At 46.7% G+C, this 47,502-nt stretch carries 45 protein-coding genes and 1 pseudogene; 37 read left to right on the top strand and 9 right to left on the bottom strand.

All coding sequences use genetic code 11. The annotated features are described in order from the left end of the window. Positions 1–261 precede the first annotated feature (261 nt). The gene (locus SOI44_RS05685; protein WP_331348257.1) at positions 262–705 is read right to left on the bottom strand and encodes an SH3 domain-containing protein; all 444 of its coding nucleotides are present in this window, start codon (positions 703–705) and stop codon (positions 262–264) included. A gap of 19 nt (positions 706–724) precedes the next feature. Then, positions 725–1,669, bottom strand: coding sequence for a diacylglycerol/lipid kinase family protein (locus tag SOI44_RS05680; protein ID WP_331348256.1), 945 nt, complete (start codon positions 1,667–1,669; stop codon positions 725–727). A gap of 363 nt (positions 1,670–2,032) precedes the next feature. Here SOI44_RS05680 and SOI44_RS05675 point away from each other — a divergent pair, with 363 nt between their 5' ends. The 6 genes from SOI44_RS05675 (at position 2,033) to SOI44_RS05650 (ending at position 9,601) form a co-directional block, all read left to right on the top strand. Further along, the gene (locus SOI44_RS05675; protein WP_331348255.1) at positions 2,033–3,976 is read left to right on the top strand and encodes an LCP family protein; all 1,944 of its coding nucleotides are present in this window, start codon (positions 2,033–2,035) and stop codon (positions 3,974–3,976) included. A 22-nt stretch (positions 3,977–3,998) separates the two neighbouring features. Continuing rightward, positions 3,999–5,651, top strand: coding sequence for an LCP family glycopolymer transferase (locus SOI44_RS05670; protein WP_331348254.1), 1,653 nt, complete (start codon positions 3,999–4,001; stop codon positions 5,649–5,651). Positions 5,652–5,719: 68 nt separating this feature from the next. Beyond that, positions 5,720–6,508, top strand: a complete 789-nt coding sequence (srtB, locus tag SOI44_RS05665; RefSeq protein WP_331348253.1) for a class B sortase — start codon at positions 5,720–5,722, stop codon at positions 6,506–6,508. Positions 6,509–6,560: 52 nt separating this feature from the next. Then, positions 6,561–7,226, top strand: coding sequence for an acyltransferase (locus SOI44_RS05660; protein ID WP_331348252.1), 666 nt, complete (start codon positions 6,561–6,563; stop codon positions 7,224–7,226). Between the two features lie 79 nt (positions 7,227–7,305). Further along, positions 7,306–7,905, top strand: a complete 600-nt coding sequence (locus SOI44_RS05655; RefSeq protein ID WP_331348251.1) for an L-threonylcarbamoyladenylate synthase — start codon at positions 7,306–7,308, stop codon at positions 7,903–7,905. A 91-nt stretch (positions 7,906–7,996) separates the two neighbouring features. Then, positions 7,997–9,601, top strand: a complete 1,605-nt coding sequence (locus tag SOI44_RS05650) for an LTA synthase family protein (RefSeq protein WP_331348250.1) — start codon at positions 7,997–7,999, stop codon at positions 9,599–9,601. A gap of 29 nt (positions 9,602–9,630) precedes the next feature. Here SOI44_RS05650 and SOI44_RS05645 read toward each other — a convergent pair whose 3' ends face one another. Then, complete coding sequence (locus SOI44_RS05645; protein WP_331348249.1) at positions 9,631–10,746, bottom strand: glycosyltransferase; 1,116 nt, start codon at positions 10,744–10,746, stop codon at positions 9,631–9,633. A 59-nt stretch (positions 10,747–10,805) separates the two neighbouring features. Between SOI44_RS05645 and SOI44_RS05640 the strand changes: the two genes are divergently transcribed. From SOI44_RS05640 to SOI44_RS05560, 17 genes are all read left to right on the top strand, one after another. Continuing rightward, positions 10,806–12,203, top strand: coding sequence for a WG repeat-containing protein (locus tag SOI44_RS05640; RefSeq protein WP_331348248.1), 1,398 nt, complete (start codon positions 10,806–10,808; stop codon positions 12,201–12,203). Further along, entirely contained in the window at positions 12,193–12,954 is a 762-nt protein-coding gene (locus SOI44_RS05635; protein ID WP_331348247.1) for an alpha/beta hydrolase, read from the top strand. Before SOI44_RS05640 ends, SOI44_RS05635 begins: the two co-directional genes overlap by 11 nt. Before the next feature lie 93 nt (positions 12,955–13,047). Next, positions 13,048–13,668, top strand: a complete 621-nt coding sequence (gene upp / locus SOI44_RS05630; protein ID WP_108775234.1) for a uracil phosphoribosyltransferase — start codon at positions 13,048–13,050, stop codon at positions 13,666–13,668. Next, positions 13,668–13,865, top strand: coding sequence for a DUF1146 domain-containing protein (locus tag SOI44_RS05625; protein ID WP_331348246.1), 198 nt, complete (start codon positions 13,668–13,670; stop codon positions 13,863–13,865). Before upp ends, SOI44_RS05625 begins: the two co-directional genes overlap by 1 nt. 49 nt (positions 13,866–13,914) lie before the next feature. Beyond that, on the top strand, positions 13,915–14,475 hold the full coding sequence (locus SOI44_RS05620; protein WP_331348245.1) for a hypothetical protein: 561 nt from the start codon (positions 13,915–13,917) through the stop codon (positions 14,473–14,475). After that, a complete protein-coding gene (gene tilS, locus SOI44_RS05615) occupies positions 14,442–15,674 on the top strand; it encodes a tRNA lysidine(34) synthetase TilS (RefSeq protein WP_331348244.1) in 1,233 nt (410 codons plus the stop codon). Before SOI44_RS05620 ends, tilS begins: the two co-directional genes overlap by 34 nt. 48 nt (positions 15,675–15,722) lie before the next feature. Then, positions 15,723–15,869, top strand: coding sequence for a hypothetical protein (locus SOI44_RS05610; RefSeq protein WP_331348243.1), 147 nt, complete (start codon positions 15,723–15,725; stop codon positions 15,867–15,869). A 121-nt stretch (positions 15,870–15,990) separates the two neighbouring features. After that, positions 15,991–16,548: a hypoxanthine phosphoribosyltransferase gene (hpt, locus tag SOI44_RS05605; RefSeq protein WP_331348242.1), complete on the top strand. Its 558-nt coding sequence runs from the start codon at positions 15,991–15,993 to the stop codon at positions 16,546–16,548. A gap of 2 nt (positions 16,549–16,550) precedes the next feature. Further along, positions 16,551–18,431: an ATP-dependent zinc metalloprotease FtsH gene (gene ftsH, locus SOI44_RS05600; RefSeq protein ID WP_331348241.1), complete on the top strand. Its 1,881-nt coding sequence runs from the start codon at positions 16,551–16,553 to the stop codon at positions 18,429–18,431. A 525-nt stretch (positions 18,432–18,956) separates the two neighbouring features. Further along, positions 18,957–20,492, top strand: a complete 1,536-nt coding sequence (locus SOI44_RS05595; RefSeq protein WP_331348240.1) for a sulfatase-like hydrolase/transferase — start codon at positions 18,957–18,959, stop codon at positions 20,490–20,492. Positions 20,493–20,742: 250 nt separating this feature from the next. After that, positions 20,743–21,117, top strand: coding sequence for a hypothetical protein (locus tag SOI44_RS05590; protein WP_331348239.1), 375 nt, complete (start codon positions 20,743–20,745; stop codon positions 21,115–21,117). Further along, positions 21,117–22,853 carry a glycoside hydrolase family 2 protein gene (locus SOI44_RS05585; RefSeq protein ID WP_331348238.1) on the top strand — a complete coding sequence of 579 codons (1,737 nt, stop codon included), beginning with the start codon at positions 21,117–21,119 and terminating at the stop codon, positions 22,851–22,853. The genes SOI44_RS05590 and SOI44_RS05585 overlap by 1 nt, the downstream gene beginning before the upstream one ends. Then, positions 22,850–23,749 carry an Hsp33 family molecular chaperone HslO gene (hslO, locus tag SOI44_RS05580; RefSeq protein WP_331348237.1) on the top strand — a complete coding sequence of 300 codons (900 nt, stop codon included), beginning with the start codon at positions 22,850–22,852 and terminating at the stop codon, positions 23,747–23,749. The genes SOI44_RS05585 and hslO overlap by 4 nt, the downstream gene beginning before the upstream one ends. Beyond that, positions 23,722–24,705, top strand: a complete 984-nt coding sequence (gene dusB, locus SOI44_RS05575) for a tRNA dihydrouridine synthase DusB (RefSeq protein ID WP_331348236.1) — start codon at positions 23,722–23,724, stop codon at positions 24,703–24,705. Before hslO ends, dusB begins: the two co-directional genes overlap by 28 nt. Next, entirely contained in the window at positions 24,702–26,054 is a 1,353-nt protein-coding gene (locus tag SOI44_RS05570; RefSeq protein WP_331348235.1) for a sodium-dependent transporter, read from the top strand. Before dusB ends, SOI44_RS05570 begins: the two co-directional genes overlap by 4 nt. Positions 26,055–26,443: 389 nt before the next feature. Further along, positions 26,444–26,866 (top strand): hypothetical protein, encoded by a 423-nt coding sequence (locus SOI44_RS05565; protein ID WP_331348234.1) that lies wholly within the window; start codon positions 26,444–26,446, stop codon positions 26,864–26,866. 109 nt (positions 26,867–26,975) lie between these two features. Then, positions 26,976–28,007, top strand: a complete 1,032-nt coding sequence (locus tag SOI44_RS05560) for a hypothetical protein (protein WP_331348233.1) — start codon at positions 26,976–26,978, stop codon at positions 28,005–28,007. Here the strand turns inward: SOI44_RS05560 and SOI44_RS05555 are convergent. The 3 genes from SOI44_RS05555 to SOI44_RS05545 all read right to left on the bottom strand — a co-directional run bounded on the left by SOI44_RS05555 (position 28,004) and on the right by SOI44_RS05545 (position 30,135). Next, entirely contained in the window at positions 28,004–28,915 is a 912-nt protein-coding gene (locus SOI44_RS05555; protein WP_331348232.1) for a nucleotidyl transferase AbiEii/AbiGii toxin family protein, read from the bottom strand. The two genes, SOI44_RS05560 and SOI44_RS05555, sit on opposite strands and share 4 nt — an antisense overlap. Then, positions 28,896–29,531, bottom strand: a complete 636-nt coding sequence (locus tag SOI44_RS05550; protein WP_331348231.1) for a DUF6088 family protein — start codon at positions 29,529–29,531, stop codon at positions 28,896–28,898. Before SOI44_RS05550 ends, SOI44_RS05555 begins: the two co-directional genes overlap by 20 nt. 73 nt (positions 29,532–29,604) lie before the next feature. Beyond that, positions 29,605–30,135 carry a restriction endonuclease gene (locus SOI44_RS05545; protein ID WP_331348230.1) on the bottom strand — a complete coding sequence of 177 codons (531 nt, stop codon included), beginning with the start codon at positions 30,133–30,135 and terminating at the stop codon, positions 29,605–29,607. A gap of 126 nt (positions 30,136–30,261) precedes the next feature. Between SOI44_RS05545 and SOI44_RS05540 the strand changes: the two genes are divergently transcribed. From SOI44_RS05540 to SOI44_RS05515, 6 genes are all read left to right on the top strand, one after another. Continuing rightward, positions 30,262–31,422, top strand: coding sequence for an anaerobic ribonucleoside-triphosphate reductase activating protein (locus tag SOI44_RS05540; protein WP_331348229.1), 1,161 nt, complete (start codon positions 30,262–30,264; stop codon positions 31,420–31,422). Next, positions 31,406–33,826 (top strand): ribonucleoside triphosphate reductase, encoded by a 2,421-nt coding sequence (locus tag SOI44_RS05535; RefSeq protein ID WP_331348228.1) that lies wholly within the window; start codon positions 31,406–31,408, stop codon positions 33,824–33,826. Before SOI44_RS05540 ends, SOI44_RS05535 begins: the two co-directional genes overlap by 17 nt. A 129-nt stretch (positions 33,827–33,955) precedes the next feature. Next, positions 33,956–34,249: an HU family DNA-binding protein gene (locus SOI44_RS05530; protein WP_331348227.1), complete on the top strand. Its 294-nt coding sequence runs from the start codon at positions 33,956–33,958 to the stop codon at positions 34,247–34,249. 88 nt (positions 34,250–34,337) lie between these two features. Further along, a complete protein-coding gene (locus tag SOI44_RS05525; protein WP_331348226.1) occupies positions 34,338–35,105 on the top strand; it encodes an ABC transporter ATP-binding protein in 768 nt (255 codons plus the stop codon). Next, entirely contained in the window at positions 35,102–36,385 is a 1,284-nt protein-coding gene (locus SOI44_RS05520; protein ID WP_331348225.1) for an FtsX-like permease family protein, read from the top strand. Before SOI44_RS05525 ends, SOI44_RS05520 begins: the two co-directional genes overlap by 4 nt. Before the next feature lie 21 nt (positions 36,386–36,406). Further along, entirely contained in the window at positions 36,407–37,897 is a 1,491-nt protein-coding gene (locus SOI44_RS05515) for a glycoside hydrolase family 1 protein (RefSeq protein WP_331348224.1), read from the top strand. A gap of 110 nt (positions 37,898–38,007) precedes the next feature. Here SOI44_RS05515 and ahpC read toward each other — a convergent pair whose 3' ends face one another. The 3 genes from ahpC to SOI44_RS05500 are packed head-to-tail and all read right to left on the bottom strand — an operon-like array spanning position 38,008 to position 39,822. Next, positions 38,008–38,571: an alkyl hydroperoxide reductase subunit C gene (gene ahpC / locus SOI44_RS05510; protein ID WP_331348223.1), complete on the bottom strand. Its 564-nt coding sequence runs from the start codon at positions 38,569–38,571 to the stop codon at positions 38,008–38,010. Positions 38,572–38,598: 27 nt separating this feature from the next. After that, a complete protein-coding gene (locus tag SOI44_RS05505) occupies positions 38,599–39,024 on the bottom strand; it encodes a Dps family protein (RefSeq protein ID WP_331348222.1) in 426 nt (141 codons plus the stop codon). Positions 39,025–39,039: 15 nt separating this feature from the next. Further along, complete coding sequence (locus tag SOI44_RS05500; RefSeq protein WP_331348221.1) at positions 39,040–39,822, bottom strand: class Ib ribonucleoside-diphosphate reductase assembly flavoprotein NrdI; 783 nt, start codon at positions 39,820–39,822, stop codon at positions 39,040–39,042. A 109-nt stretch (positions 39,823–39,931) separates the two neighbouring features. On the opposite strand from SOI44_RS05500, the gene SOI44_RS05495 reads away from it, so the two are divergent. The 8 genes and pseudogenes from SOI44_RS05495 to SOI44_RS05460 all read left to right on the top strand — a co-directional run. Next, a complete protein-coding gene (locus tag SOI44_RS05495) occupies positions 39,932–40,798 on the top strand; it encodes an AraC family transcriptional regulator (protein ID WP_331348220.1) in 867 nt (288 codons plus the stop codon). 146 nt (positions 40,799–40,944) lie between these two features. Then, complete coding sequence (locus SOI44_RS05490) at positions 40,945–42,153, top strand: ABC transporter substrate-binding protein (protein ID WP_331348219.1); 1,209 nt, start codon at positions 40,945–40,947, stop codon at positions 42,151–42,153. A 100-nt stretch (positions 42,154–42,253) separates the two neighbouring features. Then, positions 42,254–43,129: pseudogene (locus tag SOI44_RS05485) on the top strand (branched-chain amino acid ABC transporter permease). Between the two features lie 10 nt (positions 43,130–43,139). After that, complete coding sequence (locus SOI44_RS05480) at positions 43,140–44,204, top strand: branched-chain amino acid ABC transporter permease (RefSeq protein WP_331348218.1); 1,065 nt, start codon at positions 43,140–43,142, stop codon at positions 44,202–44,204. Continuing rightward, positions 44,197–44,970, top strand: a complete 774-nt coding sequence (locus SOI44_RS05475; RefSeq protein WP_331348217.1) for an ABC transporter ATP-binding protein — start codon at positions 44,197–44,199, stop codon at positions 44,968–44,970. The genes SOI44_RS05480 and SOI44_RS05475 overlap by 8 nt, the downstream gene beginning before the upstream one ends. A gap of 10 nt (positions 44,971–44,980) precedes the next feature. Further along, positions 44,981–45,685: an ABC transporter ATP-binding protein gene (locus SOI44_RS05470; RefSeq protein WP_331348216.1), complete on the top strand. Its 705-nt coding sequence runs from the start codon at positions 44,981–44,983 to the stop codon at positions 45,683–45,685. 5 nt (positions 45,686–45,690) lie between these two features. Continuing rightward, complete coding sequence (locus SOI44_RS05465; protein WP_331348215.1) at positions 45,691–46,356, top strand: CBS and ACT domain-containing protein; 666 nt, start codon at positions 45,691–45,693, stop codon at positions 46,354–46,356. A 290-nt stretch (positions 46,357–46,646) separates the two neighbouring features. Next, a partial coding sequence (locus SOI44_RS05460; RefSeq protein WP_331348214.1) for a PTS transporter subunit EIIC occupies positions 46,647–47,502 on the top strand: 856 nt, incomplete at its 3' end.

Here is a 47,502-nt window from a genome sequence, read left to right as displayed (position 1 = left end):
TCAAGCAGAAGAAAGAAGCAGAGACCAAGGCAGTAGCACAAGCATTCCAGGAGAGTGGAAAGACAGCCGAAGAAGTGATTGCCTGGATAAAAAACACGAAATAGAAAGACAGCCGTTGGGTAAGCAAGCTCAACGGCTGTAAGCATTCAAGGGATAATATTTCTGGAAGTTAAGATTTAATAACCAGGAGTAATTAGGTTATTGAACTTAATCAAAAACAAGATCAACAAATTGCGTTTGATCTTGCTTCTTGAAGAATTGTTAATTTGATGTGTATGTCAGCCAATTGCCGCCATCTGGTACCCATTCATTTTCTGCAATGCGATACCATGTATAACCTCCGCTGGTTGTTTTCTCATATACTTTGTAGGATGAATATGCCTGTGCGGTTGTAACAAGTTCACCTGTTGTTGAAGGTGTGCTGCGGACATTGATTTCAGAAGAACCAATTGTGATGGTTCCAATGACTGTATTTGCAGATACACTTGGCGTAGGCGTTGGTGTTGGCGTTGCGGTAGGTGCCGTTGTTGATGTGGCAGATGCGGAAGCGGTTGCTTCTGCATTTGCTTTTGTTGTGCCATTCATCAGAACGCGAAAGACCTTGGTACCTGCAAATAGCAGCACGGCAGTCAATACAGCATACATCAGGATCGTTTTGATCACGTTCAGAGCCGCAGATCCTGTTTTCTTGTTTTCTTTCTTCATAGTCACCTCGGGATTGCCATCATTGTACACTCTGACTGCCCTGTTTTGAATCCTTTGCAATCAGAATTGATACAGCTTTATTGAGACATTGAATGTCTGCACTGGTATTTGGTGTTCCTTTTTCACCATCCAGAGTCCATGCAGTTTCGCTGTCAAAGCTGAATTTGATGTGGTCTGTTTTAAATACAGTGACGTAATTATCATCCGTATTCCCAGATGTAAGTTTTGACAGGATGCGGTTGATATCAATTAAGTTGTTGGGCTGCCTGATGAGAATGACTTCAAACTGTCCGTCATCTAATTCTGCGCTTTGAACAAGCGGTGATTGTACGCCGGCAATAGAGTTCGTATTGGCAACGGCACCAAAGATATAGTCACCTTCATCTGCAATGCCATCATGTTCAAACTTAACATGGGTATGGTAGGCAAGCCCTTCCGGGATACTGGCAATTGCATTCAGTGTATATGCGGCATATCCCAGTGTGTTTTTCCATTTCTGCGAGGTGTCATAGCTGACTCTGGTAAAGGCACCAAATGCGGCAATGTAATTAAAGTATTCCTCGTTGATTCTGCCAACATCATAGGCAAATGGAATGCCATTGGCGATGGCATCACATTGTTCCTGCAGTGTCAGACTTCTGCCATTATTAATGCTTCTGGAGAAGTCATTCGTGCTTCCAGTAGGAATATATCCGATTGGAGCATGGATTTTGTTTATTATTACCTGGCTGACAACATGATTTAATGTGCCATCACCGCCGCAGCAGGCAATGACATCATAGTTGTCATTCAGACTGGTCAGTATGTTTTCACAAACCAATCCCTGGTGAGGAATGATAGGGTAAACTGTGACAATACAGTTTTCTTTTGAAAGCAGCCGGATCATTTCAAAAAGGTCATTCACAGCAGAATTGGTGCCGGATGTCCCATTGGCTAGCAATAATACTTTCTTCTTCTCTGGCATAAAAACCTCGTATCCGTCACTATTATAAAGACCTTTTTACATTATCGTTACAACAGTTCCGGTGTTTTGCATGTGATTTTCAAATGCGGCAGAATTGTGGGAAATTGTTTAAGAATCCACCGGCTGTTTTGTGACAGTGCAGGCATGTGCTAAAATACCCAAGAATGTGTTTCGTCCATAGGGAGAGTCTCTCCTTGATTTGAAAGATATTTGGAAGCACATCGAAAAAAATGAAGCAACTATCAGGATGACTCTGCTAATAGATGCCACGGTATGAAAAATGACCACTGCTAAGATGTTCACAGAACATTCAACTATATGTTGTATACTGAATAAAGATTTTGGCTCAAACAGGAGGGACAGATGAAGAAGAACGAAAGCTCTGAGGAGAATACAGAAAAGATTGATGTGTCTGAGATCAGATCTAAGAATCGTAAATCCAAAAAGAAAAAGTATCTGAACCCCATACTGTTCTGGTTTATTGCCTATATTGCGGCAATTGTTTTTGTGTCCATTTTCGACAATATGCCAATGTTCCCTCGCAAATGGACATGGTATGCACTTGCTGTATTGACCATAATACTTGTTGCTTTGTATCTTTTTACAAAGTGGAAAAAGTCATCACGTATTCTGATGCGGGTGATCAACCTTGCCCTGGCATGCGCTCTGGCTATTTTATCCTGCCTGATGCCAATCTATAAGGCAAAGGTATCAAATGTAATTAACGATCAGAATGTAGAAAATTACATTATGATGAATCTTTATGTAATGTCAGATTCTTATAAAGAATCACATTCTGATCTTTTTACAGATACGACAAGTTTTTCTCAAAAAAAGGATGAGTTAAAAGATCTCGAGCAGTATTCTGATTCAACATTCATTACTACATTGTCAATTGATCAGGATAATCAGCGCAATGCTCTGAATGAAGTAAAGAATCTTTTGGATAAACAGGATTTGAATGTAACTGACAAGGATTCTTTGACAGACGCAGTATCTGCCTTGTACAGCAATGAGGCGCAGGTATTGATTCTGAATCAGAATTACGTCAGCATGATTACTGATACTGAAGAATATGCATCCTTTTCAAGTGATACAAGGGTTCTGTATACCATCAAGATCGCCAGTGATGTAAGTGTGGCAACTTCAGATACGGAGCTCACAACGCAGCCATTCTCAATTTTCTTTGCTGGAAATGATCAGGAAGGTGAACTATCTCTAACCGGAAGAACGGATGTGGTTATGATTGTGACAGTCAATCCAACCAGCCATCAGATTCTCATTTCTTCCTTCCCACGTGATTCCTTTGTACCAAACCCAGCATACAATAATCAACCAGATAAACTTACCCATCTTGGTTTGTCTGGTCTGCAGAATACGATGACGGAGCTTTCAAGCTTACTTGGTACGCCGATCAATAATTATGTTCTTGTTAATTTCACAACATTTAGAACGATTATTGATGCTTTAGGCGGTATAGATGTGGATAATCCATTTGCTTTTGACAGCGATCAGTTTGGTCCACATTATGAGTTTGCTGAAGGAACCATTCATCTTGATAGTGTATACGCATTAGCATATGCCAGAGAAAGATATCACTTGCCGAATGGTGATTTTGATCGAAATATGCATCAGCAGTTGATCATGAAAGCTATCATTTCCAAATTGACAAGTTCAGCTGTCATTACAAAATTTGATTCACTGTTAACGGCGTTAAAGGGAACATTCCTGACTAACCTAACGGATTCTTCTATTTATGCTCTCTGCCAGAAGCAGTTGGATGAGAACATTAGTTGGAATATAGTGAATTATCATATTGAAGGTACGACAGGTACATCCGTCTGTGCTTCAGCAGGTTCAACACCATTATCAATCGTTTTACCGTATGCCAACCAGATCTCCTTTGTCAGTAGTGAAATTGACAAAGTTGAAGCAGGTGAAACGATTACCCAGCAGGATCTTCCTGATGGCTCTGGTGTGCTCGTAGAACCAGTAGGCAGTTCAAGTACTGTATCTAACAGTAATGAATATTACGAAGAAAATCAGAATACAAACCAGAATCAGTATCCGGAACAGCAGGTTCCACAGCAGAATACAAATACTAATAGTAGTAGCGGCAATGCTTCCAATGACCAGCCAGCTGCGACACCTGATCAGAATAATGAAGTTGTTCCGACAAACGAGCCTGTTACGCCTTCTGACAATGGTTCTGCGAATAATGGGGATAACAGTGGCAATAATGGAGGCTCGGAATCTGACTCCGGTAATGCTTCAGGGGCAGGAACAGATGGCAGTACGGCAGGCTGATCAGAAGTAAGCAGGAGAGAAAATGTCTAAACGCAAAAAGAAAAAGAGAGTTCTGAGTGCCAGATTCGTATGGCTGTTTGTGCTGATCAGTGCCGCAGTCTTTGCGCTTATTATCTTTGGCCTTGCGTTTTTGCCAGATGATTGGAAGCTGATGGCACTGATTGTGATTGCTGCTATTGTGTTCCTCACTGGCATACTTTCGTATGCTTTTCAAAAAAGCAGGTTCATTAAAACCATTGACGTGATTTTGATTATTGCATTAGTTGCGGCAGATGTATTGGTGCCTCACTACGAATCATTGGTAGACAATCTGTTTGAAAATGTCATTGGCAATAAGACAACAGTCCGCCTGTATGTGATGAATGAGGATTATCGATCTGCACATCCGGAGTATTTCTCTGACAGTTCGGTTTCGACCAGTCTCAGTGATTATGGATCTGCTTCCTTTGCAACGTGTCTGTCTTCAGATAAATCAAATCAGAGCTATGCATTACAACAGGTGGAAAGCCAATTGGGCAATGTTGATACAGTGGATTGTTCCAGTGTGACGCAGGAGGCAGAATATCTGTATACAGCTCAGGCAGATGTGATGGTGCTGTCAGATGCTTATGTGTCTATGATTACAGACCAGGATATCTATGCCAATTTTAAGAATGAAACGACGGTCATTGCTTCTTATACAATTGCATCAAGTACCGCTAGCAGTACGGAAAAAAATGCTTTGACTGAGCACTCGTTCACGATATTTATTGGGGGAAATGATCAGGAAGGTGAGCTATATACAGAAGGCAGAACAGATGTCGACATGATACTAACGGTAAATCCAACGACGCATCAGATTGCGATTGTTTCTATGCCGCGGGATTCCTATATTCCTAATCCTGCTTATGGAACGAATGCCTATGATAAGCTGACGCATCTTGGCTTGAGTGGAATACAGAATACACTGGATGGATTAAATTCTTACATGGGACTTGGCGATACGTTAAGCCACTATGTGATCGTAAATTTCACGACATTCCGTACGATTATTGATGCATTGGATGGTGTAGATGTTGATAACCCATTTGCTTTTGACAGCGATCAGTTCGGGCCGCATTATGAGTTCTCTGAAGGCACAATTCACCTTGATGGTGAATATGCCTTGGCATATGCCAGAGAGAGATATCATTTACCAAATGGTGATTTTGATCGTAACATGCACCAGCAGCTATTAATGAAAGCAATCATTGAAAAACTGACAAGTGCTTCGGTTGTTGTGCATTTGGAGAGTCTTTTGAAATCGCTGGATGGTCAGTTCCTCACTGATCTTTCAGGTGATTCCATCTATGCTTTTGCCAAGATGCAGCTGAGTGAGAATATCAGCTGGAATATTGTAAACTATCATGTGCTTGGTGAGACAGGATCCAGTCCATGTGCATCGGCTGGCGGTGAGTATCTCTCTGTTGTATATCCATATGACAATCAGGTTGAATTTGTGGCACAAGTGATTCAGGATGTGATTAATGGATCTACGGTTGAACAGCAGGATCTTCCGGATGGATCGTATGACAATAGTTCCAGTTCGGGTACTGATTCCTATTCATCCGGATCAGATGGCTACTATGGTTCAGATAGTAATTCTTCCTATGACTTCAATTACAATTATGCGGAAATGGGGAGCGGCGGCTATTAGCCGCATTGGGGGGCAGATCTAACAAGGTCTGTCCTTTTATGTGATAGAATACGGCTCAGAGGTTACCTATGGCAAAGAAGAAAAAGAAATTAACAAAATCCGGGCGGATTTTTCTGGATATCGTACTGGTGGTATCACTTTGTGTGGCCGCGTTCTCAGGATGGAAAATCTATTCTGAGCTGCATCAGTACAAAGCCAATGATCAGAAGTATGAGGATCTGCGCCAGGCTGTAACGGTTGCTACACCGACCCCTTCCGCTTCTGCCTCTGCTGATACATCGTTGGTTACCGATAATATTGACTGGAGTGCTCTGCAAGCAATCAATTCTGATGTGGCAGGCTGGATCCGGCAGCCGGATACGCCAATTGACTATCCGGTGGTATATGGCTCTGATAACAGCTATTACTTGCGCCATACACTGGATGGGGAATACAGTATCTTTGGCACTATCTTTGTAGACTATCAGAATAACCGTGGCTTTGTCGATAAGAATACGGTGATTTTTGGCCATCACTTCTCCCATTATGATGATACGATGCTTACCACTCTGGATTACTACAATGACCAGTCCTACTATGATGCCCATCCATATCTGGAGTTTTTAACACCGGATACAGATTATCTGCTGTATCCGATTGCCGGTGTTGTCAAGCAGGGCTCTGATGCCTATGTGCGTACATCGTTTGCGGATGATGATGACTATGCGGCTTATGTGCAGAATTTCATTAATAACAGTACCTTTCAGTCAACCCAGACTTTTTCGCCTTCTGATCAGACGGTACTGATCAGTTCCTGCTCGGATCTGGTACAGGATGGCAGGTATGCACTGCTCTGCAAGCTGGTAAAGGCAGATTGACATCATTCAGGCCCCGGTATATAAACTGATAGTTGTGGGGAGGATAATATCCATGTATACAATTCAGGAAATGTATGATCTGGATCACACAATCGCAAAGGAATATCTGCAGCAGTTTACTTATCCGTGGGAAGCTCTGGCTGGCATCAAGGAATTGATTCTCAAGCTTGGTCCGACTCTGGATAAAAGTGAATATACAGAAATCAGCCCGAATGTCTGGGTTGCTAAAAGTGCAAAGGTTTTTGACAGTGCCTATCTTGGGGCACCGTGCATTATCGGTCCGCGTACAGAAGTGCGCCACTGTGCCTTTATCAGAGGTTCTGCTCTGGTAGGTGCCGACTGTGTGGTTGGCAACAGTGTTGAGCTGAAGAATGTCATTCTGTTTGATCATGTACAGACACCGCATTACAACTATGTTGGTGATTCCATTCTTGGCTATTATGCCCACATGGGTGCCGGCTCGATCACCAGCAATGTGCGCTCTGACAAGAAACTTGTGATTGTCCATGATGGTGATCATCAGATTGAAACCGGCCTGAAGAAGTTTGGTGCTATGGTTGGCAATCATGTGGAAGTCGGCTGTAATGCGGTCCTGAATCCGGGCACTGTCATCGGCCCCAACAGCAATGTTTACCCTACATCATGTGTGCGCGGTGTTGTGCCGGCTAATTCAATCTATAAGAATAATGGAACAGTTGTAACAAAAGAAGACAGATGAAGAAAAAGGCAATGAAAGGCATCATGATTGTGCTTGTGGTATTACTGACAGCAAGCATGATCATGACGATGTTGATGTGATGAGAAGATATTCTGGTGATGAAATTGATGAAATGGCTGCGGTGCTGAAAGCAGATGGCGTTCTGTCGGTGCCGACGGATACGGTGTATGGCGTCTGTGCCCGCATGTTATCTCAAAAGGCACAGGACAATTTGCGCCATGTGAAAAACCGTCCCTTGACCAAGGCTTTTCCCATCATGTGCGCCGATCTTTCTCAGGTAGAAACGATCTGTGAAGTGGATGAAACAAGCCGTAAGATCATGCAGGCATTCATGCCGGGACCTTTGACGGTCATATTGAAAAAGAAGAAGGAAGTACCGTCCTTTGTCAATGGTGGCATGGATACTTTGGCGATTCGTCTTGCCACATCCAAAGAACTGGCAGCTCTGATCAAGGCAGTGGGAGAACCGCTGTATATGACCAGTGCCAACCAGTCCAGCCAGCCGGTATGCACAAATCTGGATGAGATTGAGCAGCAGTGTCCATTGCTTGATGGCATGATGGAGGGCAGTGTTTCCTTTGGACAGGCAAGTACGATTGTGGACTGTACAAAGAAAGATCTGCCGATTCTTCGTCAGGGGCCATTGACGAAAGATCAGATCTTATCTGTATTGAAGTAAGCTGGAAACCGCTTTTTTACTTTGTGTCTGGTTTGTCGTTTTGCATTTCTATGTGAACACAGGTATCATTTCGCATTGTAAAGGGTTTGCAATGCGGAAGAAAAAAGAAAAACAAATACATACTGATACGCATAAGGATACGAAGAAAGTGCCGCACAAGTGGAAGGTGATCCATGTGATCTGCCTTCTTCTTGTTTCCTTTGCGGTCATTGCGGCACTTCTTTCTTCCTGGGTGCTGCGTACATGGCAGAACCTGACCATGGATGAGCTGATGTATCAGCTGTCTGCACCAACGGAAGGCACCGGCGGCGGGATTGTGGAAAGTGCCATTATTCAGGCTGGCATTCCTTCTGCCTTGATCATTATTTTTTTCTGGCAGTTATTCCGTCATACAAGGAAGAAAGGCTTCTATAAAAAGCTTTTGATCATCTGCCTGGTATCTTCGGTGGCAGTGCTTTCCATCACGGATATTTATGTATGGAATATTCTGGCAATTGGTGACTATCTCAACTATCAGACCCATCCATCCACATTCATTGAAGACAATTATGTGGATCCGGATTCAGTTTCGATTACTTTTCCCGAAAAGAAACGCAATCTTGTGTTCATCTATCTGGAATCCATGGAAGTGACATATTCCGATCTGGCCGATGGCGGCGGGTTTGAAGAAGATGTGATACCGGAATTGACCCAGATTGCAGAGAATAATGAAGATTTCTCGGGATCCCAGTCCATTCTGAATGGTGCCTATGCTCTGCCATATACAACCTTTACCATGGGGGCGATGTTTGGCATGACATCCGGTCTTCCTTTGAAGAACAATCTGGAAAACAATGACATGATCACCCAGTCCAAGTTTTTTGCCAATACGACATGTCTTGGCGATATTCTGGAGAATGAGGGCTACCACAATGTGTTCATGCTTGGCTCCAATGCCTCCTTTGGCGGCCGTCGTCTGTACTTTATGGAACATGGGGACTATGACATCATGGATTACAACTATGCTTTGAATACCGGCATGATTCCCAGGGGCTACAAAGTATGGTGGGGTTATGAGGACAGCAAGCTGTTCTCGTTTGCCAAGGATGAACTCAATGCCTTGTCACAATCAGATGAACCGTTCAATCTGACTTTGTTAACGGTGGATACACATTTTGAAAATGGCTATGCCGAACCTGGCATTCCAACTCCCTTTGGTGACAATCAGTATGCCAATGTCATGGCCTATTCTTCCTATCAGGTTTCTGAATTTCTGTCCTGGATGCAGGAACAGCCATGGTATGACAATACAACGGTGATTCTCTGCGGTGATCATCCGACCATGGATTCGGATTTCTGTGATGATGTGGCTTCCACGTATCAGCGGCGTGCGTATGTGTCCTATATCAACAGTGCTGTTTCAACGGATAATACCGAATACCGTACGTACAGTACGCTGGATGCGCTTCCAACGACGCTGGCTGCTCTTGGCGCCACCATTGAGGGAGACAGGCTTGGGTTAGGCACCAACCTGTTCAGTGATACCCCAACCCTGCTGGAGGAATATGGACTCAAGGATGTGACCGAACAGATTGAGATGAAGAGTACCTTCATGGAGAAGCTGGCCGATATTGATTTTTCAAGTGAATCTTTGAAGGAACGGCAGTCATGGTCGCGTAAAGAGGATCATGGTACGACGGTGTACGATACCAATTGATGAAAGAAAGACAGTCCTGGGAATTCTCCTCAGGGCTGTTTTGCGTCTTTGTTGATGAGATCGATGTAGGTGAAATCACTTAGCTGTGAAAGATCGCCATGGTGCTGGCACATTTCTCTGTATCTCTGGGCGCATTCATAGTAGAGGTCATCGCTCATGAGTTTTCTGTATGTTTCGTATAAAGCAGCCATTTCAAGGTCTTCTTCATACAGATAGACGCCGAAGTGTCCTCTTGCGGCTGCCATGGCATTGTAGTTGCGCATGCAGGTGTGATCTGCTATCAGCATCTGCGGGATGCCATTGACCATGGCCTGGTTATAGAAGTAGTTATTGCCATCATGAATGATGGCAGAGCAGCCGTTGATCAGAGTGCTGTCAGGCTCCTTGATATAATGCAGGTTCTTGTAAGTGTGAGCAGGTACATCCTTGATCCAGATATAGACATAGTAGGGTGCACCTGCAAAGGCTTCTTCAATGACTTTTGCAATGGCCTTTGGCCGGCTGTGCAGATCACCAAGGTAAATACAGACACGGTTGGTTCTGGTCCTGCGGTGTTCTTCGATGTTCATGGAGCCAAGACGCGTGATACTGGCATCATTTGGGAAAGGAGAACTCTGCAGAGGTCCGAAGGCAATCCTGCGCACACTGTGGGCATATAATGTTTTCAGATCGAGTTCCTGCTCGGTCTGTAACTCAGTCAATGCCTGGTTGATGCCATGCATGCAGCGGCTGGGAAACCAGGCGTTGCGGTACATGGAAGGATGAACGATGGTCCAGCATGGTATGCCATTGAGCTTGGCAGCGATGTTGGCTGCGGGCCGGTTGATGGCAATAATGAGATCTGGATGAAAGTCAGATATGGCATCCTGAATGTCCTGGGTATCGGAAAGCACGGCATTTTTAGAGAGCAGTCCCTGGGAATACATCCATTCTTCATAGGAGCGGTTGTCTGCCATCCAGTTGAATAACGGATGACGGGGCAGATGGGCCGGGTAGACCCGCACCTGGCGGAAGGTGTTTTCGGGATCGGTACAGATGGCACATTCCATGCCGGCAGACAGAAAAACATCTGCCATGCTGCGGGCAAGGAAGTAGGGGGCATCTGCTTTGGGATGTACAATCAGGGGAACAATCAGTATTTTCATCGTGAAATAATGATACCATTTTTGCAAAGGGGCCGCGCTGTGGATGCGTGGAGTGAACTATGAAGAAGAAAAGAAATGATGATGAGCGTGATACGGAAGAGATTCCGGTAATAGAAGAAAAGCCAAAGAAGAAAAAAGGATATGCGGCGGCCATTGTGGTGCTGGTGATTGTGGTGGGGGCAGCTGGTGTCAGCGGCTATTTGTTCAAGAAGGTCAATACAGCTGCACCAAAACCGACTGCTTCTGCCGTTTCAACGGCAACTGCCTCCACTTCACCTTCTGCCAGTCCGTATTGGGTGGTGGAGCCGGGGATGGCTATGGATGATCTTTTGATTTTGACAACTTCCACGTATTCTGAAACAAGTGATACAAGTGCCTGGGAGAAAACAGGCATGCCGGTGAACTGGGATGATGGCATGAAGGATAGCTACAGTACGCCGTTTGTGGGAGTATCGGAATATGGGGCACTGGCGATCAAGGATCTGGATGGCAGTGATGTATTCAGTGCCAATGTGACGTTTGACAAGGATAAGATCAGCTATGATGCTATGGATCATACGTTTGTCTATACAGATGGCGATACCGTGTATCGGATTTCCCGTGATTTTTCAACTCTGTCTGCCTTTACACCGACATCTTCCAAATCACTGAAGGATCTAGGTTTTGTGATGCAGGATGGAAAGCTTGTGTATGTGGAACATGGCAAGGATGGCAAGACGGCTTCGATTGTCAGTGATAAAAGTTATGATGCCGCTGGCCATCGCTCGATTGTGCCGGTGGTGGATGATTCTTTTGCTATTACGGGATATCAGGTGCTGGATGAAAGTGGGAATGCATTGCCGGAAGGCCCCTCTGGCATGGTGGTGAAGGACAGCTTTGTCAATGGCTATTATGCAGTTGAGGAAAAGAGTCAGGACCCTTCTTCGCTCATGGCTGACAAGGATGGGCTGATGGCCATTGTCAAAGCGGACACAGGTGAAGCAATTACGTCTTATCTCTATCAGGATGTACTGTACTTTGAGGATGGGTATTGTCCGGTGAAGCGGGATGACAAGTGGGGTTTCATTGATGAAACAGGCAAAGAAGTCATTCCGTGTGAGTTTGATAATGTTTCCTATGTGGTCAATAGCCATGCCTATGTATGTCATGATGGTCAGTGGGGGATTTTGAATCTGGATGCCTTGAAAGGCAATGCGTTTGTGACAATGGACGATCTTTTCCCTGCAAAAGTGACAGAGAGTGTCAGCGGCACGGTGACGGTGCTGGCAGATAATCTCAATGTGCGGGAAAAACCTTCTTCTTCCGCAAATGCGGTGGATCTTGTGTATAAGGATGAAAGCTATCCGTTTGATGCCATGATGGAAAATGGCGGCTATACATGGTACAGGATCGGGGAGGACAGATGGATTGCGGATAAAGATGGCCAGTATCTGCAGGTAGAAAAGAATGAAGGATAAGAAAGATAGGAAAGAAAAAGGAAAGCATTCACTGCTGAAGATCATCCTTGCTGTTGTGCTGGTGATTGTGGCAGTGACAGGTATATCATTTGGCATTTATGTCTCAGATTATTACAAGCCGGATGAAACAGCGATGGCGATACTGGAGAATCAGGGTGATGTGTCGATCCTGCAGGATGACAAGGGAAATGATACGGTGCTGCCACAGAAACCAGGTGATACCGGGATCATCTTTTATCCTGGCGGCAAAGTGGATGAGCGTGCCTATCTGCCTTTGTTAAAGAAGTATGCCGAAAACGGGATTACATGCATTCTGGTGAAGATGCCGTTTCATCTGGCCGTGTTTGATATCAATGGGGCTGATGGCATCCAGGCAGAATATCCTTCGATCAAAAAGTGGTATCTGGCCGGGCATTCGTTAGGCGGTGCCATGGCAGCTGTATACATTGCCAAACATGTTTCAGAGTATCAGGGTTTGATTCTGTTAGGTGCCTACAGTACAAAGGATCTTTCTGACACGGATCTGAGGGTGGTGATGATCGATGGGGATCAGGATCAGATCATCCATCAGAAACAGGTTGAGAAAAACAAGGATCATTATCCCCAGGATACCTATACATTCATGATTTCCGGGGGCAATCACTGTCAGTTTGGCAGCTATGGACAGCAGAAAGGTGATGGTACTGCCACGATTTCTGCAGAACAACAGTGGCAGGAAACGGTGGATGATACGCTGTCTGTGATTTCCTGATTGTATGAATTAGGTAAGGGATTGCAAAATTGTGCGTTGAAATGTGCATCATTCTCAAATATCATTGTTCTGGAAAAAACAGGAGGCAAGAATATGCTGGAAGTATTGAATCATCCGCTGATTACACATAAGCTGACCCAGATGCGTAAAAAGGAGACCGGAACAAAGGATTTCCGTGAGAATCTGGATGAGATTGCCGAGCTGATGGCCTATGAGGTATGCCGTGATCTGCCGACAAGGCCGGTGAGCATTGAGACACCGATTGGTCCGACTACGGGTTTTGAGCTGAGCCGTGAGGTTGTGATTGTACCGATTCTGCGTGCTGGCATCGGCCTGCTGGATGGTATCCGCAGACTGGTTCCGACGGCCAAGGTTGGCTTTATTGGCATGTACCGTGATGAGGAGACTCTCAAGCCGCATGAGTACTTTGCCAAGTTCCCGTCCAATCTGGATGAGGCTATTGTGATGGTTGTGGATCCGATGCTGGCTACCGGCGGCAGTGCCGTGGATGCCATCAACGCAATCAAAAAGCGCGGTGCCAAGACCATCAAGCTTGTCAGTCTGGTTGGTGTACCCGAAGGTGTGCAGGCTGTCCAGCATGCCCATCCGGATGTTGACATCTACCTGGCTGCTCTGGATGACCATCTCAATGAGAAGGGCTACATCGTACCGGGTCTTGGTGATGCCGGTGACCGTATTTTCGGCACAAAGTAATGACACAGTTTCTGCTGCGCACTGCAGTTTATCTTGTCTGCTTTGTCATGGCATGGTATGCCATGTCCGGTGTGAACTTTGAGAAGTTTCTGAAACCGGGGCATGTGGGGCAGGCATGGATGCTGTATTTGTTCTGTGTGTGCGCACTGGCATATCTGGCTGGCAGTTTTCTGCTTGCTTTCATCTATTTACATTGAGGAATTGTCCCTTTCGAAGGCCATATAGTGGCAGAAAGGGACTTTTTCTATGAGTGAGAACAGTGAAAACATGCAGAACTATATGTACTACCGCAGCCGTGTCTATGAAGCTCTGATGCCGGATCATGCCAGAATGGCCATGATTTCAGAGCGCAATCATCTGGAGCGCTGCCAGCTGTCATCCAGTGAGAATCTGGGTATCCGCATCCGGCAGGGAGATATCTGTTATACCGACTTTGGCCAGGGGTATCTCTATGAGTGTGCTTTCCAGCATTTCGGCCTGGTGCTTTCCATCTATGGCTCAAAGGCACTGTTAGTGCCGATGACAAGCAATGCCCTGCAGTATCGCAATGCCTATGATCCACTTGATAATCCAAGCGGCAGGAAACACCTGATGCGGATCGGCCTGGTGCCGGGACTCAGAAAGAACTCTGTCTTGTTTTTGAATGATCTCAAGTATGTCAATACAGCCAGAGTCATTGATGTTATGGGCAGAATTGATCCGGGTTCTGATCTTTTCATTGAGATCCAGACAAGGATCCTGCGGCTGATCATGAGTGATGGTAGAATAACGACATGCTTGAAGCGTATCAGGGAAAACGATATGTAGTGGGTGTCTCCGGGGGCAGTGATTCCATGGCCCTGCTGGCCATGTGTGTGCAGGAAAAGCTTGAGGTGCTTGCGGCGTTTGTCAATTACCACCAGAGGAAACAGGCAGATGAAGAACAGGGCTATGTCACATCCTGGTGCAGCAGACATTCTGTGCCTCTTGCCATCCTGGATGATCCATTTGTCTATACCGGCAACTTTGAAGCAGCTGCCCGGGTATGGCGCTATGATTTCTTTGAGAAGCTTATCAAAGAAAGAAACTATGATGGCATTCTGGTGGCCCATCATCAGGACGATCTGCTGGAGACATGGCAAATGCAGAAGGAAAAGGGCATTGTGCCCCAGTATTATGGCTTGCCTGCTGTGTCACACTGGCATGGCATTCCGGTATACAGACCGCTATTGTCATATACCAAGCAGCAGCTGGAAGCGTACTGCCAGAAGAATCAGATCCGGTATTATGTGGATGAAACAAATCTGAGTGGAGAAAACCGGCGCAGTCAGATCCGACTTGAAAGAACATTTTCCAGACAGGAAAGAAAAGAGATTCTCAAAGAGATTGAAGATGCCAATGATCATCTGAAAAAGGTCAGAGAGGATGCCATGTCCTGCTTTGATCAGGACGGCATTGATCTTGATGTTTATCTGCAAAAAAGGGAAGAAGTCCGGCTGAGTGCCTTGCGGCAGTATCTGGATCCGGATAATCAATATGCCTGCAGTCAGAAATATCTGCAGGAAGTGGATGCGCTTTGTCATCATCGTGATATTTCTCTTAATTTTCATGGCAGCCTGATTGGTAAAGAAAACCAGCATATCTATCTGGTACCTGATATGGGTGATTATCAGGATATCTATGATCATGTGAGCTATGGCAGCCATGGCTGCTATGTGATTTCCTCTTCTGGCAGCAGTGTGGAAACTGTGACATTAACGAAAGATGATTTTCCATTAACAATCCGCAATGTGATGCCTGGCGATGTGATCTTGATGCGGTTTGGACATAAAGCAGTGCACCGTTTCTTTGTGGACAGGCATATTCCACGCGCTTTGCGCACTGGCTGGCCGGTGGTAATAAATGCAAAAGGAGATATCATCCTGGTGCCGGGACTTGGCTGTGATCTGCATCATTACAGCACTGCTCCTTCCATGTATGTTCATGCCTGCAGCCTGATGGAACTTGCCAGGAAGAATCATCATTGACAGAAATTGTAGAATCATACAATACTCTGTCTGCAACAGGGGTGGGGTATGAGTGAAAATGATGTTAGAAATCAGAAGAAAGATCGGATGAACAGGAAAGAATGGACTGATCTGACAGAGATTCTGGATCTTTTTACGGATGATTTTATGAATGAAGTGAGTGAGCTTCCTTTGGAAAGACGTGAAAATCTCTGATTTTTCTGACTGCTGTAAAGAAAATCTGCCTGATTGGTCTTAAGGTGTCAGCTAACAGAGGCAAACGATTGCTGAAAGGCTTCCATGCTGTGGTATCATATCTGACATGGAGGCATTTTCTATGTGGGAAAACAATGACATTGGAAAAGTGCTGGTCAGTGAAGAGCAGATTGAAAAACGTGCCGCAGAGCTTGGTAAGCAGATTACCGGGGATTATAAAGCAGTTGGCCGTGCTCCTTTGCTGGTAGCGCTGTTGCGTGGTTCAGTGCCGTTTCTGGCTGAGCTGATCCGCCATATTGACCTTGATATTCAGTATGACTTCATGGACGTCTCATCCTATGAAGGTACAGAATCCATCGGTGATATCAAGATCATTAAGGATCTTGATACTTCCATCAAGGGTGTGGATATTCTGCTGGTAGAGGATATTGTCGATACAGGCAGAACGATTGATACCGTTGTGAAAATGCTGAAACATAAAGGGGCTGCCAGTGTGAAGGTCGCAACTTTGCTGGATAAGCCTTCCCGCCGCATCAATGATATGAAAGCTGACTATGTCGGCTTTGAGGTGGCAGATGAGTTTGTAGTCGGCTTTGGCATGGACTACAACCAGAAGTACCGCTGTCTGCCTTATATCGGGGTGCTGAAGGATGAATGTTATGCTGGTAAGGAGCAGTAAGAATGCAACAGAAAAATGATGCTAACAAGTGGCTGCGGTTTCTGCCGTATGTCATTCTGATTGCCGCAGTGATTTCATTGTTCACAATGAATCCCGGCAGTTCCTCACAGGAGCTGGATTACAATACTCTGCAGGATGTGCTGGTAAACCAGGATGTGACCCAGGCATCTCTGTCCGTGGGCTCCAATGTGACAACCATCAAGGGTGTCTATGAGAGCAATGGCCAGAAGGTAGCCTTCAGCTCCAAAGTACCGAGCACTTCGGATGAGATTGCCAAGGTCATGACAGATCTCAGCGGTGCCAGAATTTCGGTGGTGGATGCGGATGCGTCCAATGCCTTCCTGGATACACTGCTGTCCTTCCTGCCGGTTGTGCTGATGTTTGGTGTGACCATCTGGATGGTCAACCGCATGGCCGGGGCTGGTTCTGCCAACAAGCAGGCCTTTGATTTCTCCAAGTCCCGTGCCCGTCTGGAAGGCAAAGTCAAGGTGCGCTTCTCAGATGTGGCTGGCTGTGATGAAGAAAAAGCAGAGATGGCCGAGATTATCGACTATCTGAAATATCCAAAGAAGTTTGAAAGAATGGGAGCCAGAATTCCGAAGGGCATTCTGCTTTCCGGACATCCTGGTACTGGTAAGACACTGCTTGCCAAGGCTGTGGCAGGTGAAGCCAATGTGCCGTTCTATTCCATTTCTGGTTCTGACTTTGTTGAGATGTTTGTCGGTGTTGGTGCCAGCCGTGTGCGTGATATGTTCAAGAAGGCCAAGGAAACAGCACCGTGCATTATCTTTATTGATGAGATTGATGCCGTAGGCAGACAGCGTGGCGCCGGTTTTGGCGGCGGCCATGATGAGCGTGAACAGACATTGAACCAGCTGCTGGTTGAGATGGATGGCATGGAAGACAATACAGGTGTTGTGGTCATTGCCGCAACAAACCGTCCGGATGTTCTTGATCCGGCCCTGCTGCGTGCCGGCCGTTTTGACCGTCAGATCACGGTTTCTCTGCCGGACCGCAAAGGCAGAACGGCCATTCTCAAGGTTCATGCCAGAAACAAGCACTTTGCCAAAGATATCGATCTGGATGCACTGGCCAAGCGTACACCTGGTTTCTCTGGTGCTGATCTGGAGAATGTGCTGAATGAATCTGCCATTCTGGCTGTGCGTGAAAATCTCAATGAGATTGGTATGAAGCAGATTGATGAAGCCATTGACCGTGTCATGATGGGACCTGCCAAGGTATCCCGTACGTATGATGAAAAGACCAAGAAGCTGGTTGCTTATCATGAGTCCGGCCATGCCATCGTTGGTTTGTATCTGGATGATGCCCAGGTTGTACAGAAAGTCACGATCATTCCGCGTGGTCAGGCAGGCGGCTATAACCTGATGACACCGAAGGAAGAAAAGATGATGAATACCAAGAATGATCTGCTGGCAACGATCACGTCCTATATGGGTGGCAGAGTTGCCGAAGAGCTGTTCTTTGATGATGTCACCACTGGTGCTTCCAATGATATTGAGCGTGCTACCAATATTGCCAAGGATATGGTTACTCTGTATGGTATGAGTGATCTTGGCCCGATCAAGTACAACTCTGGTTCTGAGAATGTCTTCCTGGGCCGTGATTACAACTCTCCGAACAATGTGTCCGGTCAGGTGGCATTTGAGATTGATGAGGAAGTACGTAAGATCGTCAATGAATGCCATGACAAGGCAAAGGAAGTCATCTCTGAACATAAGGATGAGCTGATCCGCATTGCCAATGCTCTGATGGAGTATGAGACACTGACAGCTGAGCAGATCCAGAAGGTTGTCAAGGGTGAGCCGATTGAGGATACCCCTGCAGACAAGCCTGCCGAGAAGCCGGCTGAAACAGCAGCGTAATTGATGTATCTATGAATCCGAAGGATGATCCTGTCCTTCGGATTTTTTGTGTCTTGCTTATTCTGTTGATGCGTCCAGCGGGTTCAATAATACATTGTGAGCTGACTGTCAAAAATTCTTCCTGATAAGTTTGAAACAGGTCATCCTGTTTAAATTAATGCTTGACATCATCATGCTTACATTTTTTAATATTTTTACTTTTTCTTAACATTGCGGAGGGGATGAGATGGAAATAGTGGAAGGAATGATCAGCTTGCTTTTTTCACCATTGATTTCTTTGAAAATCTGGCGGAACAGGCAGGATAAGAAAACATTGGATTTCAATGATCTGCTGAATTATGGGATTTTTGCTCTGTTGAATATGATTATTGCAAAATTTGTGTGCAAAGTGATACCGGTGCTGAATGGAATGCGTCCGTGGGATGGGGCATATGCAGTCATTGCTTTCATTGCAGCAGCCCTGCTTCCTTACGTTATTGAAGCAGTACAAAAGGCATTCCATGGAAATGTGGAGATCACGCGGAAATGAAGAAAGTGATTCGTGGTATACTTTTGACTGTTTTTTTCATCGTTCTGTTTGTTTTACTGACTGTCGATATTGCCGGGAATTATCTTCTGGACTGGTTTAATGAAAGATTCGGTGTTTCGTTCAGGGAAATCTTGTATACGATTCGCTCGCCGATGAAAGGCGCGGACAGTGATTTTCTGTGGGAAGCTGTGCACTACTGTCTGCCAGGCATTTTATTGGTGCTGGCACTGATCGTGATCATCCTTTTCTGGGATAGAGGCGTCATGCGCAAAGTAAAGACAGTTGTTTCCATCAATGTTTTTAATAAAGTGAACCTGCATCTTCATGTTAACCTGCTCAATCGGCTGTTGGCTATTGTACTGGCGGTTTGTATGCTCTGTTCTTTGTGGACGAGGGCAGATGCCAGTTTATCAGTGAAAGATTATGTTTCTTCGTTGAAAGACCAGACTACAATCTATGAAGATTATTATGTGAATCCGGATAACGTAAGTATAATTCCGACAAATGAGGAAAAGAAAAATCTGATTTACATTTATATGGAGAGCATGGAGACAACATATGCCTCCGAAGCGGCTGGCGGTCATCAGCCTGTCAATAATTACATTCCGAATCTAACACAGCTGGCAGATGATAATATCAATTTCTCGAACAGCAATCAACTGGGCGGCTGGCATACAGTAAACGGAACAGGTTGGACAATGGGGGCATTGTTTGGCACAACGTCAGGTATACCGTTTACCTTTCCGGTAGATGGGAACTCGATGAATGATCGTGAGAATTTTGCGTCTGGTTTGACTACGCTGGGCGATATATTAAATGCGCAAGGCTACAATCAGGAATTCTTATGCGGCTCAGATGCAACTTTTGCCGGGCGCGATGAATATTTTCAGCAGCATGGGAATTATGAGATTTTTGATTACTATACCGCGATTGAAAAAGGCTATATTCCAGAAGACTATTATGTCTGGTGGGGTTATGAAGATAAATACCTGTACCAGATTGCAAAAGATGAAGTGACCAGGCTTGCATCAGAAGATGAACCATTCAACCTTACTTTTCTTACGGTTGATACACATCACGTTGATGGATATGTTTGCGATCTCTGTCAGGATGAATATCCAGATCAGTTAGCAAATGTTGTGTCTTGTGCAGATCGGCAGGTCAAGGATTTTGTGGACTGGTGTATGGAACAGCCATTCTTTGAGAATACACAGATTATCATAACGGGTGATCATCCACGCATGGACAATGATCTCGTGGCAGATGTGGATTACTATGATCGTACAATTTATAACTGCTTTATCAGTAATGATGAGCCGACTGATGTAAACATGGAAAACCGGGAATTCAGCCCCCTGGATATGTTTCCAACAATTCTTTCCTTTCTTGGATTTGATATTGAAGGCGATAGATTGGGACTCGGCGTCAATCTCTTTTCTGATCAGAAAACTTTAATGGAAAAGATGGGATATGACCATCTTAATGCAGAGCTGTCGAAATATTCTGCATATTACATAGCACACTTCTCATGATGAAATGAAACTTCTGCCTTGATGAAAGCGTACTGGAAATTTCATTGCCTGGCGGAATGTGTGATCCTGAAATACGGGATAATGGTGATGAGTGGGTAAATATCTATCGGAGAAGCAGCCATACTGACAGTAATACTAACGGAAAGACTAACAGAAAGACTGGCACAAACACTGACAGAAAGAGGAGATCCTTTTGGCAATACGTGCTGGTCCCTCTGTCCTTTTTGTGTGATTTGCTATAATGGGTGGCATGGATAATCAGAGTGTGAAAACAAAAGTATTCAGTGTGCTTCTTGGCATTGGCACAGGCCTGGGCATGGCGGTGGTTGTGCTGTTTGGCATGATCCGTTCGGAGTATGCCTTCTGGACGCTGCCTTTTTTCCTGACAGTTGTGATTGGGATGATGCTGCCGGGGGTGCTGGATACCATCGATAAAAAGGGGATGATCCCCTGGCTGGCGGAGAGTGTGATGTGTGCTGTATCGTTTGTAATCTGTGTTGGTTACAGCTTTGCGGTAACTCGTTCTGTGGCAGCAAGCAATATGCAGGCACAGATTGTGCTGTATGCATTGATTGTGCATAGCTGTGCCCTCCTGCGTATCCTGATACAGAATAGAAAGAAGTGATGGGGATGGGTGTTTTAAGCAAGTGGGGAGAGGCACTGGATCTGAACCATCCGCTGCCAGAGTATCCCCGTCCGCAGTTTCGCCGCAAACAATGGCTGAATCTGAATGGCATGTGGGAATACCAGATTGTGCAGGGAAATGCCGAAACCATTCCCGATGGCTGGAAGTATATCTGTGTGCCGTTTGCCTTGGGCAGTGCCTTGAGCCAGACAGATGAGAATCTTTCTCCGGGTGAGACATTGTGGTACCGGCGCTATTTTGCCTGGAAACCGGATGAAGGCAGAGTGATGCTCAATTTTGAGGCAGTGGATCAGACATGCATCGTCTATGTCAATGGTGTTGAAGCTGGCCGGCACTTTGGCGGCTATGCTCCGTTTTCCCTTGATATCACCCATCTGATCAAATACCAGAATACGTTAATGGTCAGGGTGAAGGATGCCTCTGATCAGGGTGTGTGTGCCTTTGGCAAGCAGCGTCTCAATCCCAAGGGCATCTGGTATACACCAACAGCGGGTATCTGGGGCACTGTCTGGCTGGAACAGCTGCCTGTGCATGCGGTTGAAGATCTCAAGATCACACCGGACTTTGATCATCATCAGGTCTTTCTGGAACTGGCTGGTCCGTTCCATCAGGCCAGGATCATTGTGTCAGCCCGGGATGGCTCCTTTCATCATGAAGGATTGACAGAGGATGGCCATTACATCGTGCCGATGGATGACTTCCATGCCTGGCGGCCGGATGATCCGTTTCTGTATGATGTGGAGATTCTGACCGAGGATGATGATGTGCAGAGCTATTTCGGCATGCGATCTTTTACTTCCTGCCATGATGGCTCCGGCCATATCCGCTTTGCCTTGAATCATCAGCCCTTGTTTTTAAGCGGTCTGCTTGACCAGGGGTATTCCTGTGATGGCATGTATACGTATCCAAGTGAAGAGGCAATGAAGTACGAACTGTCTGCAGTGAAGGCAATGGGCTTCAATATGCTCCGCAAGCATGTCAAGCAGGAAAACAGACGCTGGTATTACCTTTGTGATACGATGGGAATCCTTGTCATGCAGGATATGCCCAATGGCGGCAATACGTTCTCTTTCTGGACCCACCAGGCTCTGCCAATGATTGGCATCCGCACGCTGAATGATGGCAATTACCGCCGCTTTGGCAGAGAGAGTGAAGACAGCCGGCAGATGTATATGCATGAACTGGATGAAATGCTGGATACACTGTATAACTGTGTATCGATCTTTGCATGGGTGCCCTTCAATGAAGGCTGGGGACAGTTTGACAGTTGTCAGGTGAGTGACCATATTGCGGACTATGACACGACCAGACTGATTGACAGTGCTTCGGGCTGGCATGATCAGGGCTGCGGGGATTTCAATAGCCGCCATGTGTATTTCCATGCCTTCCATGTGCCGCGTCTGGACGAGCGGATTCTGCTGTTATCGGAGTTTGGCGGCTATGCGTATCTTGAATATGGCCACAGCAATGCCGACAAGCTGTTTGGCTATAAGAAGTTCCGTGACAAGCGTGATCTTGATCTGGCTATCAATGCTTTGTATGAACATGATATTCTTGCCAATATTGATGATGGTCTTGCTGGCTGCATCTATACGCAGCTGAGTGATGTGGAGACCGAATGCAATGGTCTTTTGACGGCGGACCGCAAGGTGGTCAAGATCGATATGAAGAAAATGAAGAAGATGAATGAAAGAATGCAGAGGAAATTGTTATGATGCAGGATGAAATTGTAATAGCAGAGGCCCTGGATGGGCAGGTACGCATTCATGCGGCCAGAACGACGACCGTGTGTGAGCAGGCACGTGCCACGCACCATTGCATGCCGACCAGTGCTGCTGCATTGGGGCGTGTTTTAACAGTCACAGCGTTGATGGCCAGTGATCTTAAGGATCCCAAGGCAAAGATTACAAGTGTATTCAATGGCCATGGACCTGCGGGCACGGTACTGGCACAGGGGGATGGCGATGGCCATGTGCGCGGCTTTATCGGTGATCCTAATCTGTACCTGGTCAGAAAAGACGGCCATCTGGATGTAGGCAAAGCCATTGGAACCAATGGCACCTTAACCGTGATCAAGGATCTTGGCTTGAAAGAGCCTTTCTCCGGTGTGGTGAATTTACAGACAGGAGAAGTCGGTGATGATTATGCCTATTACTTTGCCTTGAGTGAACAGGTAAGAAGTGTGGTGGCAGTTGGCGTGCTTGTTGCCCCGGATAATACAGTCAAAGCAGGCGGCGGTATGATTTATCAGCTGATGCCGGAGGCCAGTGAGGAAGCGATCGAATATTGTGAGAAGGCCGCAAAGACCATGAAGCCAATGACCGAGATGGCAGACAGTGATCTGAGTGTAGAACAGATGATTTTTGCGGTATTCCCGGATGCGAAGATTCTGGAACATCAGCCGATTGCCTATTACTGCGGCTGCTCCAAGGAACATTACCGGGCTGCACTGGCGACGCTGCCTCTGAAGGATCTCAAGGAACTGGTGGCAGAGAACAAGCCGGCTGAGATTGTGTGCCAGTATTGTGGCAAAAAGTATGAATATGCGCCGGAAGAGCTGCAGAAGATTGTGGATGAGAAGGTATGTGGAACATCGGCAGGGTCGAAATAAGCAATCCGTTTGTGGCAGCTCCGCTGGCTGGCATTTCCAATCCTGTCTATCGACAGTTAAGCCATGACTTTGGCGCAGGTCTTGTTGTATCGGAGATGATCTCTGACAAGGCTCTGCACTATCACAATGCCAAGACATTTGATATGTGCCGCACTTCTGCTCATGAACATCCGGTATCATTACAGTTATTTGGATCGGATCCGGATACCATGGGCGAGGCTGCCAGATATCTCAGTGATCATACGGATTGCGACATCATTGATATCAATATGGGCTGTCCTGTCCACAAGGTGTTGAAATCTCATGCCGGATCCTGGCTGATGCAGGATGAAGATCTGGCGGCGGAAATCGTTAAAGCTGTCAAGAATAATACGGACAGACCCGTGACTGCCAAGATCCGGGCTGGCTATGACAGCAGCCATATCAATTGTGCTTCTTTTGCAAAGCGCCTGGAGGAAGCAGGTCTAGATGCCATTGCGGTGCATGGCCGCACCCGTTCGCAGATGTATCAGGGATCGGTGAATCTTGCATATATCCGCATGGTCAAAGAGGCAGTGTCGATTCCGGTGATTGGCAACGGGGATATCAAGACAGTGGAAGATGCGGACAGAATGCGGAAAGAGACGGGTTGTGATGCTGTCATGATCGGCCGTGGTTTATTGGGACGGCCGTACTTTCTGCAGGAACTGAATGCCCATGAAGAGGGCAGGCCATACAAGGAGCCATCCTATGAAGAGCGTTTGTCTTTGTGCATGCAGTATGCCAGGGATCTGTGTGATCTGGAAGGCATACATGATGGCATGCATATGATGCGGGGCATGGCGCCATGGTTTTTAACCGGCATGCCCTATGCGGCATCGTATAAGGCAAAGATGTCTTCCCTGGAAAATCTGCATGATCTTGAAGTGATATTATCTGACTATCGCAAGAAACTGGAAGAGGGGGAAGAATTGTGAAGAGAGATCAGTTTCAGTCCCGCCTTGGCTTTCTGCTTGTTTCGGCAGGCTGTGCCATTGGCATCGGCAATGTCTGGAAGTTTCCATTTGTAACAGGACAGAATGGCGGCGGTATCTTTGTGCTGTTCTACCTGCTGTTTCTGATTATTATGGGTATTCCGGTTCTGACCATGGAGCTGGCCATCGGCCGGGCTTCCCGGCAGTCTGCTGTCAAAGGCTACAAAACGCTGGAAAAACCGGGCTCAAAGTTTCATATCCATGGCTGGTTCTGTGCGATCGGCTGCTATCTGTTAATGATGTATTACACGACTGTCTCGGGATGGATGCTTGGCTACTTTTTTAAATTCCTGAGCGGCACCTTTACATCCGGCATGAGCAAGGATGCGGTATCCGGTGTCTTCAGTGCCATGCTGGCAAATCCCAAAGAGATGACGCTGTGGATGGCCATCACCGTCATTGCTGGTTTTCTGATTGTTGCCCAGGGCCTGCAGAATGGCCTGGAACGGATTTCCCGGGTGATGATGGTATCTCTGCTTGGTCTGATTGTCATTCTTGCCATTCATTCACTGACACTTCCCGGCGGCATGGCCGGTCTTAAGTTTTATCTTCTGCCATCCATGAAACGGGCTGAGGAAGCAGGCATTGGCAATGTCATCAATGCGGCCATGAACCAGTCGTTCTTCACACTGTCTCTTGGCATCGGTGCCATGGAAATCTTTGGTTCCTATATGAGCAAGGAGCGCACCCTGGCATCTGAGGCAGGCTGGATCTGCGTGCTGGATACGTTTGTGGCCATTGTTTCAGGACTGATCATTTTCCCGGCCTGCTCTGCCTTTGGCGTACAGGCAGATGCCGGTCCTTCTTTGATCTTCATCACACTGCCTAATGTATTTGTAAACATGACTTTTGGCAGACTGTGGGGTGCATTGTTCTTCCTGTTTATGTCCTTTGCGTCATTTTCAACTGTCATTGCCGTCTTTGAAAACCTCAATGCAACACTGACGGATAACTTTGGCATTCCGCGTAAGAAGGCATCTTTAATCAACCTGATTGTTGTTCTGCTGGCATCTATGCCCTGTGTGCTGGGCTTCAATGTCTGGTCAAACTTCACCATTGCCGGCAAAGGTGTGCTGGACATGGAAGATTTCCTTGTCTCCAATCTGTTTCTGCCGCTTGGTTCACTGGTGATGGTACTGTTTTGCTCCTATAAGTTTGGATGGGGCTTTGATAACTACCAGAAGGAAGCCAATACCGGCAAAGGGGTAAAGATTCCTTCTTTCCTGAAGTATTATTTCCGTTTTGGCCTGCCGGTACTTGTACTGGTAATCCTGATCAAGGGACTGATCTGAGATATAGCAGACTATGTATATTTATGATCGTTTGATCATTCTGGGCCAATTGCCTGGTGCCAATCACACCAATGCCATGATTGCACGCTGGCTGCTGGCACATCTTTCCACACTTTCAGGTATGGATGAAATGCATTGCATGAAAGAAGCGAGTGCTTCCAAGGCTTCCATTCACCGGTTTTACAGCTGCGCAGGTTTTCATAGCTTTGCCCAGATGATCTCTGCCTTGCAAAAAGAAAAACAGACATTACATTTTTATACAGCAGGCAAGGAAAAGGGCAGCTGGCCAAAAACCGAGATGCAGAATTTTGGAAAAGATCTTCAGCGGGCCAGCCACGTAGTGCTCTATGGATGTCTGTATGATCTTTCCTGTCTGCAGGAATTGTTTCTTGACTTGTACCAGCATGGCAGTACTGGCAGAATGGCTGAAAGAAGAGAAACGCATTACGTTTCATGGGGCGGTATTTCCGCTGGCTTTGATGCAGTCGGCCATGGAGGATCTAATTATTCTTGGCTATCCTGCAAATGTTGTACAGTATAATCGTGATACTTTTCTGCCTGCTGTCAGCGCTGGCATTCAGGTGGTTATTTCGTATTCCGGACGGTTTCTGGAGGAGAAAAAGGATGCTTATCAGAAAATCTGCGCACAGAATCGTCATGTGGTTCTGATTTCATCTGTGCAGGATGAACATGCGTCTCTCCAGGTTCCAATTCCGGATGTTGATAAGACAAGTCAGGATATGATCCTGCTTGGTCTGATGGACATTCTGATCCATGGTGTTTTTCATTTGCCGGCAGGGCTCAGAAACTGAGGCATTTACTGAAATAACAGAATACAGTTCCAAAACTGATATTGATGCTTTTTTTCGAAAATGTAAGCGGATACAGAATCATATAAAATGACACCAGTGGAGGAAAGTTATGAAGAGAAAATTCATTGGTGCTTTTTTGGCGGCAAGTCTGTGTGTGCCAGGTGTTTCAGTGCTTGGCGTGCATGCGGATCAGGAGGCTGGGACTCCTGTTACAGGTGATTTTGGCAAGGCAGTTTCTGAAATCCGGGTTTCCAAGTATGATACGGATGGCAATCTGGTGGATCAGGGAATTAGTGCGGATCTGCAGTCACACCTTGATACAGCCAATCTGAGCGGTACAAAGGATGATGCAAAGAGGCAGATTCAGGTAGATATGCAGCTGAAGGGTGTCGATCTGACTTCGGATTATATCAATGGTAAGTCAGAAGCTGGTATCAGCTACTATAATATGCTGAACTATTTCACCAAGGTAAAACAGGTGAAGCAGATGCTGGATGCCAATCCTGGTTACACCGCGCTGGATTCCGAGGGCAATACAGTAGACGGTGCATATGTAGATGAGTTGCTTGGCCTTCTGCAACAGATCAATGATTTCGATCCGGATACCAATCTTGTCTATGATTGGGATTCTGCTTATGATACAGCAGCTTTTGCAAGCGATACGTCAAGAGGGGCAACGGATGTGATTGCCACAAGCAAAGAAGGCAATGTCACGCTGCGCTTCCATATTGATTCCCATGGCTGGTGGGGATATGACCTTGGTGATCATGATTCCATTACAGGACTTGTCATGGGGGAGGATGCCCAGACAGCTTATGATCATCAGCACGTGGATACGATGATATATGGCAACTTCTTTAAGATCAAGATGGGTGAAGATACCTCCGGCTCATGGTACATGCTGAATGATACAGATCTGCAGAATCCGATGATCTATCTCAGCAAGGATGGCACAGAAGCTTTCATGATTGATGTGGACTTCTATGGCGCCAATGTACTGAATGACAAGATCAAAGCTATCATTAGTGATAATTGTAAGTCCTTGAAGATTTTTATGACGCATAACCATGGCGACCATGTCAATAACCTGGCTTTGATCGTTCTGAAAATGAATATTGCGATTCTAACGTGTGTGAGCTAAAACATTCCACTGCATGCTATCTTCAGTAATACACTTTTCGCTTTATCATAATCGTCGCGGCAGTCAGATCTGAACAAGGGGATCGTCGTGCGCTGATAATCATCTTTATAGGCATCTTCTTCTGCAATCCGGATTAGCAGCTCTGGAATGTTGACGCTTTGATTTGCCGATGGGCAGTTTGGTGAACCAGATCTGAGCGTACGAACTTCTTTAACCAGCATTGCAAAAGTGTTATCAAAAATCATTAACGGCTCCAGCTTATACAGGTCATAGAGATGCCTTGAATGGTTTTCTTCCTTTTTCTGCAGATAGTAATCACATAACGCAAAGACTTTATCAATGAACGTTCTACTCAGACTCTGAATTTTCATTGTAAATGGTTCAAGACGGTAATGCTTTTGGGCAGCAGAATTATTTGCGGCAAGCATATCACCAATGTAGTTATGAACCAGCATTTCTATCGTTGGAAATGAGATCGCGGTATATGTAACTTCAATAAGTACGTTCGAGACAATTCTGTAAGAAAGATCTTCAAAAACTGAATTGTAAGAAAATTCATAGCGATTAAAATCTCTTCTGCTTCGAGTACTATTGAAATTAGAAATTTTAAGACCAGTTTCGCTGGCTATTCGCGCAAGGGATGTTTTTACAGCTTCTTTCTGCCCGGCTGTAATATGGCTGTCTACTGTAATATCTATGTCTTCAGAAAATCTGTTGATCACCTGATAACATTTGGATAATGAAGTGCCGCCCTTAAAAACTGCAAATGGGATGTATTGTGAGATCATACGAAGAATAATCGAAATATAGTAATCTTTCTCAACTGTCTTTGGATTCAGCTGAATAGCATCAGCGGCTGTGATAACTGCTTCAAAAAATAGATCTCGATTATTGTGGAGATATTCCATATAAGACGCCTGCTATAAACATATTTTTATAAATTCTGTCGGGATAGAGGAAAAGGTATTTTTCTAGATCAGTAAAAGATATTCCTGCAATCTGCATATAATCTTTTATAGCTTTTTGCATATCGCTTCCTTCCAATTCTGAAATTTTGTCAATCTCATTCATCAGGTCCAGAAACTGAAGAACACGGTAATTATCATCATTGATGATTGTTCTTGGCTTTCTAAGCAGAACATAATATCCTCTGATTTTTGTCTCGCGGACGATTCTACTTGCCTTGTTTGTGACGACCTCTGGCTCATTTGGAACCTGGGTAGTCAGATGAATCATATTGGCAAAATCCAGACCTGAAAGATAGCCAATTGTATTTGTACCTTCTATCAGGTATTTCTTTTTAATAACTTCATGAATTGGCGGGACTACTTTGAAGTTTAATATTGATGTTTTGGGAATGTAATATACCCCGTTGTCATAACGGGAAATTTCTTTTTCATCGGTCAGCCTTTTAAGGTGCTGACGAATCATATTTTTGCTCATTCCGCTATATTGAAGATCTGACTCGATGATAGGCTCATTTGGCTTAAACGTTGTTTCTAGATAATTCAGCAAAGCATCCATGCTGTTGGTCACCCCTCTAACAAAATTGAATATATGTTATTCAAATTCATTTTATTGAAAGAGTCTTTCCTAGTCAATCCTTACGATCTTGTTCGGGCAGATGGAAGAGATCCTTTCTGTCTACCAGTTGTACATCATTGACTTCGGCGAGCTTTCTGGCACTGTATGTGAAATACTGGTTGGTGATGACGATGGCTTTGTCGGCGTTGTAGTATGCCTTGGCTGCCATAGCCTGCTGGATGGCATAGACACCGATATTGCGGTCATACCGCTTGGCCTGTACGACGATCTTGTGCAGGCCTTTTCTCATGATCAGGTCGGCACCGTAGTCTTTGGTCTTCTGGGTTGTATGAATGGCGAAATAGCCATGGTGGTGAAACCATGCCCGGCAGTATCTTTCAAATTTCTCACCGCTCATGTGATCGACGTATCCTGGCCGTATTTGCAGATTTCTTGTCAGAAAAAGCAGGATGGCAATGATGAGTGCCACAACTGCTAGTGTCAATGAAATAGGCATGGGTGAGGCAATCGCGGCCATCAGCAGGATGAAAATGCAGGCAATTGCGCAGATTCTGATCAGTGTGAAGGAAAACGTATGCTTCATGGGAATCATTATACCCTGTGTGTGAATTGGGAAAGAAGTGGCAGATGTTTCTCTTCATTTTTGGCTGATTTCGATTAATATGATAGTAATAGTTGGAAATGCAACTAATTGGGTGAGGAGGCGTCAATGGCAGAGAAGGGGAACTTCATGATTGATCTTTCGGTGTTATACCGGAATACGCAGAAATACTTTGACCATGCGCTGGAACCGTATGGCATCGGCTGGGGACAGCTGATGTTTCTGTTTGTGATCTATGAAAATGAAGGGGTGACAATGCAGGAAGTGACCCGGATTTCCGAGGTGGACAAAGGTACGACGACAAAGTCGATGCAGAAACTGCTGGATCAGGGCTATGTGGTAAGCCGTGCGGATGAGAAAGACAAGCGTGTAAAACGTCTTTATACCACTGAGAAGAGCGGCGAGATCATGAATACGCTCTATGAGTTCCGCTCTGCGTATCGTACGTCGGTGTTTGATGGCATTGACGGGGATGGCTTTGAAGCCATGATGGCAAAGACATGTGAAAATAGCCGGAACATTGTGCTGCCTTCGTTCCATGATCTCAGGATCGGCGGTCTGCAGAAGGTGACCCTGCTGGATTATCCTGGCAAGCTGGCCGCAACCGTGTTTACAGCCGGATGCAGCTTCAAGTGTCCATTCTGCCACAACCGGGATCTTGTCTTTGTGCCGGAAGATTATGCCTTTCTCGATCCGGATGAGATCTTTGCTTATCTGCACAAGCGCAAAGGCATTCTGGATGGGGTATGTATTTCCGGCGGTGAGCCGTTGGTTCAGCCGGATCTGCTGCCTTTTATTGAGAAGATCAAGCAGATGGGATTCCTTGTCAAGCTGGATACCAATGGTTATGAACCGGATCGCTTGAAGGATGTGGTGCATTCGGGCCTGGTGGATTATGTAGCCATGGACCTGAAAAACTGCAAAGAGAAGTATGCAGTGACCTGCGGCATGCAGGCATCTGTGTTCCAGCTGGACAGAATTGAGGAAAGTGTTTCCTTCCTGCTGGAAGGACATGTGGACTATGAGTTCCGTACGACGGTTGTCAAGGAACTGCATACCAGAGAGGATCTGTTGGCAGCGGCTTCCTGGATCCGTGGCGCAAAGCATTATTATCTGCAGCAGTTCCATGACAGCGGGACATTGATTCAGGAAGGGTATCACGGCTATGATGCCCAGCAGATGGAAGCGCTGTGTGAAACGGTAAGAACGATCATTCCCCAGACGCAATTGCGCGGGGTGAAAGGAGAAAATGATGTACAGTGTCATTAAGAGAGATGGCAAGACAGCCGATTTTAATCTGGATAAGATCAAGAATGCTGTGAAGAAGGCCTTTGCCGGATGCAATAAGCCTTATACAGATGATGTGATCGATCTGATTGCCCTGCGGGTGACAAGCAATTTTGCCCCGAAAGTGCATGATGATCTGATTGGTGTGGAGGACATTCAGGACAGTGTGGAACATGTATTGTCGGATGCAGGGTATGCGGATGTGGCCAAGGCATACATTCTTTACCGCCGCCAGCATGAAAATCTGCGCAATATCCAGAATACAACCCTGGACTATAAGAAACTGGTAGACAATTATCTGAAGGCTCTGGACTGGCGGGTCAAGGAGAACAGTACGGTCACCTACTCTGTGGGCGGCCTGATTCTGTCCAATTCCGGTGCCATTACGGCCAACTACTGGCTGTCTGAGGTCTATGATGATGAGATTGCCAATGCCCACCGGTCCGGTGATATCCACATTCATGATCTGAGCATGTTAACAGGGTACTGTGCCGGGTGGTCTTTGAAACAATTGATTCAGGAAGGCCTTGGCGGTGTGGAAGGCAAGATTACTTCGGCTCCTGCCAAGCATCTGAGTACTTTGTGCAACCAGATGGTCAACTTTTTAGGGATCATGCAGAATGAATGGGCCGGTGCGCAGGCATTCTCCAGTTTTGATACGTATCTGGCACCGTTTGTAAAGGCAGATCATCTGTCCTATAAAGAAGTAAAGCAGGATATTCAGTCGTTCATCTATGGTGTCAATACGCCATCCCGCTGGGGCACCCAGGCACCGTTTACCAATATCACGCTGGATTGGACAGTGCCGGAGGATCTGGCGGATCAGCCTGCTATTGTCGGCGGCAAGCCGATGGATTTCTGCTATAAGGACTGCAAGAAGGAAATGGATATGGTGAACAAGGCCTTCATCGAGACAATGATTGAGGGCGATGCCAATGGCAGAGGCTTCCAGTATCCGATTCCAACCTATTCCATTACCAAAGATTTTGACTGGAGTGATACCGAGAACAACCGCCTTTTGTTTGAGATGACGGCCAAGTATGGCACACCGTATTTCTCCAACTATATCAACAGTGATATGAAGCCGTCGGATGTGCGTTCCATGTGCTGCCGTCTGCGGCTGGATCTGCGTGAACTGCGCAAAAAGAGCGGCGGCTACTTTGGCTCTGGTGAAAGTACCGGCTCCATAGGCGTTGTCACGGTCAACCTGCCCCGTATTGCCTATCTGGCCAAGGATGAGGATGATTTCTATGCCCGGCTTGACCATATCATGGATATCAGTGCCCGCAGCCTGGATACTAAGCGTACTGTCATTACCAAACTGCTGGATGCCGGCCTGTATCCGTATACCAAACGGTATCTTGGCACTTTCAACAACCACTTCTCGACCATTGGCCTGGTTGGCATGAATGAGGCCGGTCTCAATGCCAGATGGCTGCGCAAGGATCTGACCCATCCGGAGACCCAGCAGTTTGCCAAGGATGTGCTGAATCATATGCGTACCCGTCTGTCCGATTATCAGGAAAAGTATGGTGCTTTGTTCAATCTGGAGGCAACCCCGGCGGAGAGTACGGCCTACCGTCTGGCCCGTCATGACAAGGAGAAGTATCCGGATATCATTACTGCCAATGATGCTGGTACGCCATACTATACCAACAGTTCGCATCTGCCGGTTGGCTGCACGGATGATATCTTTGCGGCATTGGATATTGAGGATGATCTGCAGGTGTTGTATACAAGCGGCACGGTGTTCCATGCCTTCCTTGGTGAAAGGCTGAGTGACTGGCATGCGGCGGCGGTTCTGGTCAAGAAGATTGCCGAGAATTACCGTCTGCCATACTATACGATTTCACCGACTTACAGTGTATGTGCCCAGCATGGCTATATTTCGGGTGAAGTATGGAAGTGCCCGGTCTGTGGTAAACCGACGGAAGTGTATTCCCGGATTACCGGCTATTATCGTCCGGTGAAAAACTGGAATGCCGGCAAGGCACAGGAATTCAAGGACAGAAAGACGTATGCGGTGGATGGCATTACCTCCTGTACTTCCTTTGAAGAAAGCAGAAAGGAAGACAGTGTGGGTGTGGATGCTGGAAAAAAGGAAGAACCCACAGCACCGGCAGTGCTGTCTTCTAAGAAGTATCTGCTGTTTACAACGCCGACATGTCCGAATTGCAGGATCATTGAGAAGTTCCTGGATGAGCAGAATGTGGCTTATGAGATCAAGGATGCCCTGGCAAACAAGGATCTGACGCAGAAGTATGGCATTCTGCAGGCACCGACGATGGTTGTGGAGAGTGAGGATGGACCGAAGCTGTATGTCAATACGGGCAGTATCATGAATTTCATCCGCAGCCAGAAGAATGTTTCTGCGCCTGAAGCGTGAAAAATCTGCATTTTGGTGGGATAGATTGCGATTTCTGTGTAAAGCCGCAGTATGTAAAATTTAGTGATTGCAAGTCAGAAATGACCTGTATAGAATAGTTGAAGACCATAAAAGGAGGAAGTTTTTCATATGGCAAAGGGTATTTTTACCGCAACAAAGAAGGACGTAGCAGATAAGGTTGCTGAAGCTGCGGGTTTGACAAAGAAGCAGGCTGCAGATGCTGTTACCGCAGCATTTGATGCAATTGCTGAGACACTGAAGGATGGCGGTGAGGTTTCCATCTCCGGCTTCGGCAAGTTCGAAGTTGCAGAGAGAGCTGCCCGTCAGGGTGTCAATCCTGCTACGGGTGAGAAGATTGAGATTGCGGCAAGCAAGGCCCCGAAGTTCAAGGCTGCCAAGGCTCTCAAGGATCTCGTAAAGTAAGCGTGATTTGAAGCAGACATGTCCGCATGCCTGCTTTTTTGTATGGGAAAACGGGTGCTATAATAACCCGCAGCAGGAGAATTTCAATATGAGCAAAACAGTTCTGGAAGCAATTCATATGAAGAAGGTTTACAATGCCGGCACATCCCATGCCTTTGAGGCACTGCATGATATCAATGTGCAGGTGCATGAAGGCGACTTTGTGGCCGTCATGGGACCTTCCGGCTCTGGCAAATCTACCTTCATTAACAATATTTCCACCATCGATATTCCTACCGGTGGCAAGGTTCTGATCAATGGCCAGGAAGTGCGCACCATGGGTGCCAATGAAATCGGCAGGTTCCGTTTTTCCAATCTTGGCTTTATCTTTCAGGATTTTAATCTGCTGGATACCCATACATTGTACGAAAACATTGCCATGCCACTGGCGCTGGCCCATGTGAAAAAAGGAGATATTGACAAGCGTGTCAAGGAGCTTGCCAGATCGCTGAACATTCTGGATCTTCTGGATCATTATCCGTATGAATGCTCGGGCGGTCAGAGACAGCGTGCTGCCATCTGTCGTGCTTTGGTCAATCATCCCAATATCATTGCGGCTGATGAGCCCACCGGCAATCTGGACAGTGCCAACAGTGCTGAGCTGATGAAGATCTTTGCCGATCTGAACAAACAGGGTGTCACGATCATCATGGTTACCCATGACCCTTTGATTACATCCTATGCAAAGCGTCTTCTGTATATCCGTGACGGCAGTATTGATACGGTGTTAGAGAGAAATGATATGGATCAGGATACGTTCTTTGCTAAGATTGTGGAAATCAACAGTGCAGAGTCCAGGGAGCTGTTAGCAAAATGATCTTTGCCAGTGCTTTGAAATCATTGAAGCGGGATTTCTACCGCTCCTTCTTCTATTGGCTGACATTTCTTCTGACAACAGCCTTTGTCTTTCTGTTTTTCTGCATTGCCGTTTCACCAGCCGTAGGCATGACCTTCACAAATTCCGAAGGCGGCCTGGCCGTCAATGTGACATTCTTTGCCGTGTTTGTCTGCGTGCTGGATGTGTTTTTTGCCAATGACTTCTTTGTGCGTACCAAGGCAAAGGATCTTGCCGTGCAGCTGATCTGCGGGGCAACCTTTACCCAGCTTGCCTGGTATCTGCTTGTGCAGACCTTCCTGCTGCTGGCCCTGGCCATTCCCGGCGGCATTGTGCTTGCTTTGTTATTAAGACCGCTGCTTGTTTCGCTAATGAGTGCCTGGCTGCATGCCGGTGTCGTCATTCCGATTTCCGGAAGTGCTGTCTGGGCAACCTTGTTAGTGCTTCTGGCTCTGGTGTTCTGGACAACGTATCTGAATCTGTCCTATGCCTACCGCAACAATGCCTACACACTGCTTAACAGCCAGTCGATCAGATCGAGCGGCAGTGTGTTCAATGTTGCCCACAGCAAAAAGGCAATGAAAGTATCCGGCTTTGCTTCTGGTATCATTGCCCTGGCTTTGTGGATTCTGCCTGTGTTTGGTGTTCTCAATGCCCCGGCGGATGCCTTTGTCTTTGCTTTGTTCGGCATGATCGGGTTCTGGATGTGCTGTAGGAAAGTGTTTGATCCTTTGTTAACATCATGGCTGGATAAGAAGGCTATTGAGCAGCCAAAGCAGATTGCCATACTTGGCTTTTTCCGCACCGATCTTTCGGTGATGAATGTCAATGTCATTCTGATTGTGATCTGTTCGGTGGTATTGATTTCTTTGATGAGTACGCCTTCAATTACGGATATGGAGAAAGTACTGATGATGCTTGCCTATCAGATGATGAATGTGCTGCTGTCACTGGCAATTCTGTTCCGGTTTGGTACGGAGGCGTTGAATCGAAAGAAATACTTCCAGACGATGCGTCATCTTGGCTATCTGGAAAAGGATCTGAAAAAGATTGTGGCTGTGGAGACCATCAGTTTCTACTGCTTTGTGGCGTTGAGTGCTTTGCTGTATGTTGGTGTGATTCTGAAGGCGCTGGCAGGCACAGGTGTGCTCACGGGATCTCTGCCGGCGTATCTGATCTGGTCATTGGTGCTGCCATTGGCTCTGTGCATGTTTGCAACGTGGATGTACTATAGAGGCAGTATCCGCACAAAACGTGCGTAATTGCATTCTGGGAGGAATACTATGTCTTTTCGCAAGGATTTTCTGTGGGGCGGCGCGACGGCTGCCAATCAGTTTGAGGGTGCTGTCCATGAAGGCGGCGCTGCTCTTTGCACGGGTGATGTGATGACCAATGGTTCTCATACGGTCAGACGGCAGGTGACTTGGCGTAAACCGGATGGAACAACCGGATCCACGCCGCTTTGCTTTGGTTCTCCTGAGCGTCATCTGCCGGATGGGGCTGTGCCGTGTGAGCTGGATGATCCAAAGTACTATTATCCAAGCCACATTGCCTCTGATTTCTATCATCATTACAAGGAAGATATTGCCCTGATGGCCAAAGAAGGCTTCAGGTGCCTGCGCTTCTCTGTCAAGTGGAGCCGGGTGTTCCCGGATCCTGAGGGTGCACCGAATGAAGAAGGTCTGCGCTTCTATGAGAGTGTGGTGGATGAGTGCAGAAAATATGGCATTGAGCCGTTGATTACGCTGCATCACTATGAGACACCGCTGATCTTTGCCCAGCAGTGCAATGGCTGGAATGATCGAAAACTGGTGGATCTGTTTGTCAAGTATGCCGGTACATTGTTTGATCGGTTTGCTGGCAAAGTGAAGTATTATCTGACTTTCAATGAGATCAATCTGGTGGAGGAAGCACCGTATGTGACAGCCGGATTGATTCATGCGGATCCCCAGAACATTGCCAATGCGGCCTATCATCAGTTCCTTGCCTCTGCAAAGACCGTGATGCTGGCTCATGAAAAGCATCCTGACATCAAGATTGGCATGATGCTGGCCTTTGGACCCTGCTATGGCCTGACGGCTGATCCATATGATCAGCTGTTAGCTGCCGAAAGACAGAACAATACACTGTCCTTCTCGGATGTACAGATGACTGGTGAATATCCTGTCTATAAGCTTCTGGAATACAAGAGAGCTGGCATTGTGCTGCCTGAGCAGCCTGGTGATAAGGAAATCCTGAAGAAGGGTGTCTGTGATTTCCTGTCTTTCTCCTGCTATGGCTCCAATACGTATACAACACATAAGGAGGCCCTGGCTGGTGAAGGCAATGGCGGCTCCGGGGATGGCAAGGTGGCCAATCCTTATCTTAAGACAAATGCCTGGGGATGGGGTACAGACCCGCAGTGTCTGCGCATTGCTTTGAACATCTTTAACAACCGTTATCACTGCCCGCTGTTCTGTGTGGAAAACGGCATTGGCTGGAATGACAAATTTGAAGATGGCACGGTGCATGATGATTACCGCATTGAATATATGCGTGTGAATATCCAGTCCATGAAGGATGCTGTTGATCTGGATGGCATTGATCTGATGGGCTATCTGTACTGGGGCTGTGTGGATATGGTATCCAATGGGGAAGGTGAAATGGCCAAGAGATATGGTCAGATCTATGTGGATGCCGATAACCATGGCAAAGGAAGCTTCAAACGTTCTGTGAAGGATTCTTATTACTGGTATCAGAAAGTGATTGCCAGCAATGGGGAAGATCTGAAGTAAGTTTCATTTTGATCCTGTAAACAAAAAATGAGGCAGATTCCCATATGGGTTTCTGTCTCATTTTGCTGTTGATGACAACAGGAGGAGAGGTGTGAGTGAGTTATTTTTGATCAGATCTTGCCGACCAGGTCGATACCCGGCTTGAGTGTCTTCATGCCAGGCTTCCATCTTGCCGGGCATACCTGATCGCCGTTTTCATGGACGAACTGGCAGGCTTCTACCTTGCGCAGCAGTTCATCGGCGTTTCTGCCGACACTGCCGGAAGATACTTCATAGGCAGCAATCTTTCCTTCCGGAGAGATGATGAAGGTGCCGCGCTCTGCGGTGCCTTCATTTTCGATATACACATCGCAATCACGTGCCAGAGCACCTGTCGGGTCGCCGACCATCGGGTAGGTGACCTTCTTGATGGCTTCGGAGTGGTCATGCCATGCCTTGTGGACAAAGTGTGTGTCACAGGATACGGAATAGATCTCGCAGCCGATCTTCTTGAATTCATCATAGGATGCGGCCAGATCTTCCAGCTCTGTCGGACAGACGAAGGTGAAGTCTGCCGGATAGAAGAACAGTACGCTCCACTTGCCGAGCAGGTCCTTCTTTGTGAGGGTCTTGAAGGTATCATCCTGATACACATTCAGTTTGAAATCGTTGAGTTCCTTGTTAATCAGAGACATGTTGTTTATTTCCTTTCTTATCTTTTGTTATCTTGATGCCTGGGAAATCATCCAGACGTTCTTGGCATAGCTTGTCAGCATGTCATCGAGCTTGATGGAAACCAGTTCACTGTCAGATTCCTTCTTGAGGGACAGCACCTGCTTGATCAGCTCTTCATAGCCCTTTTTGACTTCAGAGAGAACTTCATCATCGCTCATGTATGCGGAAGAGGCTTCCTTGATGGATGAGAGTCTGACAAAGTCGGACAGTGCTGCCACCGGGGCACCTGACAGCATGAGGATGAGCTCAGCTGTTTCATCGAAATCATCACGCATGGCATCATAGAGATCCTCGAGCTGCGGGTGCAGGGTGAAGAACTGCTTTCCCTTGATGTACCAGTGATATGTCTGCAGGTTGGATGCGAAGACTTCCTGCGAAGCGAGCAATGTATTCAGTTTTTCGATTGTATTCATGTGTTTTTCCTCCATTTACGCCTGGGCCTGAGAGATCATCCAGACGTTCTTTTCATATGCTTTGAGCATGTCATCAAGAGAGATGCTGACAAGCTCATTTGTTGTTTCAGATTTGATACTGCTGATCAGTTTGATCAGGGAAAGATAGCCATCCTTCAGTGCCTTGAGTGTATCGTCAGCACTGATCCAGGCAGCCGATGCCTCCCCAATGACGCTGTTTTCAGTGAAACTTGTCATGGTGGACTTTGGTGCACCATTCAAGGTCAGGATGAGTTCGGCACTCTTGTCAAAGTCATCTCTCATGGCATCATAGAGATCCTCAAGCTGCGGGTGCAGAGTGAAGAACTGCTTACCTGTGATGTACCAGTGGTACAGCTGCAGGTTGGCCGTGAAGACTTCCTGGGAAGCCAGCAGTCTGTTCAGCTTTTCGACATCGTCCTTGTCTTCACTTAATGCTGATCTGATTGCTTTGACAACGGCTTCACTGCCGGCCAGATCGAATCTGGCAATCACTGGAATGCCATATTCCTTTTCCAGAATGTCAGCGGCACCAGTGAAGGTTGTCGGATGCTTGACATGGTTGCCGGAGACGGCTGCGAATCTGACCTTGCCCTTGTTAGCATCAAGGAAGGTGCGGACAACTTCCGGCAGGATGCCGGCACCGTCGGTGTATGTCACAAGAACAGCTGCCTCATTGAGCACTTCTTTACCTGTTTCAATCTTGAGTGTGTTGGATGTATTGACTGCATTGACCAGCTTTTCAACATTGCCGGTTCTTGATGTATAAACTAACTTCATATTCGTTTTGTTTTCCTTTCTTTTTGTACTTGTATAATATCCTGTGATACAATCTGAATATAGCAAAATAATCTAAAAAAATAGTAATATTTACAAATCGGAGGATTTTATGGAAAAAGAATACAAGATCGGGTCATTACCGGTTTCGTTTGTGGAGGAAAACATTGCCCCGGGTGAAGTACATAAGGAAAGAGCACATTGGCATGATGGCGTGGAACTGATCCGGGTGCGCAGAGGGCATCTGCACTGCCACGTGAACAACTCGGATTTTCTGTTAGGGCCGGATGAGATGTGCTTTATCAACCAGGATCAGGTGCATCGGATCTATGGGGCCAAGAAGGAAGAAAGTGAACTGGAAAAGCTGATTGTGAATCCGCAGATGCTTGCCTGGAATCAGGGCATGTATGAGAAGCTGGTGGCGCCGGTTGTGTCGGATGGTGACTTTGCGCATATCCAGATGGATGGGCGCAGTTCTTATGCGGCGCGTATCATTGCTCTTTTGGATGAGATCAAACAGACAGCGATGAAGCAGCCGGATGGCTATGAGCTGGAAGTGGCAGCGGATGTGCATCTGGTGTTCCGTTCTATATATATGATTCATGAACATCTTGTGCAGCAGTCAGCGGATGAGTATGATCTTGGCCTGCAGAGAAAGATGGTGCGCTATATTCAGGAACACTATATGGATAAGATTTCACTGGAAGATATTGCCGACAGTGCCGGCATCAGCCGGACGAAGTGTACTTCCTTATTTAAGGTATATACGGAGACGACACCGGTTGAGTATCTCAACAGTTATCGTCTTGAGGAGGCCGCAAGACGGCTGGTGAATGAGAAGACACCGGTGGCGGAGATTGCTTTGGCATGCGGCTTTTCACAGCAGAGTTATTTCGGGCGGATGTTTCAGAAGGAGTATGGGATGACGCCGCTTGTCTATCGGAAGACGTGCGTGGATGGCGAATGCACGCAATTATGAAAGTATTGTGAAAGCAAAATGAAAATAAAAGTGTTTACTTGCAAGAACATTTGAAAGAATTGTGAAAAACTCCTTGCAAGCTTTTGACAGAGAATTATAATAGTCTCATCTTCACAAAGAGAAGAGAAAAGTGAGGGAGAAAAGATATGAAAATGAGTAAGTTCGTTAAGGGCGGACTTGCCGTAGTGATGGCTGCTTCCTTAGCAGCCTGCGGCAGTAGTTCGACCGGATCTGCATCCGCTTCTGGTTCTGCTGACAGTGGCAGTGGTAAGAAGTATGTTCTCGGTGGTTCCGGACCGCTGACTGGTGACGCAGCTGTGTACGGCCTGGCAGTCGAGCACGGCGCGCAGATTGCGGTTGATGAGATTAACGCAGCCGGCGGCAAGACACAGTTTGACTTTGTGTTTGAAGATGATGAAGCCGATGGTGAAAAGGCTACTTCCGCATTCAACACATTGATGGACAAAGGCATGCAGGTATCTCTGCTGACAACAACTTCTGGTGCTGGCCAGACAGTAGCACCGCTGTATCAGCAGGAAAATATCTTTGCAATTACACCTTCCGGATCTTCTCCGGCAATCATTTATCAGGATTCTGATAATGAAACCAATCCTTATGGAAATGTCTTCCAGATGTGCTTCACAGATCCTAACCAGGGCAAAGCTTCTGCTGATTACCTGGCTGAGCATACCGATCTTGGCTCCAAGATTGCGATCATCTATCGTAACGATGATAACTACTCCAACGGTCTGTATACAAAGTTCAAGGAAGAGGCTTCTGCCAAGGGATTGAACATCGTGGATGAAGAGGCTTTCCAGGATGGCACTACAGACTTCTCCGTCTATGTACAGAAGGCACAGGCTGCCGGTGCTGATATCGTATTCCTCCCGATTTATTATCAGCCGGCTTCTCAGATCCTGACCGCTGCCAAGACTGCTGGTTATACACCGACATTCTTCGGCTGTGATGGTATGGATGGTATTCTGACGATGAAAGGCTTTGATACAAGCATTGCTGAAGGTCTGTATATGCTGACACCGTTCGCTGCTGATGCGACGGATGAGAAGACACAGAACTTTGTCAAGAAGTACAAGGATGCTTATGGTGAGACACCGAACCAGTTTGCTGCTGATGCTTATGATGCTGTTTATGCTCTGGCACAGGCTCTGGATGCTTCGGATGTAACACCGGATTCCTCTACGGATGACATCACTGCTGCTCTTGAGGAACAGTTCACTTCCATGAAATTTGATGGTATCACTGGTACAAGTGTTACCTGGAACAAGAATGGTGAGGTTTCCAAGGATCCTAAGGCGATCGTCATCAAGGACGGTGCTTACGTCAGCGCTGAGTAAGATTGATCTGCGTTTGTAAAGAAGGGCTGCCAGTTGTAAAATCATTGGCAGCCTTCTTCTTTGATTGTCAATAAGTTAGAAACAGGAGGGGTAGAAGCTTATGTTGGCATTTTTGTCTTATCTGATCAGCGGCCTCAGCCTCGGCAGTGTGTATGCCATTATCGCCCTTGGCTATTCCATGGTGTACGGCATTGCCAAAATGCTGAACTTCGCCCATGGCGACATCATCATGGTGGGCGCCTTCGTAGCGTACTTTGCATTATATAACTGGCACATGTCATTGATCGTGGCCATATTGCTTTCGGTTGTGGTGTGCACGGTACTTGGCGTTGTCATTGAACGTCTGGCATACAAGCCTTTGCGTCAGGCGGGATCGCTTGCCGTACTGATTACAGCAATCGGTGTATCGTAATTCCTTGAAAACGGAGCCATGCTTGCGTGGGGTACGGATACAAAGATTTTCCCGACGATCATCCCGGGCTCATTGAATCTGGGCGGCGTATCGATTGCCTGGAGCACGATCATTACGATTGCGGCCTGTGTGGTGATCATGCTGGTGCTGAGCTGGTTCATCAACAAAACAAGAACCGGCCGTGCCATGCGGGCAACATCTGAGGACAGAGGCGCCGCTTCTTTGATGGGCATCAATGTCAACAAGATCATTTCCATCACCTTTGCCATTGGCTCCGGCCTGGCAGCCATTGCGGCAATTCTGCTGTGCAGTGCTTATCCAAGTGTATATCCGACCATGGGTTCCATGCCTGGCATCAAGGCATTCACGGCTGCCGTACTTGGCGGTATCGGATCGATTCCAGGTGCCTTCCTTGGCGGCCTTGTCCTTGGTGTCATTGAGAATCTGTCCAAGGCTTATATCTCTGCCCAGCTGTCAGATGCGATTGTGTTTGGCGTGCTGATTGTTGTATTGCTGATCAAGCCGACCGGCCTGCTTGGCAAGAAGATTTCGGAGAAAGTATGAGGTGGCTGTTATGAAGAAATGGAAAGATCTGAAAAAGAACAGCCGCCAGAAGCTGACGACAATTCTGGTTGTCATTGTTTTGTTTGCCATTGCGCAGGTCATGATTTCTACCGGTACACTGAACCGGCAGATGCGCTCTGTGCTTGTGCCGGTGACGGCTTATATCCTGGCGGCAATCGGCCTGAACATGAATGTTGGCATATCCGGTGAGCTGAACCTTGGCCAGGCTGGCTTCATGTCGATCGGCGGTTTTACCGCTGTCACTGCAGCTGCTGTATTTTCTGCTAAAATCTCCAGTCCGGTGCTTATCTTTATCCTGTCTGTGCTTTGCGGTGCTCTGATGGCCGGCTTCCTTGGCTGGCTGATCTCCATTCCGGTATTGAAACTGGAAGGCGACTATCTGGCAATTGTTACCCTTGCTTTCGGCCAGATCATCATGTCCATCCTGAACAACCTGTATGTTGGCTATGACAGCACAGGCCTGCATTTCTCTTTTGTGAACAATACGGTTTCTCTTGGCGATGGCGGCAAGATGATTATTTCCGGACCGATGGGTACAACCGGTGTCAAGACACTGTCTACCTTTGGCGCCGGTGTCATCATGATTCTGATTGCCTTGTTCATCGTCTACAACATCATTGATTCAAAGCGCGGCCGTGCCATTGAGGCATGCCGTGACAACCGCATTGCTGCCGAGACCATTGGTATCAATGTTGCTAAAACCAAAACACTTGCCTTCGTACTTTCCAGTGCATTGGGCGGTGCGGCTGGTGCGCTGTATATGCTGAACTATTCTTCCGTTACAGCAACGAAGTTTGATTTCAATACATCAATCCTGATTCTGGTCTATGTTGTACTTGGTGGTCTTGGCAATATGACAGGCACTGTCATTGCCACAACCGTGCTTGTACTTCTGCCGGAAGTGCTGCGTTTCCTTTCCAGCTATCGTATGCTCATCTATGCCATCGTGCTGATTGTGATCATGATCGTGACCAACAACGAGAAAGTAAGAGTGTTCTTTGCAAAGATGAAACGCAGAAGCGGCGGCAAGAAAGGAGTGGAATCCAATGGCTGAAGAGAAAAAGAAAGTTCTTGAAATCCGCGGCCTTGGCATTGATTTCGGCGGACTGACAGCTGTCAATGATCTGGACATGGATGTGTACCAGGGTGAGATTTATGGTTTGATCGGCCCAAATGGCGCCGGCAAGACAACGGTGTTCAATATGCTGACAAAGGTGTATCAGCCTACCCGCGGCACCATCAAGGTGGATGGTCAGGATTTTGCCAAACTGAATCCGGTGCAGGCCAACAAGGCCGGTGTTGCCCGTACCTTCCAGAATATCCGTCTGTTCTCGAATCTAACGGTTCTGGACAATGTAAAAACAGGTATGCACAACTCTTTGAATTACAGTTTGTTTTCTTCGATTCTCAAGCTTCCTTCCTATCGGAAACAGGAAAAGGCTGCCACGGATGAGGCAATGGAGCTGCTGAAGATCTTTGAGCTTGATCAGTTTGCAGCACTTACAGCTGGCAACCTGCCATATGGTGCCCAGAGGCGCCTTGAGATTGCCCGTGCTCTGGCAACCAAACCGAAGCTGCTTCTATTGGATGAGCCGGCTGCCGGCATGAACCCGCAGGAGACAGAAGAGCTGATGAAGATGATTCGTCTTGTGCGGGATCACTTCCATATTGCCGTGCTTCTGATTGAGCATGATATGAAGCTGGTTATGGGAATCTGCGACCGTATTACGGTATTGAACTTCGGCCAGATGCTGGCCCAGGGTGTGCCTGCAGAGATTCAGAGCAATCCTGAAGTGATCAAGGCATACATTGGAGAGTGAGGAGACGGATATGCTGAAAATTACTGATTTACATGTCCGTTATGGCATGATTGAGGCCATCAAGGGCATTTCCTTTGAAGTCAATGATGGCGAGATTGTTACACTGATCGGATCCAATGGTGCCGGTAAGACAACGACGATGCATGCAATTTCCGGCCTGCTGAAACCTGCTTCTGGTTCCATCATGCTGGATGGCGTGGAGCTGACCAAGACTCCGGCGCACAAGATTGTGACGATGGGGCTTGCCCAGGTGCCGGAAGGCAGACGTGTGTTTGCCCAGCAGACCGTGGAAGAGAATCTTCTGCTTGGTGCTTACTTCCGCAAGGACAAGGATGGCATTCAGGCGGATATGAACAAGGCATTTGAATTGTTCCCGCGTCTGATGGAAAGACGCCATCAGCTGGCTGGTACATTGTCAGGCGGCGAGCAGCAGATGCTGGCCATGGCCAGAGCTTTGATGTCAAAGCCGCGGATTATGTTGATGGATGAGCCGTCCATGGGCCTTTCACCGCTGCTGGTCAAGGAAATCTTCCGTATCATTCAGGATATCAACAAGCAGGGTACAACCGTGCTGCTGGTGGAGCAGAATGCGAAGATGGCACTTGCCATTGCAGATCGTGCATATGTATTGGAAACTGGTAAAATAACACTGGAAGGTACGGGTAAGGAACTGGCCGCAGATGAACGTGTCAGAAAGGCTTACCTGGGAGGATAAAATCTATGTACGTAAAAGATCATATGACTGAAAATCCCATTACGATCGATCCGGATGTCACCTTGTTAAAGGCTCTGGAGATCATGGGCAAGAACCATTTCCACCGGCTTCCTGTTGTCAAGGATGGCAGACTTGTCGGTCTGATTACAGAAGGCCTGGTCAATGAGAATTCCGGCAAGGAAAATACGGCACTTTCCATTTATGAGCTGAACTATCTGCTGTCAAGGACATATGCCAGAGACATCATGATCACAGATGTCAAGACCGTATCGCCGGATGCCTGGATTGAAGATGCAGCAGAGATCATGCTGCAGAATGAGATCAATGTGCTGCCGGTTGTGGATGGAGACAAGAAGGTTGTCGGCATCATTACCGAGAAGGATCTGTTCAAGGCTTTCCTGAAGCTGACAGGTTACCGCAAGCAGGGCACACGTTTTGTCATCAAGGTGGAAGACAAACCAGGTGAGTTTGCCAAGATCTGCAAGCTGTTTGCCGACAATGATGCCAACCTGGAAAACATCGGTGTGTATCACAGCAAAGTCCGCGGTGTAGAAACAGTTGTCAGAGCAACAGGTGAAGTATCTGTTGAAAAGATGACGAATGTACTGAAGGATGCCGGCTTTGAGGTTGTCAATGTCTGGCAGACAAAGGCAGAAGACGCTGTTAAATAAGGCTTTATCAATCATTAATTAGAACAGAATCAGATACAGCAGAATCGTATCTGGTTCTGCTTTTTTTCTGCTAAAAATCTCAAAAGTTTCATAAATAGCATGAAATAACTCAAAATATGAAATGATTGAATCAAATATGCAAACATACTCAGATAGTACTGAAACGTAAGTGTCACATAATTTAAACGTAATTAACATTATTGGCAAGAATGTACCAGGATCTGATTGACTGCTTGCAAGCGTTTTCAGCCGTACTACAATGAAGGCATTGAAAGGGGACTTCGATAATTATGAATGAGAAGTTTATGAATGGACTCCTCACCGTAGCAGGCAAGATGCAGTCGAACAAGGTTCTGTCCGCCATCAAGGACGCCTTCATCGACAACATGCCGATCGTCATCGTTGGTGCCTTCTGCACACTGTTCCAGTGGGTAGTATTCCATCACGATCCGGCTGGCTCCTCGACAGTTTACCTGTCGCTGGCTAACGTACCTGGTCTGTACTGGCTGGAGAATCTCACACCTATTGTCACCACAGCAAACTATGGCTGTATGAACTTCATGGCGGTTAACGTCTGTGTTCTAGTGGCAATGCACTTTGCAGAAAACCTGGGCCGTCATGGTGACAAGACTGTGCCGGTACTGGCAATTTCTTCACTGGTAACTCTCATGAGCACATCCATTACTGCTTCCACAACAGCAGGTGATGTTGTCAAGGCAAGCAATGGTGCTCTGGAACTTGCCAAGGGAGCTGCTGAGGATACCGCAATCAGTATTTCTGCAGGTTCTGGTGTTGCCCAGTCCTTCACTGATGCCAATGCATTGTTCGTAGGCCTCTTGGTTGGTATTCTGGTTACCCTGCTGTATGTCAAGCTGGTTAACTCCGGTAAGGTTACAATCAAGCTGCCGGATTCCGTACCACCGAATGTCAGCGCATCCTTCGCTGTACTGTTCCCGGTTGCCATCTGCATCCTGGTTGTGTCTGTTGTAGGCTTCATCTTCAACAATGTCATCGGTACAAACATCTTCAAGGTCATCGCAGCAATCATGGCACCTTTGAAGGCGATCATGACTGGTCTGCCTGGCTATCTGCTGATCGTCTTCCTGATGCAGCTGCTGTGGTTCTTCGGAATTCATGGACCTAACG

This window comes from Lactimicrobium sp., from assembly GCF_036453465.1.
Taxonomy (GTDB): Bacteria; Bacillota_I; Bacilli_A; order Erysipelotrichales; family Erysipelotrichaceae; genus Bulleidia.
Note: the sequence above shows the minus strand (reverse complement) of the source record. Positions and strands in the feature narration are given on the sequence as shown.

Bases quoted from the DNA above. Each gene is read 5' to 3' on its own strand.
- SOI44_RS05685 (WP_331348257.1), bottom strand. From the start codon at position 705: ATGAAGAAAGAAAACAAGAAAACAGGATCTGCGGCTCTGAACGTGATC.
- SOI44_RS05680 (WP_331348256.1), bottom strand. From the start codon at position 1,669: ATGCCAGAGAAGAAGAAAGTATTATTGCTAGCCAATGGGACATCCGGC.
- SOI44_RS05675 (WP_331348255.1), top strand. From the start codon at position 2,033: ATGAAGAAGAACGAAAGCTCTGAGGAGAATACAGAAAAGATTGATGTG.
- SOI44_RS05670 (WP_331348254.1), top strand. From the start codon at position 3,999: ATGTCTAAACGCAAAAAGAAAAAGAGAGTTCTGAGTGCCAGATTCGTA.
- srtB (WP_331348253.1), top strand. From the start codon at position 5,720: ATGGCAAAGAAGAAAAAGAAATTAACAAAATCCGGGCGGATTTTTCTG.
- SOI44_RS05660 (WP_331348252.1), top strand. From the start codon at position 6,561: ATGTATACAATTCAGGAAATGTATGATCTGGATCACACAATCGCAAAG.
- SOI44_RS05655 (WP_331348251.1), top strand. From the start codon at position 7,306: ATGAGAAGATATTCTGGTGATGAAATTGATGAAATGGCTGCGGTGCTG.
- SOI44_RS05650 (WP_331348250.1), top strand. From the start codon at position 7,997: ATGCGGAAGAAAAAAGAAAAACAAATACATACTGATACGCATAAGGAT.
- SOI44_RS05645 (WP_331348249.1), bottom strand. From the start codon at position 10,746: ATGAAAATACTGATTGTTCCCCTGATTGTACATCCCAAAGCAGATGCC.
- SOI44_RS05640 (WP_331348248.1), top strand. From the start codon at position 10,806: ATGAAGAAGAAAAGAAATGATGATGAGCGTGATACGGAAGAGATTCCG.
- SOI44_RS05635 (WP_331348247.1), top strand. From the start codon at position 12,193: ATGAAGGATAAGAAAGATAGGAAAGAAAAAGGAAAGCATTCACTGCTG.
- upp (WP_108775234.1), top strand. From the start codon at position 13,048: ATGCTGGAAGTATTGAATCATCCGCTGATTACACATAAGCTGACCCAG.
- SOI44_RS05625 (WP_331348246.1), top strand. From the start codon at position 13,668: ATGACACAGTTTCTGCTGCGCACTGCAGTTTATCTTGTCTGCTTTGTC.
- SOI44_RS05620 (WP_331348245.1), top strand. From the start codon at position 13,915: ATGAGTGAGAACAGTGAAAACATGCAGAACTATATGTACTACCGCAGC.
- tilS (WP_331348244.1), top strand. From the start codon at position 14,442: ATGCTTGAAGCGTATCAGGGAAAACGATATGTAGTGGGTGTCTCCGGG.
- SOI44_RS05610 (WP_331348243.1), top strand. From the start codon at position 15,723: ATGAGTGAAAATGATGTTAGAAATCAGAAGAAAGATCGGATGAACAGG.
- hpt (WP_331348242.1), top strand. From the start codon at position 15,991: ATGTGGGAAAACAATGACATTGGAAAAGTGCTGGTCAGTGAAGAGCAG.
- ftsH (WP_331348241.1), top strand. From the start codon at position 16,551: ATGCAACAGAAAAATGATGCTAACAAGTGGCTGCGGTTTCTGCCGTAT.
- SOI44_RS05595 (WP_331348240.1), top strand. From the start codon at position 18,957: ATGAAGAAAGTGATTCGTGGTATACTTTTGACTGTTTTTTTCATCGTT.
- SOI44_RS05590 (WP_331348239.1), top strand. From the start codon at position 20,743: ATGGATAATCAGAGTGTGAAAACAAAAGTATTCAGTGTGCTTCTTGGC.
- SOI44_RS05585 (WP_331348238.1), top strand. From the start codon at position 21,117: ATGGGGATGGGTGTTTTAAGCAAGTGGGGAGAGGCACTGGATCTGAAC.
- hslO (WP_331348237.1), top strand. From the start codon at position 22,850: ATGATGCAGGATGAAATTGTAATAGCAGAGGCCCTGGATGGGCAGGTA.
- dusB (WP_331348236.1), top strand. From the start codon at position 23,722: ATGTGGAACATCGGCAGGGTCGAAATAAGCAATCCGTTTGTGGCAGCT.
- SOI44_RS05560 (WP_331348233.1), top strand. From the start codon at position 26,976: ATGAAGAGAAAATTCATTGGTGCTTTTTTGGCGGCAAGTCTGTGTGTG.
- SOI44_RS05555 (WP_331348232.1), bottom strand. From the start codon at position 28,915: ATGGAATATCTCCACAATAATCGAGATCTATTTTTTGAAGCAGTTATC.
- SOI44_RS05550 (WP_331348231.1), bottom strand. From the start codon at position 29,531: ATGGATGCTTTGCTGAATTATCTAGAAACAACGTTTAAGCCAAATGAG.
- SOI44_RS05545 (WP_331348230.1), bottom strand. From the start codon at position 30,135: ATGAAGCATACGTTTTCCTTCACACTGATCAGAATCTGCGCAATTGCC.
- SOI44_RS05540 (WP_331348229.1), top strand. From the start codon at position 30,262: ATGGCAGAGAAGGGGAACTTCATGATTGATCTTTCGGTGTTATACCGG.
- SOI44_RS05535 (WP_331348228.1), top strand. From the start codon at position 31,406: ATGTACAGTGTCATTAAGAGAGATGGCAAGACAGCCGATTTTAATCTG.
- SOI44_RS05530 (WP_331348227.1), top strand. From the start codon at position 33,956: ATGGCAAAGGGTATTTTTACCGCAACAAAGAAGGACGTAGCAGATAAG.
- SOI44_RS05525 (WP_331348226.1), top strand. From the start codon at position 34,338: ATGAGCAAAACAGTTCTGGAAGCAATTCATATGAAGAAGGTTTACAAT.
- SOI44_RS05520 (WP_331348225.1), top strand. From the start codon at position 35,102: ATGATCTTTGCCAGTGCTTTGAAATCATTGAAGCGGGATTTCTACCGC.
- SOI44_RS05515 (WP_331348224.1), top strand. From the start codon at position 36,407: ATGTCTTTTCGCAAGGATTTTCTGTGGGGCGGCGCGACGGCTGCCAAT.
- ahpC (WP_331348223.1), bottom strand. From the start codon at position 38,571: ATGTCTCTGATTAACAAGGAACTCAACGATTTCAAACTGAATGTGTAT.
- SOI44_RS05505 (WP_331348222.1), bottom strand. From the start codon at position 39,024: ATGAATACAATCGAAAAACTGAATACATTGCTCGCTTCGCAGGAAGTC.
- SOI44_RS05500 (WP_331348221.1), bottom strand. From the start codon at position 39,822: ATGAAGTTAGTTTATACATCAAGAACCGGCAATGTTGAAAAGCTGGTC.
- SOI44_RS05495 (WP_331348220.1), top strand. From the start codon at position 39,932: ATGGAAAAAGAATACAAGATCGGGTCATTACCGGTTTCGTTTGTGGAG.
- SOI44_RS05490 (WP_331348219.1), top strand. From the start codon at position 40,945: ATGAAAATGAGTAAGTTCGTTAAGGGCGGACTTGCCGTAGTGATGGCT.
- SOI44_RS05480 (WP_331348218.1), top strand. From the start codon at position 43,140: ATGAAGAAATGGAAAGATCTGAAAAAGAACAGCCGCCAGAAGCTGACG.
- SOI44_RS05475 (WP_331348217.1), top strand. From the start codon at position 44,197: ATGGCTGAAGAGAAAAAGAAAGTTCTTGAAATCCGCGGCCTTGGCATT.
- SOI44_RS05470 (WP_331348216.1), top strand. From the start codon at position 44,981: ATGCTGAAAATTACTGATTTACATGTCCGTTATGGCATGATTGAGGCC.
- SOI44_RS05465 (WP_331348215.1), top strand. From the start codon at position 45,691: ATGTACGTAAAAGATCATATGACTGAAAATCCCATTACGATCGATCCG.